54 protein-coding genes (1 of these 54 only partly in view) are annotated in these 56,193 nt (G+C 69.8%); 22 read left to right on the forward strand and 32 right to left on the reverse strand.

Going from position 1 to position 56,193, the window contains the following annotated elements; all coding sequences use genetic code 11:
• Positions 1-102 precede the first annotated feature (102 nt).
• Positions 103-474, reverse strand: coding sequence for a DUF3040 domain-containing protein (locus tag AC1DMN_RS10300; RefSeq protein WP_477229276.1), 372 nt, complete (start codon positions 472-474; stop codon positions 103-105).
• A 136-nt stretch (positions 475-610) separates the two neighbouring features.
• Here AC1DMN_RS10300 and AC1DMN_RS10305 point away from each other — a divergent pair, with 136 nt between their 5' ends.
• Positions 611-1,696 (forward strand): polyprenyl synthetase family protein, encoded by a 1,086-nt coding sequence (locus AC1DMN_RS10305; RefSeq protein ID WP_477229277.1) that lies wholly within the window; start codon positions 611-613, stop codon positions 1,694-1,696.
• 86 nt (positions 1,697-1,782) lie between these two features.
• Here the strand turns inward: AC1DMN_RS10305 and AC1DMN_RS10310 are convergent, their stop codons facing one another.
• Positions 1,783-2,133 (reverse strand): Rv2175c family DNA-binding protein, encoded by a 351-nt coding sequence (locus tag AC1DMN_RS10310; protein WP_441978093.1) that lies wholly within the window; start codon positions 2,131-2,133, stop codon positions 1,783-1,785.
• A gap of 173 nt (positions 2,134-2,306) precedes the next feature.
• On the opposite strand from AC1DMN_RS10310, the gene AC1DMN_RS10315 reads away from it, so the two are divergent.
• On the forward strand, positions 2,307-3,329 hold the full coding sequence (locus tag AC1DMN_RS10315; protein WP_477229278.1) for a LysM peptidoglycan-binding domain-containing protein: 1,023 nt from the start codon (positions 2,307-2,309) through the stop codon (positions 3,327-3,329).
• A 91-nt stretch (positions 3,330-3,420) separates the two neighbouring features.
• Positions 3,421-5,349 carry a Stk1 family PASTA domain-containing Ser/Thr kinase gene (pknB, locus tag AC1DMN_RS10320; protein WP_477229279.1) on the forward strand — a complete coding sequence of 643 codons (1,929 nt, stop codon included), beginning with the start codon at positions 3,421-3,423 and terminating at the stop codon, positions 5,347-5,349.
• Positions 5,350-5,447: 98 nt separating this feature from the next.
• Here pknB and AC1DMN_RS10325 read toward each other — a convergent pair whose 3' ends face one another.
• Positions 5,448-6,782: a class II 3-deoxy-7-phosphoheptulonate synthase gene (locus AC1DMN_RS10325; protein ID WP_440731425.1), complete on the reverse strand. Its 1,335-nt coding sequence runs from the start codon at positions 6,780-6,782 to the stop codon at positions 5,448-5,450.
• Positions 6,783-6,820: 38 nt separating this feature from the next.
• Positions 6,821-7,525 (reverse strand): lysophospholipid acyltransferase family protein, encoded by a 705-nt coding sequence (locus AC1DMN_RS10330; protein WP_440731424.1) that lies wholly within the window; start codon positions 7,523-7,525, stop codon positions 6,821-6,823.
• A 140-nt stretch (positions 7,526-7,665) separates the two neighbouring features.
• Between AC1DMN_RS10330 and AC1DMN_RS10335 the strand changes: the two genes are divergently transcribed.
• A complete protein-coding gene (locus tag AC1DMN_RS10335) occupies positions 7,666-9,522 on the forward strand; it encodes an AMP-dependent synthetase/ligase (protein ID WP_477229280.1) in 1,857 nt (618 codons plus the stop codon).
• A 70-nt stretch (positions 9,523-9,592) separates the two neighbouring features.
• Here AC1DMN_RS10335 and AC1DMN_RS10340 read toward each other — a convergent pair whose 3' ends face one another.
• From AC1DMN_RS10340 to AC1DMN_RS10350, 3 genes are all read right to left on the reverse strand, one after another.
• Positions 9,593-10,084, reverse strand: a complete 492-nt coding sequence (locus tag AC1DMN_RS10340) for a peptide deformylase (protein WP_440731422.1) — start codon at positions 10,082-10,084, stop codon at positions 9,593-9,595.
• The gene (locus AC1DMN_RS10345) at positions 10,084-12,036 is read right to left on the reverse strand and encodes a MinD/ParA family ATP-binding protein (protein WP_477229281.1); all 1,953 of its coding nucleotides are present in this window, start codon (positions 12,034-12,036) and stop codon (positions 10,084-10,086) included. Before AC1DMN_RS10345 ends, AC1DMN_RS10340 begins: the two co-directional genes overlap by 1 nt.
• 126 nt (positions 12,037-12,162) lie before the next feature.
• Positions 12,163-15,576 (reverse strand): pyruvate carboxylase, encoded by a 3,414-nt coding sequence (locus AC1DMN_RS10350; RefSeq protein WP_477229282.1) that lies wholly within the window; start codon positions 15,574-15,576, stop codon positions 12,163-12,165.
• Positions 15,577-15,658: 82 nt separating this feature from the next.
• Between AC1DMN_RS10350 and AC1DMN_RS10355 the strand changes: the two genes are divergently transcribed.
• Positions 15,659-16,468, forward strand: coding sequence for a ParA family protein (locus AC1DMN_RS10355; RefSeq protein ID WP_045252454.1), 810 nt, complete (start codon positions 15,659-15,661; stop codon positions 16,466-16,468).
• Between the two features lie 86 nt (positions 16,469-16,554).
• Here AC1DMN_RS10355 and AC1DMN_RS10360 read toward each other — a convergent pair whose 3' ends face one another.
• From AC1DMN_RS10360 to AC1DMN_RS10370, 3 genes are all read right to left on the reverse strand, one after another.
• A complete protein-coding gene (locus tag AC1DMN_RS10360) occupies positions 16,555-17,100 on the reverse strand; it encodes a MerR family transcriptional regulator (RefSeq protein WP_440731419.1) in 546 nt (181 codons plus the stop codon).
• A gap of 132 nt (positions 17,101-17,232) precedes the next feature.
• Positions 17,233-17,910: a transcriptional regulator FtsR gene (gene ftsR / locus AC1DMN_RS10365; RefSeq protein ID WP_440731418.1), complete on the reverse strand. Its 678-nt coding sequence runs from the start codon at positions 17,908-17,910 to the stop codon at positions 17,233-17,235.
• Positions 17,910-18,386, reverse strand: a complete 477-nt coding sequence (locus AC1DMN_RS10370; protein ID WP_440731417.1) for an FHA domain-containing protein — start codon at positions 18,384-18,386, stop codon at positions 17,910-17,912. Before AC1DMN_RS10370 ends, ftsR begins: the two co-directional genes overlap by 1 nt.
• Before the next feature lie 115 nt (positions 18,387-18,501).
• Between AC1DMN_RS10370 and lpdA the strand changes: the two genes are divergently transcribed.
• Positions 18,502-19,899: a dihydrolipoyl dehydrogenase gene (lpdA, locus tag AC1DMN_RS10375; RefSeq protein WP_441976948.1), complete on the forward strand. Its 1,398-nt coding sequence runs from the start codon at positions 18,502-18,504 to the stop codon at positions 19,897-19,899.
• Between the two features lie 64 nt (positions 19,900-19,963).
• Here the strand turns inward: lpdA and AC1DMN_RS10380 are convergent, their stop codons facing one another.
• The 7 genes from AC1DMN_RS10380 to AC1DMN_RS10410 form a co-directional block, all read right to left on the reverse strand.
• On the reverse strand, positions 19,964-21,112 hold the full coding sequence (locus AC1DMN_RS10380; protein WP_441976949.1) for an FAD-dependent oxidoreductase: 1,149 nt from the start codon (positions 21,110-21,112) through the stop codon (positions 19,964-19,966).
• Positions 21,099-21,809, reverse strand: coding sequence for a methyltransferase domain-containing protein (locus tag AC1DMN_RS10385; protein ID WP_477229283.1), 711 nt, complete (start codon positions 21,807-21,809; stop codon positions 21,099-21,101). Before AC1DMN_RS10385 ends, AC1DMN_RS10380 begins: the two co-directional genes overlap by 14 nt.
• Before the next feature lies 1 nt (position 21,810).
• Positions 21,811-22,965, reverse strand: coding sequence for a type III polyketide synthase (locus AC1DMN_RS10390; RefSeq protein ID WP_441976951.1), 1,155 nt, complete (start codon positions 22,963-22,965; stop codon positions 21,811-21,813).
• A 125-nt stretch (positions 22,966-23,090) separates the two neighbouring features.
• Positions 23,091-23,705 (reverse strand): CYTH domain-containing protein, encoded by a 615-nt coding sequence (locus AC1DMN_RS10395; protein ID WP_441976952.1) that lies wholly within the window; start codon positions 23,703-23,705, stop codon positions 23,091-23,093.
• Positions 23,698-23,910, reverse strand: coding sequence for a response regulator (locus AC1DMN_RS10400; protein ID WP_440731411.1), 213 nt, complete (start codon positions 23,908-23,910; stop codon positions 23,698-23,700). Before AC1DMN_RS10400 ends, AC1DMN_RS10395 begins: the two co-directional genes overlap by 8 nt.
• Before the next feature lie 78 nt (positions 23,911-23,988).
• The gene (locus AC1DMN_RS10405; protein ID WP_441976953.1) at positions 23,989-24,459 is read right to left on the reverse strand and encodes a prepilin peptidase; all 471 of its coding nucleotides are present in this window, start codon (positions 24,457-24,459) and stop codon (positions 23,989-23,991) included.
• Between the two features lie 79 nt (positions 24,460-24,538).
• The gene (locus tag AC1DMN_RS10410) at positions 24,539-25,393 is read right to left on the reverse strand and encodes a Rieske (2Fe-2S) protein (RefSeq protein ID WP_441976954.1); all 855 of its coding nucleotides are present in this window, start codon (positions 25,391-25,393) and stop codon (positions 24,539-24,541) included.
• A gap of 112 nt (positions 25,394-25,505) precedes the next feature.
• Here AC1DMN_RS10410 and AC1DMN_RS10415 point away from each other — a divergent pair, with 112 nt between their 5' ends.
• The 4 genes from AC1DMN_RS10415 to AC1DMN_RS10430 all read left to right on the forward strand — a co-directional run bounded on the left by AC1DMN_RS10415 (position 25,506) and on the right by AC1DMN_RS10430 (position 31,967).
• Positions 25,506-25,955: a YybH family protein gene (locus tag AC1DMN_RS10415; RefSeq protein ID WP_441976955.1), complete on the forward strand. Its 450-nt coding sequence runs from the start codon at positions 25,506-25,508 to the stop codon at positions 25,953-25,955.
• 143 nt (positions 25,956-26,098) lie between these two features.
• Entirely contained in the window at positions 26,099-26,875 is a 777-nt protein-coding gene (locus AC1DMN_RS10420; RefSeq protein ID WP_477229284.1) for a hypothetical protein, read from the forward strand.
• Positions 26,872-28,422 carry a DNA polymerase Y family protein gene (locus AC1DMN_RS10425; protein WP_441976957.1) on the forward strand — a complete coding sequence of 517 codons (1,551 nt, stop codon included), beginning with the start codon at positions 26,872-26,874 and terminating at the stop codon, positions 28,420-28,422. Before AC1DMN_RS10420 ends, AC1DMN_RS10425 begins: the two co-directional genes overlap by 4 nt.
• Positions 28,422-31,967, forward strand: coding sequence for an error-prone DNA polymerase (locus AC1DMN_RS10430; RefSeq protein ID WP_477229285.1), 3,546 nt, complete (start codon positions 28,422-28,424; stop codon positions 31,965-31,967). Before AC1DMN_RS10425 ends, AC1DMN_RS10430 begins: the two co-directional genes overlap by 1 nt.
• A 53-nt stretch (positions 31,968-32,020) precedes the next feature.
• Here the strand turns inward: AC1DMN_RS10430 and AC1DMN_RS10435 are convergent, their stop codons facing one another.
• Both AC1DMN_RS10435 and AC1DMN_RS10440 read right to left on the reverse strand, forming a co-directional pair.
• Positions 32,021-32,398 (reverse strand): hypothetical protein, encoded by a 378-nt coding sequence (locus tag AC1DMN_RS10435; protein WP_440731404.1) that lies wholly within the window; start codon positions 32,396-32,398, stop codon positions 32,021-32,023.
• Positions 32,399-32,458: 60 nt separating this feature from the next.
• A complete protein-coding gene (locus AC1DMN_RS10440) occupies positions 32,459-32,986 on the reverse strand; it encodes a flavin reductase family protein (RefSeq protein ID WP_440731403.1) in 528 nt (175 codons plus the stop codon).
• Between the two features lie 134 nt (positions 32,987-33,120).
• Between AC1DMN_RS10440 and AC1DMN_RS10445 the strand changes: the two genes are divergently transcribed.
• Complete coding sequence (locus AC1DMN_RS10445; protein WP_477229286.1) at positions 33,121-33,747, forward strand: GyrI-like domain-containing protein; 627 nt, start codon at positions 33,121-33,123, stop codon at positions 33,745-33,747.
• A gap of 22 nt (positions 33,748-33,769) precedes the next feature.
• Here the strand turns inward: AC1DMN_RS10445 and AC1DMN_RS10450 are convergent, their stop codons facing one another.
• The 8 genes from AC1DMN_RS10450 to AC1DMN_RS10485 all read right to left on the reverse strand — a co-directional run bounded on the left by AC1DMN_RS10450 (position 33,770) and on the right by AC1DMN_RS10485 (position 40,888).
• Positions 33,770-34,291, reverse strand: coding sequence for a thioesterase family protein (locus tag AC1DMN_RS10450; RefSeq protein WP_477229287.1), 522 nt, complete (start codon positions 34,289-34,291; stop codon positions 33,770-33,772).
• Positions 34,276-34,548: an acyl-CoA thioesterase domain-containing protein gene (locus tag AC1DMN_RS10455; RefSeq protein ID WP_477229288.1), complete on the reverse strand. Its 273-nt coding sequence runs from the start codon at positions 34,546-34,548 to the stop codon at positions 34,276-34,278. Before AC1DMN_RS10455 ends, AC1DMN_RS10450 begins: the two co-directional genes overlap by 16 nt.
• A gap of 69 nt (positions 34,549-34,617) precedes the next feature.
• Positions 34,618-35,448, reverse strand: coding sequence for an ATP-binding cassette domain-containing protein (locus tag AC1DMN_RS10460; protein WP_441976963.1), 831 nt, complete (start codon positions 35,446-35,448; stop codon positions 34,618-34,620).
• Positions 35,445-36,296 carry an ABC transporter ATP-binding protein gene (locus AC1DMN_RS10465; RefSeq protein ID WP_441976964.1) on the reverse strand — a complete coding sequence of 284 codons (852 nt, stop codon included), beginning with the start codon at positions 36,294-36,296 and terminating at the stop codon, positions 35,445-35,447. The genes AC1DMN_RS10460 and AC1DMN_RS10465 overlap by 4 nt, the downstream gene beginning before the upstream one ends.
• Positions 36,296-37,183 (reverse strand): ABC transporter permease, encoded by an 888-nt coding sequence (locus tag AC1DMN_RS10470; protein ID WP_441976965.1) that lies wholly within the window; start codon positions 37,181-37,183, stop codon positions 36,296-36,298. The genes AC1DMN_RS10465 and AC1DMN_RS10470 overlap by 1 nt, the downstream gene beginning before the upstream one ends.
• A complete protein-coding gene (locus AC1DMN_RS10475) occupies positions 37,180-38,130 on the reverse strand; it encodes an ABC transporter permease (RefSeq protein WP_441976966.1) in 951 nt (316 codons plus the stop codon). Before AC1DMN_RS10475 ends, AC1DMN_RS10470 begins: the two co-directional genes overlap by 4 nt.
• 4 nt (positions 38,131-38,134) lie before the next feature.
• Positions 38,135-39,778 (reverse strand): ABC transporter substrate-binding protein, encoded by a 1,644-nt coding sequence (locus AC1DMN_RS10480; RefSeq protein ID WP_477229289.1) that lies wholly within the window; start codon positions 39,776-39,778, stop codon positions 38,135-38,137.
• A 57-nt stretch (positions 39,779-39,835) separates the two neighbouring features.
• Positions 39,836-40,888, reverse strand: a complete 1,053-nt coding sequence (locus AC1DMN_RS10485) for an amidohydrolase family protein (protein ID WP_477229290.1) — start codon at positions 40,886-40,888, stop codon at positions 39,836-39,838.
• Positions 40,889-41,010: 122 nt separating this feature from the next.
• On the opposite strand from AC1DMN_RS10485, the gene AC1DMN_RS10490 reads away from it, so the two are divergent.
• From AC1DMN_RS10490 to AC1DMN_RS10510, 5 genes are all read left to right on the forward strand, one after another.
• Positions 41,011-41,688 (forward strand): FadR/GntR family transcriptional regulator, encoded by a 678-nt coding sequence (locus AC1DMN_RS10490; RefSeq protein ID WP_440731394.1) that lies wholly within the window; start codon positions 41,011-41,013, stop codon positions 41,686-41,688.
• A 127-nt stretch (positions 41,689-41,815) separates the two neighbouring features.
• Positions 41,816-42,532 carry an ABC transporter ATP-binding protein gene (locus tag AC1DMN_RS10495; RefSeq protein ID WP_477229291.1) on the forward strand — a complete coding sequence of 239 codons (717 nt, stop codon included), beginning with the start codon at positions 41,816-41,818 and terminating at the stop codon, positions 42,530-42,532.
• Positions 42,529-43,836: an ABC transporter permease gene (locus AC1DMN_RS10500; protein ID WP_477229292.1), complete on the forward strand. Its 1,308-nt coding sequence runs from the start codon at positions 42,529-42,531 to the stop codon at positions 43,834-43,836. The genes AC1DMN_RS10495 and AC1DMN_RS10500 overlap by 4 nt, the downstream gene beginning before the upstream one ends.
• Positions 43,837-43,929: 93 nt before the next feature.
• Entirely contained in the window at positions 43,930-44,403 is a 474-nt protein-coding gene (locus AC1DMN_RS10505) for a carboxymuconolactone decarboxylase family protein (RefSeq protein WP_440731391.1), read from the forward strand.
• Positions 44,404-44,423: 20 nt separating this feature from the next.
• The gene (locus AC1DMN_RS10510; RefSeq protein WP_477229293.1) at positions 44,424-44,798 is read left to right on the forward strand and encodes a UBP-type zinc finger domain-containing protein; all 375 of its coding nucleotides are present in this window, start codon (positions 44,424-44,426) and stop codon (positions 44,796-44,798) included.
• 108 nt (positions 44,799-44,906) lie between these two features.
• Here AC1DMN_RS10510 and msrA read toward each other — a convergent pair whose 3' ends face one another.
• The 5 genes from msrA to AC1DMN_RS10535 all read right to left on the reverse strand — a co-directional run bounded on the left by msrA (position 44,907) and on the right by AC1DMN_RS10535 (position 49,099).
• Complete coding sequence (gene msrA / locus AC1DMN_RS10515) at positions 44,907-45,464, reverse strand: peptide-methionine (S)-S-oxide reductase MsrA (protein ID WP_440731389.1); 558 nt, start codon at positions 45,462-45,464, stop codon at positions 44,907-44,909.
• Entirely contained in the window at positions 45,461-45,940 is a 480-nt protein-coding gene (gene msrB / locus AC1DMN_RS10520) for a peptide-methionine (R)-S-oxide reductase MsrB (RefSeq protein ID WP_477229294.1), read from the reverse strand. The genes msrA and msrB overlap by 4 nt, the downstream gene beginning before the upstream one ends.
• Positions 45,941-46,052: 112 nt before the next feature.
• Positions 46,053-47,327, reverse strand: coding sequence for an MFS transporter (locus AC1DMN_RS10525; RefSeq protein ID WP_477229295.1), 1,275 nt, complete (start codon positions 47,325-47,327; stop codon positions 46,053-46,055).
• Between the two features lie 120 nt (positions 47,328-47,447).
• Positions 47,448-48,275: an SDR family oxidoreductase gene (locus tag AC1DMN_RS10530; RefSeq protein WP_477229296.1), complete on the reverse strand. Its 828-nt coding sequence runs from the start codon at positions 48,273-48,275 to the stop codon at positions 47,448-47,450.
• Positions 48,276-48,346: 71 nt separating this feature from the next.
• The gene (locus tag AC1DMN_RS10535) at positions 48,347-49,099 is read right to left on the reverse strand and encodes a hypothetical protein (RefSeq protein ID WP_477229297.1); all 753 of its coding nucleotides are present in this window, start codon (positions 49,097-49,099) and stop codon (positions 48,347-48,349) included.
• Between the two features lie 93 nt (positions 49,100-49,192).
• On the opposite strand from AC1DMN_RS10535, the gene AC1DMN_RS10540 reads away from it, so the two are divergent.
• The 6 genes from AC1DMN_RS10540 to AC1DMN_RS10565 form a co-directional block, all read left to right on the forward strand.
• Positions 49,193-50,266, forward strand: a complete 1,074-nt coding sequence (locus AC1DMN_RS10540; RefSeq protein ID WP_477229298.1) for a LacI family DNA-binding transcriptional regulator — start codon at positions 49,193-49,195, stop codon at positions 50,264-50,266.
• A gap of 180 nt (positions 50,267-50,446) precedes the next feature.
• On the forward strand, positions 50,447-51,691 hold the full coding sequence (locus AC1DMN_RS10545) for an MFS transporter (RefSeq protein ID WP_440731383.1): 1,245 nt from the start codon (positions 50,447-50,449) through the stop codon (positions 51,689-51,691).
• Positions 51,692-51,728: 37 nt separating this feature from the next.
• On the forward strand, positions 51,729-52,517 hold the full coding sequence (locus AC1DMN_RS10550) for an alpha/beta hydrolase (RefSeq protein WP_441976979.1): 789 nt from the start codon (positions 51,729-51,731) through the stop codon (positions 52,515-52,517).
• Positions 52,514-53,716, forward strand: a complete 1,203-nt coding sequence (locus tag AC1DMN_RS10555) for an SGNH/GDSL hydrolase family protein (RefSeq protein WP_477229299.1) — start codon at positions 52,514-52,516, stop codon at positions 53,714-53,716. The genes AC1DMN_RS10550 and AC1DMN_RS10555 overlap by 4 nt, the downstream gene beginning before the upstream one ends.
• A 98-nt stretch (positions 53,717-53,814) precedes the next feature.
• On the forward strand, positions 53,815-54,279 hold the full coding sequence (locus tag AC1DMN_RS10560) for a VOC family protein (protein ID WP_477229300.1): 465 nt from the start codon (positions 53,815-53,817) through the stop codon (positions 54,277-54,279).
• 521 nt (positions 54,280-54,800) lie between these two features.
• A protein-coding gene (locus tag AC1DMN_RS10565) for an SIR2 family protein (protein ID WP_477229301.1) crosses the window boundary here: on the forward strand, positions 54,801-56,193 show its 5' end (the start). It continues 2,153 nt past the right edge of the window; 1,393 of the gene's 3,546 nt are visible here — the first part of the coding sequence; its start codon is at positions 54,801-54,803; the stop codon falls past the right edge of the window.

Raw genomic sequence — 56,193 nt, forward strand, 5'->3', positions numbered from 1 at the left:
GTGGAGGAAAGAGGAGGACTCCGGGCGAATGGACAGCCGGGGGGACGACAGAGGGTCCGGACGCCGAGGCGTCCCGACCCTCACAAGGTCATGGTGACGAGGTCAGCGCTCCTCGTGCCGACGGTCCCACCGATCGTTCATGCGATCCATGAACGACGGGGACGGTTCTTTGCTCTTGGTGCCGGGCGCCCCGTCGTCTCCGACGCTGTGGTGGACCGGCGTCAGGGCGAACATCAGTCCGCCGAGCATGGCGGCGAACGCCACCACGCCGATGATGATCCCGCCGATGTTGCCCACCACGACGCCCACGATCAGGCCGCCGACGCCGGCGAGCAGCAGCACGGCTCCGTAGATGAGATTGCGATAGCTGAGCGCGCGGTCTCCTGCATGCGCGGAAACGACGTCGGCGTCGTTCTGCATGAGATGGCGTTCCATCTCATCGAGCAGGCGCTGCTCCTGTTCGGAGAGTGGCATTTCATCCCCCTCGGGTGGTCTTCCACCCAGTCTACGCGTGCCGGGATGCCCCAGGGTAGGGATTCGCCTGGGAGTTGGGCATCACCCTGCAGAATGCGGTCCGGTTCCGTACGGTGGCGCTGAGTAGGCTGATCCAGTGGCATCCTCAACCGCTGTGATCGACCAGGTCTCCGCTCGTCTCGACGCCTTCGTCGCCCGGGTGCGCGAGGAGACCGCGACGTACGGCCCCGATGCCGCAGCCTTCGTCTCATCCGCCGAGGCGACGCTGCGCGGGGGCAAGCGCCTGCGTGCGCGATTCTGCCATGCCGGATGGGCCTCGGTCGCCGGCCTCAACGGGATCGACGCTGCGCCGACCGCGCTCTGGGACGCCTGCGCGGCACTCGAGGTGTTCCAGTCGGCCGCGCTCGTGCACGACGACCTGATCGACAACTCCGACACCCGCCGGGGCCGGCCGTCCGCACATCGAGCGCTGGAGGCCGCGCACGTCGGACAGGGGTGGAGCGGCAGCGCCGTGGAATTCGGCCGCGCCGCCGCCGTGCTGCTCGGCGATCTGCTCGTGGCGTGGAGCGACGACCTGCTGGAAGCGGGGATCTCGGCGAATCCGCACGCCGACGCCGTCCGCACGGAATACGCCCGGATGCGCCGCGACGTCACGATCGGGCAGTTCCTGGACATCGCCGAGGAGTCGGCATGGAGCGTGAACGCCGACGACGGCCATTCCGAACGCGCCCTGCGCGTCGTCTCGCTGAAGGCGGCGCGATACAGCGTGGAGCAGCCGCTGCTGATCGGGGCGGTGATCGCTGGTGCCGATCGGGCGCAGCAGGCCGCGCTGCGCGCGTTCGGGCATCCGCTCGGTATGGCGTTCCAGCTGCGCGACGACGTGCTCGGCGTCTTCGGCGACGAGCAGGTCACCGGCAAACCGGCCGGCGACGACCTGCGCGAGGGCAAGCGCACCCTGCTCATCGCATGGACCCGCCAGGCTCTGGCGCCGCAAGGGCGGCGTCTCGTCGACGAGCTGCTGGGAGACCCGCAGCTCACCGCGGATCAGATCGCGAGCCTGCAGGCCATCATCATGGAATCCGGAGCGCTCGCTCGCATGGAGCAGCTCATCGTGGAGTACGCCGAGGCGGGCGAAGCGGCGCTGCAGGAAGCGCCACTGGATGCCGGAGCGCTCGAGCTGCTGCGCGGACTCGCCCGCGACGCCACTCAGCGCACGGCCTGATTCCGGCGGGGTGCTGCCCGACGATCCCGCCGACCACCGCGTCGACCGAGATCAGTACGCGGGCGGCCGAACGCGAGCCCGTGGGATCAGGCCAGACCGCGTGCGACCCGGCGCACCTCGCTCTTGTGGCCGTCGCGCAGAGCGGCGATCGGGGCGCGACCGATCGACTCCTCCTCGGCGAGCAGCCAGTCGATCACCTCGTCGTCGCTGAACCCGGCGTCCCTGAGCACGATGATCGTGCCGCGCAGCGATCCGATCGGCTGGTCATCCTTCAGGAACACGGCCGGAACCGCGAGCGGTCCGTTGCGCCGCGATCCGACGAGATGCTGCTCGTCGAAGAGCCGGTGCACACGCCCGAGCGGCTCACCGAGGATCTCGACGAGTTCGGGGAGGGTCAGCCATTCGGCCGTGGAGGCCGCCGTTTCCGTTTCAGACACTCAGCAATGTTCTCATCCCCGCGGCCGGACGGAGGTCACGGGCTTCGATTCACCGTTTGATCTCACCTTTAACATTCATCACTTCAGTTGACTTGGATATGCATCCGTGACACCGTCGTAGGGCCGATGCGCGACGTGGCGCACCGGCACCAGACGTCAGAATCGGGGGATCCATGACGACCACATCCAGTCCGCGCCGCGCTCTCGGCCTCACTGTGCCGACGGTGCTGCTGACCACCGTGGCGACCGCACTCGTGGCGACGCCGGCCCAGGCTCACACACCCGCCCGCATCCCTCTGCCTCCCCTGACCGCGCTGCCGACCGGCGCGGTCGCGGCTGCCCTCGCCGCGAGGACTGCGCCGGCCGAACTCGTGCCTGTCACCTCCCACACCGTGCAGGACGGGGACACCCTGTGGGACATCGCTCAGGCCCACGGAACCACTGTCGCCGCCCTGTACGCGGCCAACGGGCTCGGATCCGATTCGATCATCTACCCCGGCCAAGTGCTCTCCCTCGGCGGAACGGCGCCGGCGCCTGCCCCTGCCGTGGCCGAGTCGGCGACGCCCGCTCCCGCGGCGGACACCACCGGCCCCGGTTACGACGTGGTCGCCGGCGACACGCTGTGGTCGATCGCGCACGAGCACGGGATCACGCTCGCCGAGCTCTACGCGGCGAACGGCCTCTCCCCCGACTCGATCATCTACCCGGGTCAGACGCTGCGCTTCTCCGCCCCCGCGCCGGCTCCCGCTGCGGTCGATCCCGCACCCCAGCCCGCAGCGGACACCTACACCGCCCCGCAGGTCGTGCTCGACGACGTGCAGACGGCCAACGCGCAGCACATCATCCGCGTCGGTCGTGAGCTGGGCGTGAGCGACCGCGGCATCGCCATCGCCCTGGCCACGGCGATGGTCGAGTCCGGCCTGGTGAACACGCCGTCCGGGGATCGCGACTCGATCGGCTTGTTCCAGCAGCGCCCGAGCACGGGCTGGGGCACGCCGGAGCAGATCGCCGATGCGGACTACGCGATCAGGGCCTTCTACCTGGGCACCCCGCACACGAACGGGCTGCTGGACATCCCGGGCTGGGAGGGCCTCGGCTTCAGCGAAGCCGCACAGGACGTGCAGATCTCCGCGTTCCCCGCCCGCTATGGGCTGTGGGAGCCCCAGGCGGACAGCTGGCTCGCCGCACTCGGCTGAGTCACCGCGGGATCCGCTCCCCACGAACGGAAAAGCACGCGCACGCGAGCCGTTCCCCGGGCTCTCAGCGAGTTCTCCATAGACTCTTGTCGTGACGACCAGCCAACAAGCCGACCCCCTCATCGGGCGGCTCGTCGACGGTCGCTACCGGGTCCGCGCACGGATCGCGCGTGGCGGCATGGCCACCGTGTACGTCGCCACCGACCTGCGGCTCGAACGGCGCATCGCGCTCAAGGTCATGCACGGTCACCTCAGCGACGACTCCGTGTTCCAGAGCCGCTTCATCCAGGAGGCGCGCGCGGCCGCGCGCCTCGCCGACCCGCACGTCGTCAACGTCTTCGACCAGGGCCAGGACGGCGAACTCGCCTACCTGGTGATGGAGTACCTGCCCGGGATCACGCTGCGCGAACTCATGCGGGAGCAGCGCCGGCTCACCGTCCCGCAGACCATCACGATCATGGACGCGGTGCTCTCGGGCCTCGCCGCCGCGCACCGCGCCGGCATCGTGCACCGCGACGTCAAGCCCGAGAACGTGCTGCTCGCAGAGGACGGCCGGATCAAGATCGGCGATTTCGGCCTGGCCCGTGCAACCACGGCGAACACCGCCTCGGGCGCGCAGCTGATGGGCACGATCGCCTACCTCGCACCCGAGCTCGTGACGCGCGGCACGGCGGACGCCCGCAGCGACATCTACGCGCTCGGCATCATGCTGTACGAGATGCTCGTCGGCGAGCAGCCCTACAAGGGCGAACAGCCCATGCAGATCGCATTCCAGCATGCGACCGACTCGGTACCGCGCCCCAGCGTGCGCAATCCCGGTGTGCCGGAGCAGCTCGACGAGCTCGTGCTGTGGGCGACCGAGAAGACGCCGGACGAGCGGCCGGACGACGCACAGGCGATGCTCGACCGGTTGCGCGTGATCGAGCGCGAACTGGGCGTCACCCCCGCCCCGACGACCGCGAAGACCACGGTCGTGCCGATGCGCGACACCGGGGATCAGACCCTGGTGCTGCCAGGCCTCCCCACCACGACCGCCCCGGCCCCGGCGGCGGAGGCGCCGCTGGACAATGCGACGCTGCTGCGTCGCCGTACGGCGCACCGGCGCTCGCGAGGTGCGCTGCTGCTGGTGCTCGTGCTGTTGCTGGCGGTCCTGGCCGGCGGCACCGGCTGGTGGTTCGGATCCGGTCCCGGCTCGAAGATCTCGGTGCCGGGGGTCGCAGGCAAGACCTGGGAGGTCGCCGCAGCGGCGATCACGAAGGAGGGGCTCACCCCCGTCCAGGGCAGTGAGAACTCTCTCGATGTGCCGCAGGGGCAGGCGATCCGCACGGATCCGGCGGCAGGCTCCCGCGTGGACAAGAAGGCCCACGTCAGCGTACTGATCTCCGCCGGGCCCGCCAAGCACGACCTCCCGAAGCTCGACGCGATGACCGAGGATCAGGCGAAGAAGGCGCTCGCGCCGTTCCACCTGAAGATGCAGGACTCCGTGGCGCTGTTCTCCGGCGCCGACAGCGGCCTGGTGATCAACGCCGAGGTCACGCCTCGTTCGGGCGCTGCAGGATACGAGTGCGGCGAGGGCTGCAGCATCTTCGAGGGCGATCAGATCCGCCTCCTGACGTCCCTGGGCCCGGTTCCGGACGTGTCGGGCCTGACGGTGGACGATGCCACCAGCAAGCTCAAGGCCGTAGGGCTCGGCGTCGACTCGGGCTCGGTCTCCTCGTACAGCGACAGCGTGCCGAAGGGCCGAGTGATCGGCATCGGCGACCGCGACGGCGGCGGCAACTGGCGGCCCGGAGACACGATCGTCCTGAACGTGTCGAAGGGACCGGAGCCCGTCACCGTGCCCGACGTGGTGGGGGCGAACCTCGCCGATGCCATGAAGACGCTCACCGATGCGGGACTGAACCCGCAGACGAGCGTGCCGGAGGTCGTGTGGAGCCTGTTCCAGGTGACCGGGACGGATCCGAAGGCCGGCGTCAGCGTCGATAAGAACTCGACGATCCGGGTGAAGGTCTCCGGCTGACCCGGACGACACCCGTGAGGCACGCGGTCCGCGGGACCGTCCGCCGGCACGGCGAAGGCCCGGCACCGCTGCGCGGTGGCCGGGCCTTCGAACGAGCGTCAGCGCTTCTCGAGCTCCTCCGCGACGAGGAAGGCCAGCTCGAGCGACTGCATGTGGTTCAGGCGCGGGTCGCAGAGCGACTCGTACCGGGTCGCGAGGGCGGCCTCGTCGATCTGCTCGGATCCGCCCAGGCACTCGGTGACATCATCGCCGGTGAGCTCCACGTGGATGCCGCCGGGGAAGGTGCCGACGGCGCGGTGCGCCTCGAAGAACCCGCGGACCTCGTCGACCACGTCGTCGAAGCGACGGGTCTTGTACCCGGTCGGCGTGGTGATGCCGTTGCCGTGCATCGGATCCGTGACCCACAGCGGCTGCGCACCGGAATCCTTCACGGCCTGCAGCAGCGGCGGCAGCGCCTCACGGATCTTGCCGGCGCCCATGCGGGTGATGAACGTGAGCCGGCCGGGCTCGCGGTTCGGGTCGAGCTTGTCGATGAGGGCCAGCGCCGTGTCGGTCGTCGTGGTGGGACCGAGCTTCACCCCGATGGGGTTGCGGACCTTGGAGAAGTAGTCGACGTGCGCGCCATCCAGCTCGCGGGTGCGCTCACCGATCCAGAGGAAGTGCGCGGAGGTATTGTACGGCGTCAGGGTCCGCGAGTCGATGCGCGTCATCGGCCGCTCGTAGTCCATCAGCAGGCCCTCGTGGCCGGTGAAGAACTCGACGCGCTTCAGCTCGTCGAAGTCGGCGCCCGCCGCCTCCATGAACTTGATCGCGCGGTCGATCTCGGCCGCCATGCGCTCGTAGCGCTGGTTGGCCGGGTTCTTCGCGAAACCCTGGTTCCAGGAGTGCACCTCGCGGAGATCCGCGAAGCCGCCCTGGGTGAACGCGCGGATCAGGTTCAGCGTCGACGCCGCGGTGTGGTACCCCTGCAGCAGTCGCGCCGGGTTCGCCTCGCGGGAGCCTTCGGTGAAGTCGTAGCCGTTGACGATGTCGCCGCGGTATGCGGGCAGCGTCACGTCGCCGCGGGTCTCCGTGTCGCTCGAGCGCGGCTTGGCGAACTGCCCGGCCATGCGCCCCATCTTCACCACGGGCATGGACGCACCGTACGTCAGCACGACCGCCATCTGCAGCACGGTCTTGATGCGGTTGCGGATCTGGTCGGCGGTGGCGCCGGCGAAGGTCTCGGCGCAGTCGCCGCCCTGCAGCAGGAACGCCTGCCCGGACGCCGCGCGGGCGAGGCGCTCGCGGAGGTTGTCCACCTCGCCGGCGAACACGAGCGGCGGGAGCGCCGCGATCTGCGAGGAGACCTCGGCGACGCGCTCGGCGTCAGGCCACTGCGGCTGCTGCTTGATCGGGAGGGCGCGCCACGAGTCGAGGTCGAGAGGCTGAGGCATCCCCCCATCCTAGGGTGCGGGGACGGGTGCGGATCGCTCTATGAAGCCCGCGCGGATGACGCCTGTGCGGCGAGGCGGTCCTTGACGGTCGAGGCGTAGACGTCCTCGTAGTGCTGTTCGCCGAGCCGCTGCAGGGCGATCATGATCTCGTCCGTCACCGAGCGCAGGATGTAGCGGTCGTTCTCCATGCCCGCATACCGGGAGAAGTCCAGCGGCTCCCCGATGACGATGCCCACGCGCATGATCTTTGGGATGCGCTGCCCGGTCGGCATCGCGATGTCGGTGTCGACCATCACCACGGGGATCACCGGGACCTTCGCCTCCAGCGCCATCCGCGCGATGCCGGTACGGCCTCGGTACAGCTTGCCGTCGGGGCTGCGGGTGCCCTCGGGATAGATCCCCAGCAGGTCGCCGCGCCCGAGCACCCCCAGCCCGGTGTTCAGTGAGGCCTCGGAGGCCTTGCCTCCCGAGCGGTCGATGGGCAGCTGCCCCGTGCCCTTCATGAACATCCGCGTCGCCCAGCCCTTGAGCCCGCGGCCTGTGAAGTAGTCGCTCTTGGCGAGGAAGGACATCTTCCGATCCAGCATCAGCGGCAGGAAGATCGAGTCGGAGAAGGACAGATGGTTGCTCGCCATGATCGCGGCACCCGTCACCGGCACATGCGCTCTGCCGACGATCCACGGACGGAAGATCGCCTTCACCAGGGGGCCGATGGCGATGTACTTCATGAACCAGTAGATCATCGCCCGCAGTCTATCCCGCTACCGGGATGAGGACGAGAGGCGGGTTCTTTGCTTGCGACGCAGTTTCACCGATCGTGCGACTGAATCTCACGCATGATGCCCAGACCCCAGGCGCCGCATGGCATAGACTCCTGGGAAGCATGTACGCGTCCGGCCCCGAAGGAGTTGCCGTGGTCCAGTTCGAAGTCCCCGCGATCGTGAAAGCCGCACCCGAGGACAACATCACCGACCTCCTCGAGCAGCGGGTGCAGAAGACCCCGAACCTCGCTCTGTTCTCGGTGCCGGACGGCGCCGGATGGCGCGACATCACCGCGGCCGAGTTCCGCACCGCCGTGATCGCCCTCGCGAAGGGATTCGTCGCCGCCGGAATCCAGCCCGGCGAGAAGGTGGGCTTCCTCGCCCGCACGACGTACGAGTGGACGCTGGTGGACTTCGCGCTGTTCTACGCCGGTGCCGTCATGGTTCCGATCTACGAGACCAGCTCCCCGTCGCAGATCCAGTGGATCATGGAGGACTCGGCAGCGATCTCGCTCATGGTCGAGTCGCCCGAGCACTTCACCCGCTTCGACGAGGTGCGCGGCGACCTGCCGCTGGTCCGCGAGGTGTGGCAGATGCACCTCGGCGCGATCGCCCAGCTCACCGCCAAGGGGACCGAGGTGCCCGACGAGGAGATCGAACGCCGCCGCGTCATCGCGAACGGCGCGGACATCGCCACCCTCATCTACACCTCGGGTTCGACCGGGCGGCCCAAGGGCTGCGTGCTCACGCACAGCAACTTCGTGGAGCTGTCCCGCAACGCCGCGAAGTCGCTCGATGACGTCGTCTCGATCCAGGGCGCATCGACCGTGCTGTTCATCACCACGGCGCACGTGTTCGCCCGGTTCATCTCGATCCTCGACATCCACGCCGGCGTGCGCACGGGGCATCAGCCCGACACCAAGCAGCTGCTCCCGGCGCTCGGGTCCTTCAAGCCCACCTTCCTGCTCGCCGTGCCGCGCGTGTTCGAGAAGGTGTACAACTCCGCCGAGCAGAAGGCAGAGGCCGGCGGCAAGGGCAAGATCTTCCGCGCCGCTGCGGCGACCGCGATCGAGCACTCCCGCCTCGTCGAGGAAGGGGCGAAGATCCCGCTCGGCATGAAGATCAAGTTCGCGCTGTTCGACAAGCTCGTCTACGCGAAGCTGCGCGAGGCGATGGGCGGCAACATCCAGTATGCGATCTCCGGATCCGCGCCGCTCGGCGCACGCCTGGGCCACTTCTTCCACAGCCTCGGCGTGGTGATCCTGGAAGGTTACGGGCTCACCGAGACCACCGCCCCCGCCACGGTCAACCTGGCGGACAAGTCGAAGATCGGCACTGTCGGTCCCGCGCTGCCCGGAGTCGGCATCCGCCTCGCTGACGACGGCGAGATCGAGGTGCGCGGCGTCAACGTCTTCAAGGAGTACTGGAACAACCCTGAGGCCACCGAGGCCGCGTTCCACGACGGCTGGTTCCGCACCGGCGACCTCGGTTCCTTCGACGACGAGGGGTTCCTGACGATCACCGGCCGCAAGAAGGAGATCATCGTCACCGCGGGCGGCAAGAACGTCTCCCCCGCCGCGCTCGAGGATCCGATCCGCGCCAACCCGATCGTCGGCCAGGTGGTCGTCGTCGGCGACCAGAAGCCGTTCATCGCGGCACTGGTCACGCTCGATCCCGAGATGCTGCCGACCTGGCTGGCGAACAACGGGCTCCCCGCGGACATGTCGCTCGCCGACGCGGCCGCGAACGACGCGGTCCGCGCCGAGGTGCAGCGCGCGATCGACGTCGCCAACACCCGCGTGTCCCGTGCCGAGTCGATCCGCAAGTTCACGATCCTGCCCTCGGAGTGGACCGAGGCGAGCGGGCACCTCACGCCCAAGCTCTCGATCAAGCGCAACGTCATCATGAAGGACTTCGCCCCGCAGGTCGCCGCGATCTACAACGAGACCACCGCGACCACGACGGTGCCGCTGGGCTGACGGCAGGCGCATGAGGAAGGGCCCCGGGGCTTCCCGGGGCCCTTCCTCATGCGTTCAGAACCAGGTGCTCTCAGAACCAGGAGCTCTCGCGCACCTCGCGCATGGCGATCTTGCGGGTCTCCGGATCCAGCCGGGAGAGGTACACCTTGCCGTCCAGGTGGTCGGTCTCGTGCTGCAGAGCCTGGGCGAGGAGCCCCTCCCCCTCCAGCACCACGGGCTCGCCGTCGAGGTCGATCCCCTCGACGCGCGCCCACGGATGGCGCAGCGCGTCGTGCCAGAGGCCGGGCACGGACAGGCAGCCCTCGCCGGTGGGCACCGGGTCGCCGCGCACCTCGACCAGCACGGGATTCAGCACGTAGCCGATGTCGCCGTCGATGTTGTAGCTGAACGCACGCAGCGCCACGCCGATCTGAGGGGCGGCGACCCCGGCGCGCCCGGGGAGCTCGACGCTGTCGACCAGGTCGGCGACGAGAGCGCGCACGCCGTCGTCGATGGTGCCGATCTCGGCGCACACCGTGCGCAGCACGGGGTCTCCGAACAGCCGGATCTCACGGACCGCCATCAGGCCGCCTGCGCCCTCAGGCCCTCGACCACGATCGCGGCCAGCTCCCGCGCCGCCTGGCGCGTCTCCGGCTGCAGCGCTGCGAAGGTGATCGCGCTTCCCGCCGCGATGCGGGCGTCGTACGGGAGGCGCAGCACGTGCGCGACTCGAGTGCGGAAATGCGCCTCCAGCTCGCCCAGACGCACCATAGGGGTCCCCGGAGTGGACTGGTTGAGCACCACGACAGCCTCGCGGACCTTGGCGGCATAGCCGTTCGCCTCGAGCCAGGTGAGCGTCTCGGATGCGAGCCGCGCCTCGTCGACGCTGAGTCCGGCGACGATCACGAGCGTGTCCGCGCGATCCAGGATCGCGCCCATCACCGAATGGACGATGCCGGTGCCGGTGTCGGTGAGCACGAGCGAGTAGTAGTGCGCCGCGACCGAGGCGACCTGGTCGTAGTCCTCGTCATTGAACGCCTCGGAGACCCGGGGATCGGCGTCCGATGCCAGCACATCGAGGCGGGTGGCGTCTCGCGATACCACGGCGGAGATGTCGTGATAGCCGGTGACCTGATCGTGGATGCGCACCAGGTCACGCACGGTCTTGCTGTTGGTGCGCGCGATGCGATCGGCGAGGGTGCCGCGGTCGGGGTTCGCGTCGACGGCGATGACCCTGTCCTCCCGCGCATCGGCGAGTGCCATTCCGAGCAGCGCCGTCACCGTGGTCTTGCCGACGCCGCCCTTTCGGCTCAGCACCGGGACGAACCGGGCCGTCCCGGACAGCGGCGAGGCGATGCGCGCGCTCAGCGCCTTGCGCTGCTGGGCGCGCTTGCCGTCGCCGAGGTTGATACGGCGGCCGGACACCGTGTAGAGCAGGTGGCTCCACAGCCCTTCCGGCTCCGGGCCCGCGAGCCTGCTCGCATCCAGCAACCGGTCGGCAGTGAGCAGGTCCGCGCTCTCCCGCTCCCGGTCGCCGAGCTGATCCAGCCGACGCGAGGTGAGGTCGGGCTCGGACGCGCGAGCGTGGTCGTCGGTCATGATCTCCTCCTCCTCCTCCGTCGCCGCCGCAGCGACGGTCGGCGTGGTGTTCACATCGAGCGCCCGGACCGGCGCGGGGCTCGTCCCGTCCACGGCGTGGAGCACCAGCTCCGCCGGCACGACCGACGCGACAACGGGCTCGACGGGGCTGTCGTGGTCAGCGACGGCGTCGGCATCGTCCTCTGCGACGTCGTCGATGTCGTCTTCGGCGACGGCGCCGGCGTCCTCCTCGGCGTCGGCTTCGACGTCGGCGACAGGCTCGGCATGCTCGCCCACCTCGACCGCCTCCGCATCATCGTCGACCGGAAACTCGACCTCGCCGGCGTTCACGTCCTCGGCGATCCCGTCGAAGGCGGTGCCGTCGAAGGCGGTGCCGTCGAAGGCGGTGTCGAAGTCCGGGGCATCGACCTGGTCGTCGATCGGATCCACGACCGTTTCCTCGGCAGCCACATCCTCGACAGCTGCTTCCTCGGCAGGCGCGTCCTCCTGCACCGCGGGCTCGTCGGAGGCCGCCGCCTGCGGCGACGGATCCGCGGACCCGGAGGCATCGCCCTCGACCCCGCCGGCGACGTCATGGTCCCGCGCCGTTGCATCTTCGACGAGCTCAGCGACCACGACCTCCTCGGCCGCGACCGCCGGGATCTCGATCACGATGTCCGAGATGCCTGCGCCCTGATGGATCCTCCCGATGCCGTCGTCCCCTCGGACGAGGTCGGCGGGATCGGCGTCGAGCACGAGGTCGGCGAACGCCTCCCCATCGGTGACGTCGTCGTCGACGAGATCATCGTCGTCCGGGACCGGCAGCGCGACGGGGACCTGTGCGGTCGACTCGCCGAGCAGCCCGATGTCCGCCGTGCCGATGGCGCCGGTGCTGTCGAGGACGCCGAGAGCGTCCTCGGCCTCTTCGTTCTGTGTATTCCTGCGTTCTGTGCTCATGATGCTTCTCCCCCGTGATACGCCCTGTCGGCGCGCATCACAACGCCCAAGGTTAGTGCACATCGCCGCGCCCCCACGCGGCGGACCGGGCCGGAGGGCGTCCATCGCGGACGCCCTCCGCGGCTCTCAGTCGGTGTGCGACGGGCGGATCACGACCAGGAGATCGCCGGCGTCGACCTGCTGGGTGGCGCCGATCGCAAGGCGCTCCACGACGCCGTCCACGGGTGCCGTGATCGCCGCCTCCATCTTCATCGCCTCGATGGAGGCGATCGCCTCGCCGGCGCTCACCGCCTGTCCTGCCTCGGCCTTCAGCGTCACCACGCCCGAGAACGGGGCAGCCACCTGACCAGGCTTGGAGGTGTCCGCCTTCTCGACCTCACGCACATCGACCTTGAGGGAGCGATCCCGCACGAACACCGGCCGGAGCTGGCCGTTCAGCGTGGTCATGACCGTGCGGAAGCCCTTCTCGTCCGCTTCGCCGATCGCCTCGAGCCCCACATAGAGCTGCACCCCGGGGTCGATCTCCGCGACGTGCTCCTCACCAGGCACGAGGCCGTAGAGGTAATCGGGCGTGCCCAGCGCGGACAGGTCTCCGAATGCCGCGCGATTGCGCTCGAACTCCGCGGCCGGCCCGGGGAAGAGCACACGGTTCAGCGTCTGCCGCCGTTCCAGGCTCTCTCCGTCGAGTGCGCGCTGCTCGTCTTCGGAGATCGGGACCACGTCGATCGAGACCTTCCGCCCCGCCAGCACCTTCGTGCGGAACGGCTCCGGCCATCCGCCGGGCAGATCGCCCAGCTCGCCGGCCATGAAGCCGATCACGGAGTCGGGGATGTCGTAGTTCTGCGGATTCTGCTCGAAGTCCGCGGGGTCCGCTCCTGCCGCGACGAGAGCCAGGGCGAGATCACCGACGACCTTCGACGAGGGGGTCACCTTGGGGATCCGGCCGAGGATCCGGTCCGCCGCCGCGTACATGTCCTCGATGCGCTCGAAGTCGTCCGCGAGGCCCAGGGCGATGGCCTGCTGGCGCAGGTTGGACAGCTGCCCTCCGGGGATCTCGTGGTGGTACACGCGGCCCGTGGGTGCGGCCAGTCCTGACTCGAAGGGGCGGTAGAGCTGGCGCACGCCCTCCCAGTACGGCTCCAGGTCGCCGATCGCCTGCAGATCCAGCCCGGTGTCGCGCTCGGTGTGCGCGAGAGCCGCCACGAGGGCCGACAGCGACGGCTGGCTCGTCGTGCCGGACATCGGCGCCGCCGCGGCGTCCACGGCGTCCGCTCCCGCCGCACTGGCGGCCAGCAGCGTCGCGAGCTGCCCGCCGGCGGTGTCGTGCGTGTGCACCTGGACGGGCAGGTCGAACCGCTCGCGCAGCGCGGACACGAGGCGCGCCGCCGCCGCGGGGCGGAGGAGGCCCGCCATGTCCTTGATCGCGAGGATGTGCGCGCCGGAGTCCACGATCTGCTCCGCGAGGCGCAGGTAGTAGTCCAGGGTGTAGAGCTGCTCCGCGGGGTCCAGCAGATCGCCGGTGTAGCAGAGCGCCACCTCGGCGACCGCGGTGCCGGTCTCCAGCACCGCGTCGATCGCGGGCCGCATCTGCGACACGTCGTTGAGCGCGTCGAAGATGCGGAAGACGTCGATCCCGGTCGTCGCGGCCTCACGCACGAACGCGTTCGTCACCTCGACCGGCCGCGGCGTGTACCCGACCGTGTTGCGCCCGCGCAGCAGCATTTGCAGCGGGATGTTGGGGATCGCCTTCCGCAGCGCCTCCAGGCGCTCCCACGGGTCCTCCGCGAGGAAGCGCAGCGCGACGTCGTAGGTCGCGCCGCCCCATGCCTCGATCGAGAGCAACTGCGGCGTCATGCGCGCCGCGTGCGGGCCGACTCGCACCAGATCCCGGGTGCGCACCCGCGTCGCGAGCAGCGACTGGTGCGCGTCGCGGTAGGTCGTCTCCGTCACGGCGAGCGCGGTCTGCTCGCGCAGCGCGCGGGCGAACCCGGCCGGTCCCAGCCGGAGCAGACGCTCACGGGCTCCTGCGGGCGGCTCGACGCTCAGATCGATCTTCGGGAGCTTGCTCCCGGGCGAGGGCGACAACGGCTTCTGGCCGTACGGCCTGTTCACCGTGACGTCGCCGAGCCAGTTCAGCAGACGCGTGGCCCGGTCCCTCGAGGGGTTGGTCGTGAGCAGCTCAGGCCGCTCTTCGATGAAGAGCGTCGACACGTCTCCGGCGACGAACGCCGGGTCGTTGAGCACGGCGCGCAGGAACGGGATGTTCGTCGCGACGCCACGGATCCGGAACTCGGCAAGAGCGCGCTTCGCCCGGGCCACCGCCGCAGGGAAGTCCCTGCCACGGCAGGTCAGCTTCGCGAGCATCGAGTCGAAGTGCGGGCTGATCTGCGAGCCGGCGGCCGTGGTGCCGCCGTCGAGGCGGATGCCGGCGCCGCCGGGCGAGCGGTAGGTCGTGATCCGGCCGGTGTCGGGACGGAATCCCTGCGCCGGGTCCTCCGTGGTGATCCGGCACTGCAGCGCGGCGCCGCGCAGCTGGATGCTGTCCTGGTCCAGGCCCAGATCCGCCAGCGTCTCCCCGGCGGCGATCCGGATCTGCGACTGCACGAGGTCGACGTCCGTGACTTCTTCGGTCACGGTGTGCTCGACCTGGATCCGCGGGTTCATCTCGATGAACACGACTTCACCCGCGCGCTCCCCTGCCGTCTCCAGCAGGAACTCGACCGTGCCCGCGTTCTCGTAGCCGATGGACTTCGCGAAGGCGACGGCGTAGCCGTGCAGAGCCGTGCGGATTCCGTCATCGAGGTTCGGAGCCGGAGCGATCTCGATCACCTTCTGGTGACGACGCTGCACCGAGCAGTCGCGCTCGAACAGATGCACCGTGTGCCCCGTGCCGTCCGCGAGCACCTGCACCTCGATGTGCCGGGGCCGTTGCACCGCCTGCTCGAGGAACACTCGCGCGTCACCGAAGGCGCTCCCGGCCTCGCGCATGGCCTCGGCCAGCGCCGGCGCCAGCTCCCCGATCGACTCGACCCGGCGCATGCCGCGTCCGCCGCCGCCGGCCACGGCCTTGACGAAGATCGGGAAGCCGATGTCGGCAGCCTGTCCGACGAGCTCGTCGACGTCGTCGGACGCGTCGGTCGAACGCAGCACCGGCACGCCGGCTGCGACCGCATGCTGCTTCGCGGTCACCTTGTTGCCGGCCATCTCCAGCACGTGCGCCGGCGGGCCGATGAAGGCGATCCCGTTCTCGGCGGCGCGTGCCGCGAGCTCCGGGTTCTCCGAGAGGAAGCCGTAGCCGGGGTAGATCGCGTCGGCGCCGCACTCCCGCGCGACGCGGATGATCTCCTCGACGTCGAGGTAGGCCCGCACCGGGTGCCCGACCTCCCCGATCTGATACGACTCATCCGCCTTCTGGCGGTGGATGGATCCGCGATCCTCCCAGGGGAAGACGGCGACCGTCTTCGCCCCCACCTCGAACGCGGCTCTGAAGGCCCGGATCGCGATCTCTCCACGATTGGCCACAAGGATCTTCTGGAACATGGCACCTCGAACACTGGGGGCGCAGCGACGCGCATCGGGGGCTGAGTGTGTCCTCAGCCTAGAGGAAGGTAACGTGGTGTCCGTGCACGTACTCAGCGTCAGTTCCCTCAAGGGCGGTGTCGGAAAGACGACCGTGACCCTCGGCCTCGCTTCGGCGGCGTTCGCCCGCGGCGTCCGGACCCTCGTGGTCGATCTCGACCCGCAGTCCGACGTCTCCACCGGCATGGACATCCAGGTCGCCGGCCGGCTCAACATCGCCGACGTCCTGGCCAACCCCAAGGAGAAGGTGGTCCGCCAGGCCATCACATCCTCCGGCTGGGCGAAGGTGCACCCCGGGACGATCGACGTGCTCATCGGCAGCCCGTCGGCGATCAACTTCGACGGCCCGCACCCGAGCGTGCGCGACGTGTGGAAGCTCGAGGAGGCGCTGGCCGCCGTCGAGGCCGACTACGACCTCGTGCTGATCGACTGCGCCCCGTCGCTGAACGCGCTCACCCGCACCGCGTGGGCCGCGAGCGATCGCGTCATGGTGGTCACCGAGCCGGGTCTGTTCTCGGTCGCCGCCGCGGACCGCGCCCTGCGCGCGATCGAGGAGATCCGCCGCGGCCTCTCCCCCCGGCTGCAGCCGCTCGGCATCGTGGTCAACCGCGTGCGCCCGCAGTCCATCGAGCACCAGTTCCGCATCAAGGAGCTGCGCGACATGTTCGGCCCGCTCGTGCTCTCGCCGCAGCTGCCGGAGCGCACATCGCTGCAGCAGGCGCAGGGCGCCGCGAAGCCGCTGCACATCTGGCCCGGCGACTCCGCGCAGGAACTCGCCGCCGACTTCGACACGCTGCTGGACAGGGTGATCCGCACCGGGCGCATCGCCCTGCCCGACGACACCCGCGTCTGAGCGGACTCGGCGGTTCGCAAGAGCCCCGATACGACGAGAGCCGGTCCCCGAGGGGGCCGGCTCTTTCCGTTGCTGTTCCCGTCCGGTCAGGCGGTGCGACGGGCGCGGCGCGCGGCCAGGTCGTCGGCCGGCTCGGCGACGAGCGCATCGAACTCGACCAGCGTCGCCTCGACCTCGTGGAAGACCTTGCCCACGGCGATGCCGAAGACGCCCTGGCCTCGGCTCAGGAGGTCGATGACCTCATCGTTCGAGGTGCACAGGTAGACGGAGGCGCCATCGCTCATGAGGGTGGTGCCAGCCAGATCGCGGATGCCGGCGGCCCGGAGCTGATCGACGGCGGTGCGGATCTGCTGCAGCGAGATGCCGGTGTTGAGCAGCTCCTTGACGAGTTTGAGCACGAGGATGTCGCGGAAGCCGTAGAGGCGCTGGGATCCGGACCCGCTCGCGCCGCGGACGGTCGGGACCACCAGCTCGGTGCGCGCCCAGTAGTCCAGCTGTCGGTACGTGATACCGGCCGCACGGGCGGCCACGGCGCCGCGGTAGCCGACCTCGTCGTCCATCGCGGGAAGTCCGTCGGTGAAGAGGAGATCGTCTCCGAACGACGGTGCATCGCCCCGTTCCTCGGCGCTCATGGCATCCTCCTCATCCTGAAGGCACAGCATCCTTCAACCACAACCTGAAAGTCGATGACTCCACGCTAGAACAGCGCGGACCCCCCGACAACGACATCCGTCCCGACGAGGGGGTGTGTCGCAATCAGTTCGTTACGACAGCAGCCGGCCGATGCCGTCTTTGACCAGGAGCGAACGCACCTCGTCGAGGCGGGATGCCAGTTCGGGGGCCATCTCGCTGGCCCGCGCTCGCGAGGGGGTGTCGGTGCGGCGCAGGAGCGCGGACAGCGCCGACTGGACCAGGGCGATGTCGCGCTCGGCGCTCTGCCGCAGCGGCCTCAGGTGGCGCGGCCCGATGCCGTGGCCGTCCAGTGCCGCCAGCGCGCGCAGCAGCGAGACCGCGGACTCGGGGTAGGTCTCGGCCGCCGGAAGCATGCCGCTCGACACCGCGTCGCCGAGGAGGGCGTGCGACGCACCCGCCGCGTGCACCAGCTCGTCGCGGCGGTACCGGCGCGGACCCTGCACGATCGACGCGGGCAGCTCCGGCGAGCCGCCGGACTCATCGAGCGCGTCGAGGTGCTCGCGGATGACCTTGAGCGGCAGGTACTGGTCGCGCTGGAGCGTGAGCGCGATGCGGATCCGCTCCAGGTCGGCGGCGGAGAACTTGCGGTACCCGGACGCGGTGCGCACGGGGTTGACGATCCCCTTCTCCTCCAGGAACCGGAGCTTGGAGGCGCGCACGTCGGGGAACTCCGGCGTGAGACGTGCGAGCACCTGGCCGATGCTCAGCAACCCGGTGGGGGCAGAACGCTCGGCGGCCGACGCCGCCATCAGTCGTTCGCCTGCGCGAGATCCACGGGTGAGGCGAAGAAGTTCAGCCGGAACTTGCCGACGCGCACCTCGTAGCCGTTTCGCAGTTCGCTGCGATCGACCCGCTCGCCGTTCACGTACGTGCCGTTCAGCGAACGCTGATCGACGATCTCGAACGCGGTGCCGGTGCGGATGACCTCCGCATGCCGCCGGGAGACCGTGACGTCATCGAAGAAGATGTCCGCCTCAGGATGACGTCCGACCGTCGCCACCGCCGTGTCGAGCAGATAGCGGGCACCGGCGAGCGCGCCGGAACGGACCAGCAGCAGCGCGGAACCCGAGGGGAGCGCGGCGATCGCCGCCTGCTCGACCTCGGTCAGCTCGGCGCCGAACGGGACGAACGACAGGTCGGAGTCGTGCCCGAACGTCTGCGTGGTGTCGTGCAGGGGCTCACCGCCGCGGCGGACGGCGCCTTCGGGAACGTCGTTCTCAGTCACTGTTTCTCCCCCTCCTCTGGCGTTCCAGCCTATCGGAAGCGCGCGGCCCCCGGGAGCCGGATCCGGGGCTGTCTCACCTGCCCGAGCCCGCTCGCGCTGGCGATAGGCTGGGAGCATGCCACACTACGACGTCGTCATCCTCGGCGCTGGCCCCGGCGGCTACGTCGCCGCCGTCCGCAGCGCCCAGCTCGGCCTTTCCACCGCCATCATCGAGGAGAAGTACTGGGGCGGCATCTGCCTCAACGTGGGGTGCATCCCCTCGAAGTCACTCCTGAAGAACGCGGAGATCGCGCACACGTTCAACCACAAGGCCGAGTTCTTCGGCATCTCGGGTGACGTGCACTTCGACTTCGGCGCCGCATTCGACCGTAGCCGCAAGGTCGCGGACACCCATGTCAAGGGCATCCACTTCCTGATGAAGAAGAACAAGGTCGTCGAGTACGACGGCCGCGGCACCTTCACGGGCCCGAAGGCGATCTCCGTGGCCAAGTCCGACGGCACGACCGAAGAGGTCACGTTCGACAACGCCATCATCGCGACCGGATCCACCGTCCGCCTACTGCCGGGCGTGCAGCTGAGCGACAACGTCGTCACCTTCGAGGAACAGATCCTCACCCGCGACCTGCCCGAGTCGATCGTCATCGTCGGCGCCGGCGCGATCGGCATGGAGTTCGGCTACGTGCTGACCAACTACGGCGTGAAGGTCACCATCATCGAGTTCCTCGACAGGGCGCTGCCCAACGAGGACGTCGAGGTCTCCAAGGAGATCCAGAAGCAGTACAAGAAGCTCGGCGTCGACATCCTCACCTCGACCGCGGTGAAGACCGTCACCGACAACGGCTCGTCCGTGCACGTCACCTACGAGACCCGCGACGGCCAGCCCGGCGAGATCACCGCCGGCAAGGTCCTCATGTCGGTCGGTTTCGCTCCGAACGTCGACGGCTACGGCCTGGAGAACACCGGCGTCAAGCTCACCGAGCGCGGCGCGATCGACATCGACGACCACATGCGCACCAACGTCGAGGGCATCTACGCGATCGGCGACGTCACCGCCAAGCTGCAGCTCGCGCACGTCGCCGAGGCGCAGGCCGTCGTCGCCGCCGAGACCATCGGCAAGGCCGAGACGATGACCCTGGGCGACTACCGCATGATGCCGCGCGCCACGTTCTGCCAGCCGCAGGTGGCCAGCTTCGGCCTCACCGAGGAGCAGGCCAGGGCCGAGGGTCGCGAGATCAAGGTCGCGAAGTTCCCGTTCAGCGCGAACGGCAAGGCGAACGGCCTGGGCGAGCCGGTCGGTTTCGTCAAGCTGATCGCGGACGCGGAGCACCTCGAGCTCATCGGCGGCCACCTGATCGGCCCCGACGTGTCCGAGCTCCTGCCCGAGCTGACCCTCGCGCAGAAGTGGGACCTCACGGCGCTCGAGGCCGCTCGCAACGTGCACACGCACCCGACGCTGTCGGAGGCGCTGCAGGAGGCGTTCCACGGCCTCGCGGGCCACATGATCAACCTCTGATCGGATCCGATCGGACAGAGGGCCGGTCACGTGACCGGCCCTCTGTCGTCTCCGCTCGGTGTGGTCAGAGGCCGCGCATCGTCACCAGGCCGGCCGCCCACGGGCGCAGCGGCGCGGAGCCCAGGGTCCGGATGAGCGTCTCCCTCGCCCCGAGCGGAACGCCCTGCGCGGGGGCGCCCATCGACATGTAGAACGCGCTGCGCCGCTGGGCCGTGCGGGCGGATCGGGCCGCGCGACGTGCGTAGTCGCCGAGGTCAGCCCCGCCCTCGGTCAGCGCCGCGCGCAGCGCCGCGGCCAGCCGACCGGCGTTCACCCAGCCGAGGTTCATCCCCTGGCCGCCGATCGGGCTGATCTCGTGCGCGGCGTCGCCCAGCAGCGCAACGCGACCGCGGACGAACGTGCGCGCCAGGTGCTGGGTCGCGACAAAACGGGTCGGCGGGGTGTCGTCGCTGATCTCCGGATCCTGCCCGATCCGCGTTGCGATCGCCGCACGCAACTCCGCCGCCGTGTGCACGCTGTCGGATCGCAGCACCCACCGCCGCATCCCGCCCGGCAGCGGGAACGACTCCACGAGCCCGCCGGGCTCGCAGTGCAGCCGCGCGCGGGCGTCTCCCGCGAGATCGGGCACGTCCGCCATCGCGTACGCGGCGCGCCCCGGGCGGCGCCGCCAGCCCAGGCCGAGCTCTCGGCGCAGGGCGCTGTGCACGCCGTCCGCGAGCACCACGAACGCTGCGGTGATCTCCAGGCGGCCGGCCGGCCGGTCGACCGCCAGCCGCACGAAGTCGCCCTCGTCCCGGACGGCACCGGCGGTGCAGCCGAAGCGCAGAGTCCCGGCGGACAGCGTTTCCAGCCGATCCCGCAGCAGGGCGTGGGTGCGCTGCTGCGGGAGCACGCGCACGCGGCGCGACTCGGGGAAGGTCAGGGCCGCCAGGATCCGACCGCGGCTGAGCACGTCGCCGCCTTCGAGCGTCAGGGCCTCGGCTCGGACCGCCTCGCCCACGCCTGCGCGGTCGAGCAGCTCCAGGCCGGGCGGATGGATCCCGATCGCCCGGCTGCGCAGGTCGTCGCCGCGGCGGCGTTCGCAGACCAACACGTCGGCGCCGTCCTGGGCGAGCAGGCAGGCCAGCAGCAGCCCGACAGGACCGGCGCCGACGATCACGACCTCATGATCGTGCAGCGTGGTCCTGACCAGCGGCCCGTCAGGATCGGACATCGCCCGGCTCACGCCGCAGTTCCAGCCGCGCGGGCAGCCCGCGCCGCACGATCCAGCCCGCCGGGGCGACGGCCGCGAGTTCGGCGGGCGTGTAGGACCGGCGGATGCTGGTCAGCCCATCGGCGCGGATGAAGGATCCCGCGAGCAGATTCCCGGCGAAGGGCCATGTCCCCGCCGCGAACAGGATGTACGCGGCACGACTGCGCGCGATGTCTCGATGCACCACGAGCCCTGCCCCACCGGCGAGGTACGCGGTGTCGGCGAGCATCTGCTGCAGCTCCGCCGGGTCCAGGTGGTGCAGCATGTGGTTGGACACCACGATGTCGTAGGACTCTCCGGCCCTGACCAGGTCGGCGACGAACGCGCACCGGTAGACCACCCCGGCATCATCGTCCTGCGCGGCCGACCAGGCCGTGGCCCGCTCGTCGGCATCCAACGCGATGATCTCGGCGGCGAGCCGGTCTCGGGCGAGCCGCGCCGCGAGCGCGCGGCAGAGGTCCCCGCCTCCCGCGCCGACGTCCAGGATCCGCACCCGCCCTGCCCTGGCCCGCGGCCGGATGTCGCGCCGATACAGCGCACCGACGCGGGACACCACGGCGTTCACCGCGCCGAAGCGTCGGTAGGTGCGTTCCAGTGTCTGCGGATCCGCCCGCGGGTCGTCCATCAGCTCGCGCAGGCCGACGGCGCGTGCGGACAAGTCAGCGCCCATCGCCCTCGGCGCCGACGACCGTCATCAGCGCGCTCTCCGCGGTCAGGCCGGGCCCGAAAGCCATCGCCGAGACGCGTTCGCCGTGGTGCGCACCCTCCTCCTCCAGGATCCGCCGCAGCACGAACAGGATCGTCGCACTGGACATGTTCCCGTGCGTCCGCAGCGTCTCCCTGGCGGGGTGCAGCTGCACGTCGCTGAGAGCGAGGCGGTCCTGGACACGGTCGAGGATGCTGCGTCCGCCCGGATGGATGGCCCAGTGCCGCACCTCCTCGCCGATCCTGCCGTCCTGGAACGACGCTTCCAGCTCCCCCGCGTACAGCGGACGCAGCGCATCGATGATCGTCTCTCCGATGATCTGCGGCACCGCGGTGGAGAGGATCATCTCGAAGCCGTGGTCCCCGATGGTCCACGCCATGTCCTTCTCCCCCTGCGGGGCGATCGCGGTGTGGAACCGGTCCAGGCGCAGCCCGGCGGCGGCGGACGGACGTGCCGTGACGATGCCGGCCGCCGCCCCGTCGGCGAACAGGGAGGAGGCGACGATCAGGTCTGGGTTCTCCGAGGAACGCAGGTGCAGGGTGCACAGCTCGACGCTGACCACCAGCACCACGGCGTCCGGATCCGCGGCGCAGAACTGGCTCGCCACCCGCAGCGCCGGCATCGAGGCGTAGCAGCCCATGAAGCCGAGGTGGTAGCGCTGCACCGATTCCGGAAGACCCAGCGCTCGCACGATCTCGTACTCCGGGCCCGGGGCATGGAAGCCCGTGCAGGAGACCGTGACCACGTGCGTGATGTCGGCGGCGGCGATCTCGGGGTCGGCGTCGAGGGCGGCGCGGGCGGCAGCGACGAACAACCGCGTCGCTTCGCGGACGTAGACGTCGTTGCGGGTTCCGGTGCCCGGGGAGAGCAGGTCGCCGGTGGTGCGGTCGAAGAAGACCGGATCCGCGTCCGTCTCGGCCAGCGTGAGCTCGCTGAGCACGGTGCGGCGGGTGTCGATGCCTGATCCGTCGAACGAGGCTGTGACGATGCGGCGGGCCAGCCGACTCAGGCCCGGTTGCGCGGCGAAGACGTCGCGCACCTCGCTCTGATGAAGGACCGTGTCCGGGACGACCGTCTGCAGGGACCTCAGCACCGCGGGGCTGCTCATGGTGCCACTCAAGCATGCTGTCCGCGTCGCGGGAAGGGTCTTGCGGATCCCGCTCGGACTCTGCGACACCGCCCGGATCGGGCGACGAAGGTCTCAGCGGATCCGGAGAACTGCCACGCTTCCGCTCAGAACCCGAGGGCGCGACCGAGCTTGGATCCGGAGGGCGACTTCCGGCCGCCAGCGGCGATGACCGCCTGCTCCACGGCCCGGAAGAAAGCCAGCCGGCCTTCTTCGTCTGCCGGAGCCGCGGGGCCCAGCTCCATCTCCCACTCGCGCCATTCCCGCTGACCGCCCCGACGCAGGTCGGTGCCGCGGACGCGATCGTCCACGAACTCGGCCACCACGCCGCCGCGACCGATGAGCAGGTAGGCGGTGCGGGCGTTCTCGATACGTGCGAGCGGGAGGACGGGATGCGTCGTCCACTGGGCGATGATCTCCGCGACCGCGGACGGCATCTCGTCCCCCTCGCCGAGCGGCCAGCCGAGCTCGACGCGGCCGTCGCCGCTGCGGGGACCCTTCACATGCCATCCCTCGTCCGGCCCTCCGGTGCGCCGCCGCAGGGCGACGCCGGCGCGGGCGAGGTCGCCCGCGGCCGTGTCGAAGTAGCGGGCGTCCAGAGCGCGGGCCTCGCCCTCGGTCACGAGGTCCACACCGGGGACCGCATCCCACGACGGCAGCGGAGTGCTGTCGTCGACGTCGTACTTGCGCTCGACCTCGACGGTGCGGGACGGCTCAGACATCCGAGGGATTGAGGTCGTCCTGGGATCCCTGGTACCAGTACTGGTACTCGGTCGGGCCGTCGTGCTCGCCGGTGTGCGTCGGCTCGCCACGCCGGTTGTAGACGAGCAGCGTCTCGCTGTAGGGGACGGCGATCTCGTCGTCCGCCGATCCGAGAGGGATGATCTGCCCGTCCAGCGGGCCGCCGTGAAGCCGTGCGAGTGCCATGTGCTCACCCTAATCCCCGGCCACCCGTCGGATGCGATCCTCGTGCGGCGTTGTTCACGCGGGGGTCGCGAGAGGTTCTCATGCCACGGCCACACCGAGTGCTCCGCCCACGATCATCCACGGCCCGAACGCGATGTGCGTCGAGCCGGTCGCCCGGCGGAGCACGATGAGCCCGAGCGCGTGCACGGCGCCCAGCACGAAGGCCGCCGTCGCGCCGATGAGGAGCGCCTGCCACCCGTGCCAGCCCAGGACCACCCCGATGAGTGCGGCGAGTTTCACGTCTCCGCCGCCCATGCCCTCACGGCTCAGCATCCGCAGCAGCGCATAGAAGCCGCCGAGGATCAGCATCCCCCACAGCGCGCCGAGCAGTCGCGCGCCCGCGTCCGCGAACACCGCTCCGGCGAGCGCGAGCAGGAGGGCGCCCGCGAGCGTCGGCAGCACGATCCGGTCGGGGAGCCGGTGCGTCGCGATGTCGATGGCGATCAGCCAGACCCCGATCCCGAGCAGCACGAGATGCGCCAGCACGACGACGACAGCGGTGAGATCCACACCCCGACGGTAGAAGATCGGCGCGATGCCCGTGAGCGGGCTGTGGACAACTCCGCCCAGAACGTCGGCGCGACTCCGGTCAGGCAGAGCGGAGCAGGATCCGCCCGTCCTCGACCTTCGCCTCCCAGCGCGGCTGCGGCACGCTCGCGGGGCCTCGCTGCACCGAGCCGTCTTCGATGCGGAACCTGCTGCCGTGCCACGGGCAGGTGATGCAGCCGTCCGCCCCGAGCTTGCCCTCGTCGAGTGGGCCGCCCTCGTGACTGCAGACGGCGGAGATCGCGTGCAGATCGCTGTTCACACGGATGAGCAGCACCGGAACGCCGCCCACCAGCACCCGTGACCGGGCGCCCTCGGCGAGATCGGCGTCGGCGCCCACGTCGGTCCAGCGCCGCACCGAGCCTTGGAACGCCGTATGGTTCACACCGGCGCCGCGGACGAAGGAGAGATGCCCGCCCAGGTACGACGATCCCAGGGTGAGGCCGAGCCCGAGCAGGCTGAGCGCCGCACCCGCGCCGTGGTGGCCGCGCCGGCGCACGAGCCAGGACGTGATCTGCAGCACGGAGGCCGTCGCGTTCGCGGCGGCATGGATCAGCCCGACCCGTTTCGCGGGGCCGTGCAGGGCCGACCAGTCGGAGGCGCCCGCCGCCGCCGTCGGCGCGGAGGCGAGGATGCCGAGGCCGACGAGGCGGCGGGACGCCGCCGGGTCCGCCCCGGTGAGATCGAGCACCGTGGCCGCACCCCATGCTCCGATCGGCAGATCCGTGAGCATCGGATGGACCTGATGGCCCAGCCAGGATCCGGAGAGCGCGTTCTTCACAGGCGTGGAGCGGGTGGCGGCGTCGACCCAGCCGCTCAGTTTCTCCGCCGCGGGATCGAGTCCCTTGGTCTTCCCGATCGTCCGGATCAGGGACTGCATCGCCGCTGTCACTCGCATGGGATCTCTCCTCCGCACCGTGTGGTCGAAGCCTCCTGTCTACCTTCGCGCTGAGCGAGGGTCAACGGCTTGACAGGCGGGCTGTGCTGCGCAAGCTGATAGCCTCGCCGCGATGAATGAGAGCGCCCATCCCCTGCCGCATGACGATGTGCATCGCCTGCTGACGGGGATGTACGACGACTATCTGCGCGGCGACTCCGCGGCGATCGACGCTCTGCTGGCGGAGGACGTGACGATCTTCGACTCCGCCTCCGAACCCCTGGTGACAGGACTCGAGGAACTCGCGACCCTCCGCGGCCGACGCAGAGGCGCCGCGGAGGATCAGAGCGCACCGGCCTGGACGGAGACCTCTCTGACCATCGAGGATCTCCGCGTGCGCGCGGTCGGTGGCGTCCTCGTCGCGACCTGGTGGCTGCGGGTGGACGGGATCGACGAGCACGGCGCCGCTATCTCCCCCGAGCTGTCGCGCAACACCGCCGTGCTGCTGCGCCAGGCGGACGACTCGCTGCGCATCGCGCACCTGCACGAGGACGTGCGCCAGGAGGCTCACCCCGTCGTGTGACGATGCGGATCGCTGTCTGCCTGACGGCGGACGGATCCGTCCCGCCCCTTCTCCCGCTCTCGGCATCCATGTCGGATGTACGAGTTATCGTCGTCTCTGCTGTTGCAGTATTAGAAGAGATCTTCGAGAATGGAGTCATGGGGATGACGCTCGCTTCCATGATCGCCCCCGACGCCGACACCCGCGCCGAGGATGTGCTGAGACTGCGCCGCGAGATCACCCGCATGCAGCGCCGCCGGAGCGACCTGCCGCTGATCCCGGTGCCCCCTCCCCTCGAGCCGATCCTCCCCGAAGGGGGCCTGCAGGTCGGCACGACGTATGCGCTCTCCCCCTCCCCCGGGCTCATCGGGGCGCTGCTCGCCGGCGCCTCGCGCACCGGTGCATGGTGCGCGGCCGTCGGCATGCCCACCCTGGGCGTGGAGGCGCTGGCCGGGCATGGCGTGGATCTGGACCGCCTCCTCCTCGTCCCCGCCCCTGGGCCGCGCTGGCTCTCCGTGGTCTCGGCGCTGAGCGAGGTGATCCCGCTCATCGCGATCCGCCCCTCCTCCGCGGTGCGGGATGCGGAGCTGAGCCGGCTGAGCGCCAGGCTCCGCGATCGCGGCTGCACGCTGCTGGTCGTCTCCGGGGCCGCCGGCGCCCCTCTCGTCTGGCCGCAGAGCGAAGGCTCCCTCCAGGTGCATGACCCGCACTGGCGTGGGCTCGGATCCGGTTGGGGCGCATTGGAGGAGTGCGAGGTGACGGTCACCGCGCGCACCCGGCGCTCCCCTGCGCCGCAGAGCGTGCGGGTGCGCCTGCCGGGGATGCACGGCATGGTCGAGGCCGTCGCGCCCACGGCACCCCGCCTCATCCCGCTCCCGTCCATGCACGTCGCCCCGCGTCCGCTCGCCGACGCACCCGCGCTCCTGGCGGTGGCGGGATGAGCGGCGCGACACGGGAGCCGGTCCGGGTGATCGTGCTGTGGTTCCCGGACTGGCCGCTGCGCGCAGCCCTGGGCGCCGAAGCCAGCGAGCCCGCGGCGATCCTGCATGCGAACAGGGTCATCGCCTGCAGCGCGGCGGCACGCGCCCACGGCGTGCGGATCGGACAGCGCCGCAGAGAGGCCCAGGGACTGCTGCCGAACCTGCGCATCCTGCCCGCGGATCCGGCCAGGGACGAACGGGCGTTCCTGCCCGTCCTGCGTCTGATCGAGGAGCAGGCCCCGGGGGCGCAGCTGCTCCGGCCGGGGCTCGCGCTGCTCCGGGCCCGCGGTGTCGCGCGCTTCCACGGCGGAGAGGTCGAGGCGGCGCGCGCTCTGCACGCCCGCCTCGAGGAAGAGGGGCACCCCGAGGTGCGGATCGGGATCGCGGACGGGCCGTTCACCGCCGAGCTCGCGGCGCGCGGCGCGGATCCGGTGCTCGTCGTCGGTGCAGGCGCCTCCGCTGCTTTCCTCGCCCCGCTGCCCGTGCAGGCCCTGCAGGATCCGGAGGTGACCGCGCTGCTGCTCCGCCTCGGCGTACGCACCCTCGGCGAGCTCACCGCCCTCGGTGCGGAACGGCTGCGCGCACGTTTCGGCGAACATGGAGCGCGTCTGCACGCCCTGGCGGCGGGCGCGGACTCCCGCCCCGTCGTGCCGCGCCCACCGGATCCGGAGCTCGTGTCGGAGGTCGAGTTCGAGTCCCCCCTGGGGCAGTCCGACCAGATCGCGTTCGCCGTCCGGCAGAGCGCCGACGCCGTGATCCTCGCCCTCGCGAAGGCCTCGCTGGTGTGCACCGAGGTGCGCATCGACCTCACCGACGACGACGAGCAGGTGACCTCGCGCACCTGGCTGCATCCCACCTGCTTCGAGGCCCCAGACCTGGTCGACCGGGTGCGCTGGCAGCTGGAGTCGCTGGCCGCCGAGACCGCCGCCACCGGCGACGACGATGAGGCGCATCGGTTCCGGGGCATCGTGCGGGTGCGGATCGCCCCCGTCGCCGTCGACGACGCCGCGCACCATCAGCCGGGTCTGTTCGGATCCGGCACCGACGAGCGTCTGCACCACGCGGTCTCCCGCGTGCAGACCCTGCTCGGCCACGAGGGCGTGGTCACCGCCGTCGTAGCCGGCGGACGCCTCGTCTCCGACCGGCAGCAGCTCACGCCCTGGGGCGAGCGAGTGGTGCCGTCCCGGCCCGCGGATCAGCCCTGGCCCGGGCAGCTGCCGGATCCGCTGCCGGCCGAGGTGTTCGTCCCACCGCGGCCGATCGCGGTGACCGCCGCTGACGGCAGCGCGGTCGACATCGACGGGCGCGGTCTGCTCACCGCCGAGCCGGCGGCCGTCGACGCGTGTGCGGTGCTGTCCTGGGCTGGCCCCTGGCCGGTGCGGGATCGGCGCGGGGATCCCGCGGGCTCGTTCCGCGGCGAGCGCCTGCAGCTCGTCGACGAGCAGGAGCGTGCCTGGCTGGTGCTTCATCAGGGCGATCAGTGGTGGGCCGAGGGGAGGTATCACTGATGGGCTTCCACAACCCCGACATGTCGTGGGCCGCGCTGGAGCGCACCCTCAGCGGCAAGGCTCCCCATGATGCCGCCCCTCTGCATCAGCAGATCGCGATCGACGCGCCCTCCCGCATGCACAAGCGCCCGCCCATCCGGCTGGACGGGATCGAGCGTCCGAAGAACGCAATCCCGTACGCCGAGCTGCACGCGCACTCCTCGTACTCCTTCCTCGATGGAGCTTCCTCCCCCGAAGACCTCATCGCCGAGGCGCAGCGGCTCGGCCTCACGGCTCTCGCGATCACCGACCACGATGGTTTCTACGGCGCCGCGAGCTTCGCCGAGGCCGCTGCGTCCCTGGCGGACCCGGAGAAGAAGACGACGGGCGGTCCAGAGGGCGCCGAGCCCTCCGGACCGCCGTTGCAGACCGTGTTCGGGGCGGAGCTGTCGCTCCCCTCCTCCGACCCACGCGGCCCCGACGCGCACGGACCGCGCGGGAGCGCGGGGCTGCGGCCGCCGCCGGAGCGCCGCGGCCTGGAGGATCCGCTCGGCGAGCACCTGCTCGTGCTGGCCCGTGGCGCAGAGGGCTACCACCGCCTCTCCGCCGCGATCACCGAGGCGCAGCTGCGCGGGGGCGAGAAGGGGCGGCCGTTCTATGAGATCGAGTCGCTGGCGAACCGCGCCGAGGGGCACTGGACGATCCTCACCGGCTGCCGCAAGGGCAGCGTCCGCAGCGCCCTGGAGCGGGAGGGACCGGAGGGCGCGGAGCGAGCCCTGCTCACCCTCGTCGATCTGTTCGGCACCGACAGGGTCGCCGTCGAGCTCATCGATCATGGCGATCCGCTCGACAGCCGGCGCAACGACGCCCTCGCCGCCCTCGCGCTCCGGCACGGCCTGCCCATGGTCGCGACGAACAACGTGCACTACGCCGCGCCGGAACGTGCCCAGCTCGCCGAGGCGATCGCGGCCGTGCGCGCCACCCGCAGCATGCGGGAGCTCGAGGGCTGGCTGCCCGCGCACGGTACGGCGCATCTGCGCTCGGGGGCGGAGATGACGGCGCGCTTCGCCCGCTACCCGGGGGCGATCGCGGCGGGCCTCGAGATCGCCGAGGCCTGTGCCTTCCCGCTGCGCCGCGCCAAGCCTGCGCTGCCCACGATGAGCGTCCCCCCGGGTGAGACCCCGATGAGTCACCTGCGGGCGCTGGTCTGGGCGGCCGTGCCCTCGGCCTATCCCGACGGCACCCCGAAAGAGCTCACCGACGAGGGGAAGAGCCGCATCGAGCGGGAGTTGAACGTGATCGAGGAGAAGGACTTCCCGGGCTACTTCCTGATCGTGCACGGGATCGTGAAGGAGGCGAAGGATCGCGGGATCCTCTGCCAGGGCCGCGGGTCGGCCGCGGCGAGCGTGGTCTGCTATCTGCTCGGCATCACCGCGGTGGATCCGATCCTGTACGGCCTGCCCTTCGAGCGCTTCCTCGCCACGACCCGCACCGAGGAGCCCGACATCGACGTCGACTTCGACTCCGGGCGGCGCGAGGAGATCATCCAGTGGGTGTACGAGGAGTACGGCCGGGAGAACGCGGCGCAGGTCGCGAACGTGATCCAGTACCGGCCGAAGAACGCAGTGCGCGACATGGCCCGTGCGCTCGGGCACTCCCCGGGGCAGCAGGACGCCTGGTCGCGCCAGGTGGAGCGCTGGGGACTGGATCTGAGCCCCGCCCCCGACCACGACATCCCCGAGCAGGTGGTCGCCTATGCCGATGAGCTGCTGCGCGCGCCCCGGCACCTGGGGATCCACTCCGGCGGCATGGTGCTCACCCGGCGCCCGGTCGGCGAGGTCGTTCCTGTCGAGCATGCGCGGATGGAGAAGCGCACCGTCATCCAATGGGACAAGGACGCGGCGGCCTGGATGGGGCTGGTGAAGTTCGATCTGCTCGGGCTCGGGATGCTCTCCGCGCTGCGGCACTGCTTCGACCTGGTCCGCGACGCCACCGGCGAGGAGTGGACGCTGGACACCCTGCCGAAGGAGGAGCCCGCGGTCTACGACATGCTCTGCCGCGCCGACACGATCGGGGTGTTCCAGGTCGAGTCCCGGGCGCAGATGGGACTGCTTCCCCGCCTGCAACCGCGGGAGTTCTACGAGCTCGCGATCCAGATCGCGCTCATCCGCCCCGGCCCCATCCAGGGCGGCGCGGTGCACCCCTTCGTTCGTCGCAAGCTCGGCCAGGAAGATGTGACGTACGCGCACCCGAAGCTGGAACCGATCCTGAAACGGACCCTGGGGATCCCGGTGTTCCAGGAGCAGCTCATCCAGATGGCCACCGCGCTCGGCGACTGCAGCGCGGACGAGGCCGACACGCTGCGCCGCGCGATGGGATCCAAGCGGGGACTGGAGAAGATCGACCGGATCCGGGAGAGCCTGTACGCCGGCATGCGCCGGCACGGGCTGGACGAGGAGACCTCGGACCGCATCTACGCGCAGATCCAGGCGTTCTCCGACTTCGGCTTCGCGGAGTCGCACTCGCTCTCGTTCGCGCTGCTCGTGTACGCGAGCTCCTGGCTCAAGCTGCACTACCCCGCCGCGTTCCTCGCGGGCCTGCTGCGCTCTCAGCCCATGGGGTTCTACTCGGCAGCGACCCTCACCGGCGACGCCCGCCGGCACGAGGTCGAAGTGCGCCGGCCCGACATCCGGCGCTCCGGGGCGACGGAGACCCTGGAGCCTGTGGATCCGGCGGCGACCGGGCGCACCGGCCTGGATGCCTGCGCGCATCAGCTCCCCGCGCGGCCTCCCGGTGTGAAGGCTGCGCCGTTCGACCCGAAAGCCCCCGACGAGACCCTCGCGCACCGCAGGGACGGCCGCTTCGCCGTGCGGCTGGGGCTTGCCGGCGTCACCGGGATCGGCGAGAAGACGGCAGAGCGGATCGTTGCCGCTCGCGTGTCCCACGGTCCGTACCGGGACCTGAACGATCTCGTGCGCCGCACCAACCTCACCGCCTCCCAGGTGGAGGCCCTCGCCACCGCCGGGGCCTTCGACTCCCTCGGGCTGCAGCGCAGGGAGGCGATCTGGCTGGCCGGCTCCGCGGCGGAGGATCGCGCCCGCTATCTGCCCGACACGGTGGTCGCCGTGCAGCCGCCGCTGTTCGGCGACCAGACCAGCTACGAGATCCTCACCGCCGACCTCTGGGCGACCGGGGTGTCCACCGATGACCACCCGCTCGCGCACTTCCGCGCGGAGCTCGACGCGCGCGGCGTGCTGACCTCCTCCGCGCTGCGCACCCACGAGAACGGCCGGCGGGTCGAGACGGCGGGCCTCGTGACCCACCGGCAGCGCCCGTCCACGGCGGGCGGCGTGACCTTCCTCAACCTCGAGGACGAGCACGGTCTGGTGAACGTCATCTGCACCCAGGGCGTGTGGCTGCGCTACCGCCGGATCGCCCGGGAGTCACCCGCGCTGATCGTGCGCGGCGTCCTGGAGCGCTCTCCCGAGGGCGTCACCAATCTGCTGGCCGACGCGTTCGAACAGCTCGCGGTGGGTGTGACGCACCACTCCCGGGACTTCCAATGAGCGAGTATCCAGCCCCGGAGCTCCCGAACGGGACGGCGGCGGAGTGCCCGCACTCACCAGAAGCGGGGCGTCTCCTCCTGCGGCGGGCGGTCGGTGCCGCCCCAGACGGCCGCCTGGGCCTTCGCGGCCGCGGCCGCTTGCGAGGCGCCTTCGAGCGCGATCGCGGATCCGCGGAGATCGACCGCACCGCCGGGGACCGCATCGAGCACGAGCTCCGTGACCACGCCCTCCTCCGTCGCCAGCACCGTGCACGCCTCCACCCGGCCGCGCCAGGGCAGCGCCCCGAGCTCGGGCAGGACGGATCCGGGCACGCGGTAGGCGACACCGCTGGTCAGGTCGCGGATCCGCACAGCACGGGACTCCTCATCCACGGCCACGATGCGCCCGACGGCGAGCGGCGCGGACAGCGGGAGGATCAGGGTCACGGCCATGGCTCCACCTTCGTTCAGAACGGCCGCAGGGGCAAGCGTCTCCGCGCCGACCGGACGCCCTCAGCCTTGCGGTGCCGGCGCCTGCGCGCTCGCCGAGACGAGACTGTCGTAGTGCCGGTCGACATAGAGCAGCGGTGCACCGAAGGTGCCCTCGACGACGTCGAGCACGTCGAGCAGCACCAGCGCCGAGGGCCCGACCGGGTGCGTCTCACGAATCGTGCCGCGCACCGCGACCCTGGCCGATGGCAGGAACGGCTCGCCCGTGGGCAGCGTCCTGAATCCCTGCTCCGGAGTGAAGCGCGGCTGGCCCGAGCGGGCGAACGCGTCGGCGATGGGCTCCTGCCCGGCGACGAGGAAGTGCACGAGCACGCTGGGCGCGGAGAGGATCCCGCCCGCGCTTCCGGTCGCACGCGTGACGGAGAAGACGAGAACGGCGGGGTCGGCGCTCACCGAGGCGACGCTCGACAGCGTGAGGCCCACGGGACCGTCCGGGGCGATTCCCGTCACCAGCGCGACCCCGGCGGGGTGATGCCGGAACGCTCCCTTGAACTTCTCGGTGACGTCCTCTTCCAGACCGGGGGTGCTCATCGTGCTTCTCTCTGTCGTTGCCGTGGGCACAGCGTTCGCGCCCACCCTCAACGGTATGCCTGTTCTCGGGCGCCGGATGCGATCCCGTCTCACTCCGTCATCGCGATGTCCGCGCTTCATGCTGAAATCACCCCATGGCAACCGGGACCAAGGTCGATCTCACCAAGCGCCTGGACGGCTATCGCGCGCGCGTCGGCGAGTTCCGCCTCATCGATCTGCCGCCGAGCCGCTATCTCGCGATCGACGGCCATGGGGATCCGAACACGGCTCCCGCCTATGCCGAGGCGCTCGAGGCGCTGTATCCGGTCGCGTACGCGCTCAAGTTCGCCAGCAAGCGCGAGCTCGACCAGGATTACGTCGTCCCGCCGCTGGAGGGGCTGTGGTGGGCGGACGAGATGGACGCATTCACGACGGCGCGGGACAAGTCGCGCTGGGACTGGACGATGCTGATCCTCATCCCCGAATGGATCGAGGACGCTCTCGTGGAGGCTGTGATCGCTGACGTCCGCACGAAGAAGGCACCGGTGCGGCTCGACGACCTGCGAATACTCCCGTTGTCGGAAGGGCTCTGCCTGCAGACTCTGCACATCGGATCCTTCGATGACGAGGCGCCGCTCCTCGCACGGATGCATGACGAGGTGATCCCGGAGCAGGGCCTGCGCTTGGCGGGCCTGCATCACGAGGTCTACCTGAGCGACGCCCGCCGGGTGGCTCCCGAGAAGCGCCGCACGATCCTTCGCCAGCCCGTGACGCCCGCCTGATCACGCGCAGCCCCGTGGCTGGTCAGCCGCGCAGCAAGCGCACGGTCAGGATCTGCTGCACCGTCCCGACCGGGCCTCGCTCATCGTGCAGCACGGTATCGGTCAGACCCAGCCCGGTCGGACCGATCGAGACCGTCGTGTCGAAGCCGATCCAGTCGCCCTCGGGCGCAGCGAAGAGATGGCAGGTGAGATCGACGTTCGGGAACGCGACCTGCGTCGGCGCCAGGCGCAGCGTGAGTCCGTTGGCGAAATCGACCATGCCCAGCAGCCGCGAGATCGGCCCGACCGGCTCGCCCTGCAGCAACGGCATCTGCGGCCTCAGCCAGGCCCACGCGTGCCCCGGCTGCCGCTGTCCACGATGGAAGTCCACGCTGCGGACAGCCCCTCCCCGCCAGTGATCGCCCATCTCCCACGGGTCGAGCTCGTTGCGGTCCGGCATCGCGGGCAGCGTACTGCCGGCGAACGCGCGGGTGTCTGCCGCCTGCATGAACCAGGCTCGCGCGATGACTGCGGCGCGCCCGTCGTGGCTCAGTACCGCTTCCACGACTCGATCGTACGGCCGGGACGCAGGATCCGGACGTCGAGGTCGACGCGCTCGATCGGGATCGTGCCGAGGATGTCGTACGAGATCCGTCCGAGCTGCAGATCGCCGCCCCGACGCTCAGCGTGTTCCCGTTCGATCGCATGCGCGATGAGGCCCAGCGACGGCGCGATGTGCTGCTCCTCGGTGCTCCACGCGCCTTCGACGGCAGCGGTCGGGAGAAAGGCGGACGCATCGACGCGCTCGAAGTAGGCGGGCATGTTCGGATCCTACGTCGACCGCGATCGTCCCCGAACCGGCGGCTCACGGCCGCCGGTTCGGGATGGCGCTCACGACGCGAGCCGCTCCCGGCGCACAGGCTTCCAGCCCGGGCGGGGCACCGCGGCGCGCAGGGCCCGGGTGTACGGCTGCACCGGATCGGCGAGGATCTCGGCGGTGACGCCCTGGTCGACCACGACGCCCTGCTCCATCACGATCATGCGGTCCGAGATCTGGTTGACCACGGCGAGGTCGTGCGAGATGAACAGGTAGCTGATCCTGCGCTCGGCCTTGATGTCGGCGAGCAGGTTCAGGATCTGCGCCTGGATCGACACGTCCAGGGCTGCCACCGCCTCGTCGAGCACGATCACACCGGGATCCGCGGCGAGCGCCCGCGCGATCGCGACGCGCTGCCGCTGCCCGCCGGAGAGCTGGTGCGGGAACTTCGCCCAGAACCCCCCGCCGAGCCCGACACTCTCCAGGATCGCCTGCGCGGCGCTGCGCGGCGTCGCGGTCTTCGCTGTCCCGTGCAGAGCCACCGAAGAGGAGATGATGTCGACGATCCGCTGCCGGCCGTTGAGCGACGAGTACGGATCCTGGAACACGTACTGCACCTCGCGCGCCCAGCGTCGCCGGTCGGCGAGGCGTCGCACGCCCCTGGTCCGGGACTCGCCGCGCACCGTGAGCTCACCGGCGGTGACCGACTCCAGGCCCACGAGCATGCGGGCCACGGTGGTCTTGCCCGAACCGGACTCGCCCACGATCGCCAGGCACTCGTCCGGCCGCAGCTCGAACGAGACGTCGTCGACCGCGACGATCGGCCCGCCCCTCGCACCGCGCGGGGCCGGGAAGACCTTGCGGAGGTTCTTCGCGACGATGATCGGTTCTGCGCCGGCACTCATGCGAAGGCCTTCCGCTGCTCGTGGATCTCTCGGTTGTAGGTGAGGACGGGAAGTCGCGCCACCCGCTCCTCGATGCTCGGGCGCGCGCCCAGCAGCTCGACCGTGTACGGATGCTGCGGATCCTCGTACACGTGCGGCCCCTGCTCGACGATCTCGCCGGCATACATCACGGCGAGCCGATCGCAGCAGGCCGCCGCGAGCTCCAGATCGTGCGTGATGAACAGCAGAGCGAGCCCGCGCGCCTTGCGCTGCTCGTCCAGGATGGCCATCACATCCGACTGGGCTGTGACGTCCAGCGCCGTCGTCGGCTCGTCCGCCAGGATCATCCGCGGCTCGGCCAGCAGCACGCTCGCGATCATCACGCGCTGCAGCAGGCCCCCGGACAGCTCGTGCGGATACTGCCGCAGGCGTGCTTCGGCGTTTCGCACGCCGACCTCATCGAGGAGCGCCACCGCTCGACGTTCGGCATCTCTCCGGTCCATGCCCCTGTCACGCACGAGCACCTCGGTGAGGAAGTCCCCCACCGTGTGCACGGGGTTCACGTGCGCACGCGGATCCTGAAAGATCATCCCGACGTCGGTCTGCCGATAGCGGCGGAGAGCGGCGGCGGACATGCCCAGCACGGAGGCGCCCGCGAACTCGATCGTCCCGGACACCCGGAACGCCGGATCCAGCATGCGCGTGATCGCCCGCGTGGTGAGTGATTTGCCGGATCCGGACTCCCCGACCAGCCCCAGGGCCTCGCCCTCGCCGATCTCGAACGAGACCCCGTTGAGCAGCGTCTGCTGGCTGCGACGCAGGCGCAGGGTGGCCTTGACGTCCTCGAGCCGGAGAAGCGGTTGCGCCATCACATGCTCCTTGCGTTGGTGACGAGGCGGTCGCCGATGACGGTGACGCACCAGACGATGAGGACGATGAGAGTGCCCGCTGCGATCGCTTCGCCCGGGTACCCGCGCAGTGTCGAATCGAACCCGCTCTTGACCATCAGGCCGAGGTCCGCGGTGGGAGGCTGCACACCGAGTCCGAGGAAGGACACGGCGGCGAGGTCGATCACCGCGAAGCCGAGCGACGAGACCGCCTGGGCGATCACGATCGGCTGCACGTTGCGCAGGATCTGGGTCGTGGTGATCCCGAACCCCGAGTGGCCCTGCAGCCAGGCGGCAGACACGTAGGGCAGGTTGCGCTCGCGCAGCGCGGCGCCGCGCACCACGCGGGCCGCGTAGGGCACGTAGGCGATGGCGAGGCCGCACACGACCGTGAACAGGCTCGGCCCCCAGATCGCGACGGCGATGAGACCGAACACGATCCCCGGCACCGCGAACAGGATGTCCAGCACCCACACGATCACCGCATCGACACGACCGCCGCACCACGCTGCCACGAGCGCCAGCACCGTGCCGACGATCGTGGAGAGCAGGATCACGAGTCCGGGGCCAGCGAGGGTCACCTGCGCGCCGAACATCAGCCGGGACAGGATGTCGCGGCCGAGGGCGTCGGCGCCGAGCAGATGACCGGCGCTCGGGCCCGCGAGCGCGGCGAGCAGGTCGGGCGCGTTCGGATCCGCCGGCGCCACCCAGGGGGCGAACACGGCGGCGAGCACGATGACCGTGAGCAGCACCACCGCGATCGAGCCGATGACGCCGAGACGATCCCACACGCGACGCAGCAGGCTGTCCCCCCGACGCACCGAGGCATCCTTCGCCACCGCGATGGCGGTCGTCGTTCCGGCGCTCATCGCTTGCTCCCCAGGGTGATGCGCGGATCGATGAACGTGTACAGCACGTCCACGATCGCGTTGACGACGACGAAGGCCACGACCAGCACCAGCACGACCGCCTGCACCACGGCGAAGTCGCGCTGCAGGATCGCCTTGACCAGCAGCGATCCCAGGCCGTCCAGGGCGAACACGTTCTCCACCACCACGGCGCCCGCGATGAGCGTCGCGATCGTGAGGCCGAGCACGGTCGTGATCGGGATCAGCGCGTTGCGCAGCACGTGGCGGCGCACGATCAGTCCCTGCGAGAGCCCCCGGACGGTCGCGGTCTGCACGTGCTCACGTCCGCGCTCCTCGTTGACCGCGGCCCGCGTGATGCGGGCCAGGTAGGCGGCGCTGGCCACGCTCAGTGCGATGGCAGGCAGGAACAGGTGCCAGAGCGTGTCGAACCCGCCGGATCCCACACCGAAGGTGGGGAACCAGCCGAGGCCGACCGCGAACAGGCTGATCAGCGCAACGCCGACCACGAACACGGGCGTGGACAGGCCGACGGCGGACAGGGTCGAGACGACCTGGTCCACCCACCCGCCGCGCAGGGCGGCGACGGTGCCGGCCAGGATGCCCACGACCGCGATGATGACCGCGGCGAGGGCGACGAGCGCCGTCGTCGTCCCCGCACGCGAGGCCAGCAGATCCGACACGGGCTGGCGGTACACGATCGAGCGGCCCAGATCGCCGTGCAGCACATCGCCCAGCCAGGCGATGTAGCGCACGACGAAGGGGTCGTTCAGGTGGTACTGCGCCGTGACGGCGGCGATCTGTGCGGCGCTGCCGCCGCGCGGACCGAGGATGAAGGCGAGGGGGCTGCCCGGGGCCAGGTACAGCAACCCGAACACGAGGAACGAGGTCACCAGGAGTACCAGGAGCAGCCCCCCGATGCGCCTCAGCAGGAAGGACGCGAAGGACATGGGACTACTTCGTCCCGCCGATCGCGACCGCCCACGGTGAGTACAGGTAGGCGAAAGACGGCACGGCGCCGGAGATCCGCTTGTTCTGGATCATCGTGGTCGGCTCGTACGCGAGCGGGATCCAGGGCAGACCCTGGGTGACCTTCTCCTGGATGTCGACGACGAGCTTGGCCCGCTCGGCGTCGTCCGTGGTCTGCAGAGCCTTGGCGATCTGGCCGTCGGCGCCGTTCCACTGGATGTAGTCGTGGGAGTTGGTCGACTCGAAGAAGCTGTACACCCCGAGCGGATCCGCGAAGTCGCCGTAGTTGGTCGTGAAGAAGCCGTCCAGGCCCTTGCGTGCGGTGGGGTCGAAGTAGAGGTTGCCGAACTGCTCGACCGGGATCACCTTCGTCTGCACGTTCAGACCGATCGCCTGTCCCGCGGCCTGGATGACACTGGCGGTCTGCTCGTGCACGGCCGAGCTGCCCTGCACCGCGAGGACGATCGGCGTCTTCGGCGAGCCGGCCTCCTCGACCAGCTTCTTCGCCTTCTCCAGATCAGGCTTCACGTCGAACTTCTTGTACGCGGCGGAGAACTCGTCCTTGCCGTAGCCCCACATGTCGGGGCCGGCGATCGTCGGCGCCGGGATGCCCGCGCCCTGGAAGACGACCTTCGTGAGTGCGCTGCGATCGATCGCGAGCGACAGCGCCTGACGGATCTTCTCGTCACCCATCGCGCCGTCCTTGTTGATCGCCGCGAGCGTCCAGAACACGAAGGACTTGCCGAACGTGGTGGTCACCTTGTCGCTCTTCTGCAGCTGAGACAGACCGGCCGGCGGCAGGTAGAAGAACTGGCCGTCCACGTCGCCGGTGCGCAGGGCGTTGATGGCGGTGGACTCGTCGGCGATGAAGCTGAACGAGATCTCCTTCACCTTCGGCTTCACCGACGTATCCCAGTAGGCGTCGTTGCGCTCGAGCATGAGGCTCTTGCCGGAGTTCCAAGCGCCGACCTTGAACGGGCCGGTGCACTGCAGGTTGCCCTTCGGCGTGCCGAACGCCTGTCCGTCGGCTTCGACAACGGCCTTCTCCACGATGGCGCCGGCGGCGGAGCTCATCGCCTGGGCGAAGAGCACGTCGGGCTTGGAGAGCTTGACGGTGACCTGGAGCGGACCGGTGACGGTCGCCGATGCGACGTTGTGGAAGTAGTCGGACCAGTAGCTCTTGGTGTCGGGGCCGATCTGGCGCTGCAGCGAGTAGGCCACGTCCTCCGCCGTCAGCGGGTTGCCATCCCAGAACGTCACGCCATCGCGGATCGTGTACACCAGCGTGGTGTCGTCAGGAGTCTCGACCTTGCTGGCCAGGCCCGGCTCGATGGACAGGTCCGGCTTGATCCGCATCAGGCTCTCGCAGAGGTTCGCGGTGACGGTGTTCTCCGCATAGTTCCAGGTGAAGATCGGATCGATCGACGAGGGTTCGTACGGGAGATTCCACTTCAGCTGGTCCACCGGTTCGGTGCCGGCGGGCGTGGTTGTGGCGAGCTTGGTGAGATCGAGCGAGAGCTCGGACGGGCCGGACGCCTGCCCCTTGGGGGTGCCGGTGCAGCCGGCCAGAGCCAGAGCGGCGACCGCCACGACGGCGGCGGCGCCGAGTGCTGTCTTGCGAAGGACCACGAGAAACTCCTGTGTTTTCGGGTTGCGGGTGAGGTGTTGCGGATGGAGGGGGATGCGTCAGAGCACCCGGCCGTGCCGGATGACACGGAGAGGTGCAGGTCGGTCGACCACGAGCTGGGCGATGGTCGGGGCGTCGAACTCGAGACGGGTGGCGCTCGTGGCGTCCGTGTCGAGGGCCAGGTCCGGGATGCCGAGCATCCGACCGCCCTCTGTCGAGGCGATCCGGTAGCACCGCTCGAGATCGGCGTCGGTGATGGCTCCGGTCCGGTAGCCGAGCAGATGAACGCGGTCCACCATGCTCCCGGTGCCGTACGGGCTCCAGCTGTCTCGCACACCGTCCGACCCCGCGGCGAGCTGCACGCCATGGGATTCGAACAGGTCGAGGTCGGGCACGGGATCCGGTCCCAGCGCGCAGGTGGTGATCCAGAGGCGGGCATCGGCGACATCGTCCAGCGTGGCGCGTAGCGAGGGGAGCGTGTCGTCGCACAGCGCGAAGGCATGGCTGACCGTGACGCGGCCCTGCATGCTCGTGGCGCGGGTGCGGGCGGCGATCTCGCGGATCTGCGCCAGACCCTCCTCTCCCCCGTCGTGCAGGTGGATGTCGAGGTCGCGCCCGGACCGGGCGGAGAGTCCGAACACGGCGTCGAGGTGGCCGGCGACATCGCCGTCGCGGCCGAGCGGATCGATGCCGCCGACGATGTCCGCCCCCGCATCCAGCGACGCCGCCATGAGGTCGAGCGCGCCCGGATCGGTGAGCAGGCCGAACTGCGGGAAGCAGACGATCTGCACGGTGAGATCCGGACCGATCCGCTCGGCCGCCGCTCGTACCCCCTCGACGTGGGCGAGGCCTACGGCGGTGCCCACATCGACGTGGGCGCGCATCGCCAGGGTGCCGTTGCGCAGCGCGTGGGACATCAGCGCGTGGGCGCGGTCCTCGACGCTCTTGCCATACTCCGAGAGGGCGAGGATGTTGTTGCGGATCAGCTCGTCGAGCGTCGCGGCCGGCCGTCGTGTCATCCACCGGTCGCCCCAGGATGTCTTGTCCGGATGGATGTGCGCGTCGACCAGACCCGCCGCGACGAGCGGACTGCGCTCGGGACCAGCTGCCATCGTGCTCCTGCTCCTCGTCCGGCGTCTTCGCCGGCTCGGATGATCGGGGGTCATCGTGTGGATATTCATCAGGTTATCTGACGTCTGACAACCATACGGCCAACATGGCCCACAATGGAACCGTGGAACCGATCCAACGCCGCTCACTGGTCGACACCGTCGTCGAGCGCCTCCAGACCGAGATCGCTGCCGGCACCTGGGGAATCGGCCAGCGCATCCCCAGCGAGGCCGAGCTCGTCGCCCAGTTCGGCGTCAGTCGCCCCTCCGTCCGCGAGGGCGTGCGCGCTCTTGCGCAGCTCGGCCTCCTCGAGAGCCGACAGGGCGACGGCACCTATGTGATCGCACGCGATCCCACGGAGGTGGCGCTGCGTCGCACCCTCCGCGACGCCGACGCCCTGGAGGTCATGCGCGTGCGCCGTGCCCTCGACGTGCTCGCGGCCCGGGAGGCGGCGCAGAACCGGACCGCCGCCGATCTGACGGTCATCGAGACCGAACTCATCGCCAGGAATGCGGCTGCCCGCCGAGACGACCAGGACGTGTTCATCCAGCACGATGTCGCGTTCCATCTCGCCATCGCCATGGCCGCGCACAACGAGCTGCTCGCCGGGATATATGTCAGCTTCGACTCCTCGTTGCTCAACGCGGTCACCGCGAACGCGCCAGGGTCCATGGCGATCGTGGCGACGAGCGCCGACCGACACGAGGCGCTGTTCCACGCGATCCGCAACCAGGATCCGGATGCCGCCCAGGCGGCGGCGCTGGGCGTCGTGGACCAGTCGGAGAAGCTCCTAGACGCCTGACCCCGCCTCAGCAGCATCGGCATACCGCGTGCGGAGTACGCGCACTTCATCCCGTGAGACGATGCGAGGTCCCCGGCGATCAGCGAGGCTGAACGCGGCGGATCCGCCACCGAGTCCTGGAGCGCGAATGACGAGTCCTGCCCCCACGATCCCCGCACCACCGGCGCCGGTGCTCTCCGTGCGCGACGTGCACAAGTCCTACGGCCGAGGAAGCGGTCGTTTCGACGCGCTGAAGGGGGTGAGCCTGGACATCGCGGCCGGCGAGAGCATCGCGATCATCGGCAAGAGCGGATCCGGCAAGTCGACGCTCATGCACCTGATGGCGCTGATGGATGAACCGAGTTCGGGGGCCATAGCGCTGAGCGGCCAGGACACGGCGATGTTGAAGGGGGCGGCGCTGAACCGGATCCGCAACAAGACCTTCGGGTTCGTCTTCCAGCAGTTCTTCCTGACCCCGAATCAGAGCGTTCTCGAGAACGTCGTGCTGCCGCTCAAGATCGCCGGCATCGGTGCGGGCGAGCGGAAGCGCCGCGGCATGGCCGCGCTGGCGCAGCTCGATCTCGCCGACAAGGCCAGGAACAAGGCGGTGAACCTCTCCGGCGGTCAGAAGCAGCGCACCGTCATCGCCCGTGCGCTGGTCAACGACCCGCGCATCATCTTCGCCGACGAGCCCACGGGCAACCTCGACTCGGTGACCGGAGGGGTCGTCGAGGACATCCTGTTCGCCCTGAACCGAGACCACGGGATCACGCTTGTGATCGTCACCCACGACGAGGACCTCGCCGCGAGGTGCGACCGGCGCGTGCACATCAAGGACGGGCTGATCGAGGAGACGGCGGCATGAAGACGCTCGACCTCATCGGCACCGCGATCTCGAGCACCTTCCGCTCGAAGACGCGCACCACGCTCACGATCCTCGCGATCTTCGTGGGCGCGTTCACTCTGACCATCACCAACGGCCTCGGCACCGGCATCAACAAGTACATCGACGACACCGTCTCCGGCTTCGGTGCGAGCGATGTGCTGACGGTCACCAAGAAGGTCGACGCCGGCACCGCACCCGGCAGCACGGCCCCGAGGGAGTACGACCCGAACACGGCGACGACGGGTGGCGGGAGGGGTGGCGTCAGCACCGTCGCCGTGCTGACGCAGAGTGACCTGGACGCACTCGCGAGCGTGAAGGGCGTGACCGCGGTGAAGCCGGTCCGCGCGGTCTCGGTCGACTACGTGCAGTTCGGTGACGGCAAGAAGTACGTGATCAGCGCCGGCGGTCTCGTCGCCGGGCAGACCGTGAAGCTCGCCGCGGGCTCCGCGCCGAGCGATTCGACCGGTGATCTGCAGCTCGCGCTGCCCACCGATTTCGTCACTCCGCTCGGCTTCTCGAGCGCCGCAGATGCGGTCGGCAAGACCGTGACGCTCGCGGTGACGGATGCGACCCGCACGCAGCACACGATCGAGGCGACGGTCTCCGGCGTCTCCGAATCGACGTTCAGCCTGACCGGGGGCGCCGCGAGCATGCTGCCGAATGATGCGCTGACCGGCGCGCTCTACGACGCCCAGCAGACGGGCGTGCACGCGGATCAGCAGAACCGTTACACACAGGCCAGGGCCTGGTTCGCACCCTCGTCCTCCCCCGCGCAGGTGACTGCACTGCAGCAGCGTCTCACAACAGCCGGCTTCAGTTCGACGACGGTCGCGCAACAGCTCGGCACCTTCAAGGCGGTGATCGACGGGATCGTGCTGGTCCTGAACGCCTTCGCGATCATCGCGCTGCTCGCCGCGAGCTTCGGCATCATCAACACCCTGTACATGTCGGTGCAGGAACGGACCCGCGAGATCGGCCTGATGAAGGCGATGGGCATGGGTTCGGGTCGCGTGTTCGGGCTCTTCAGCCTGGAGGCGACGTTCATCGGCTTCCTCGGCAGCGCGCTGGGCGTCCTCGGCGGGATGCTGGTCGGCAGCGTTGTGAGCCGGATCCTGGGGCGCACGCTCCTGTCGGATCTGTCCGGACTGCAGCTCGTGGCGTTCGACGCGAGATCCATCGTGTCGGTGATCCTGCTGGTGATGGTGATCGCTTTCCTCGCCGGCACGCTCCCCGCGGCACGGGCTGCGCGCCAGGATCCCGTCGAGTCGCTCCGCTACGAGTAGCCGGGGCACCGGCGGCGTCGCCGGCGGCGTGGGGCAGAGGTCGCGCTGCACGATACGGTGAACTCGTCGAACAGAACGCCCGAGAGGAACAGCATGCGCCCCTACCTGGACAAGGCGATCCCCGATGCGTGGAAGGCCGCGTCCGAGTACTCGGACGCCGTCGCGAGAGCGACGGCAGCGCACGGGCTCAGCACCGCCGAGGCCGAGTTCATCAAGGTGCGCGCGTCGCAGATCAACGCGTGCGCGTTCTGCCTCGACCTGCACGCACGAGAGGCGCGCGGCGCCGGCATCACCCAGCAGAAGCTCGATGTGCTGCCCGCCTGGCGCGAATCCGACCTCTTCACCGAGCGGGAGAAGGCCATGCTGGCGATCGCCGAGGCTGCGACCCGGATGCCGCTCGGCGAGGAGGCGGAGGCCGATCTCGCCGCCGCCCGCGGGCTGCTGGGCGATGACGTCTTCGCGGCCGCGGAATGGGTCGCGCTGACCATCAACATGTTCAATCGGCTCTCCATCCTCAGCGAGCACCCGGTGCGCCCGCGCGACGCCGAAGGCAACCTCATCCGCTGATCCGCACCCGGAGGTGGGACATGATCCAGGGAATCGACACACGGCGGCCGCCATCAGGCCCAGGCTGCGTGGAATGCGAGCGGGACGGAGGGTGGTGGTTCCACCTGCGTCGTTGCGTGCAGTGCGGGCACGTGGGCTGCTGCGATGACTCCCTCGGCCAGCACGCCACCGCGCATGCGACCGGGACCGGCCACCGCTTCATCCAGAGCTACGAGCCCGGCGAGGACTGGTTCTGGGACTATCGCACGTCGCAGATGGTCGACGGTCCGGAACTCGCCCCGCCGCGGAGCCACCCCGAGGACCAATCCGCACCGGGCCCGGCCGAGCGCGTCCCCGCGGACTGGCAGGATCGGCTCCTTCGCGCCCGGGCCGAACGCGACGGTCGTTCCGGCTGAACCGGACCGGATCCTTCGGACAGACCGGATCCTCGCCACGGCCGCAGTCGCTCAGACGACTTCGGGCCCGCCGGAGCGATCCGACGGGCCCGAAGAGTGGGGTGGCGCTTACTGCGCGACGGCCTCGTCCCGACGCGGCAGCACCCAGCCGGCGCGCGGGAAGTGGCACGTGTAGCCGTCGGGGTACCGCACCAGGTAGTCCTGGTGCTCGGGCTCGGCCTCCCAGAACGGGCCCTCGGGCTCGATCGTCGTCACGGCCTTGGCCGGCCACAGGCCGGAGGCGTCGACGTCGGCGATCGTGTCACGGGCGACCCGCTCCTGCTCAGGGCTGAGCGGGAAGATCGCCGATCGGTAGCTCGTGCCGATGTCGTTGCCCTGGCGGTTCAGGGTCGACGGATCGTGGATCTGGAAGAAGAACGCGAGGATGTCGCGGTACGTGGTCTTCGACGGGTCGAAGACGATCTCCACCGCCTCGGCATGCCCCGGGTGGTTGCGGTAGGTGGCGTGCTCGTTGCTGCCGCCGGTGTAGCCGACGCGCGTGCTGAGCACTCCGGGCTGGCGGCGGATGAGATCCTCCATGCCCCAGAAGCAGCCGCCGGCGAGCACGGCGGTCTCGGCGCCCGGGACGCGGGCGATGGATCCGGTATCGGCGGGTCCGCTGGTCATGATGCGTTCTCCTCTGGGGTCTGCGGGGTGGTCTCGAACAGTCCACGGTACGCGCCGTAGCCCTGCTCCTCGAGCTCGGCGGCCGGGATGAACCGGAGAGATGCCGAGTTCATGCAGTATCTCAGCCCGCCCGCATCGCGCGGGCCGTCATCGAACACGTGGCCGAGGTGGCTGCCGGCTCCGGCCGAGATCGCCTCGGTGCGCACCATGCCGAAGGTGCGGTCGGTCTTGGTGGTGACGGCGTCCGCATCGATCGGCCGAGTGAAGCTCGGCCAGCCCGTCCCACTGTCGAACTTGTCCGTCGACGAGAACAGCGGCTGTCCCGAGACGACGTCGACGTAGACGCCCGGATCATGGTTGTTCCAGTAGGCGTTGCGGAACGGCGGCTCGGTGCCGCCCTCCTGCGTCACCGCGTACTGGTGCGCGGTGAGCGCGTTCAGCGCCTCATCGGTCCTGCGGTAGTCGGTGGGATTCATCGTGATGCTCCTCCTCTGGCGCCGCTGGCTGCGGCGTCATAAGGAAGAACCACGATCGCGGCGGTTTTGGTCCCGCGAAGCTATGCAGCTGCTGTGAGTTCGCGTCCGCGGTTCAGTCGCTCGCGCCGACCGCGTCCCTCGCCGGGCGCCGGCCTGCGAGCAGCACAGCGAATCCGGCCACCACGCACACGGCGGTCAACGCGACGAAGGAGAGCGTGAACGAGGCTCCAGCGGCCAGAGCGCCGATCGCGAGTGCGCCGACGCCGGTGCCGGCGTCGAACGCGACGTTCCACGCGGTGCTGGCGACCCCTCTCGCATGCTCTCCGGCGAGCTCGAACGCCCGAACCAGGGTCACGTTCTGCATGATGCCGAACGACGTGCCCACGAGGACCGCGCCGACGATGAGCAGGATCGGGCCGGCGAGCCCGACGATGCCGGAGATCGCAGCCGCGATGGCGGCGAGCCCCAGCGCCGCGATCGCGAGTCCCGGAAGGATGAAGCGATCTGCGCCGTACCGGTCGGCGAGACCCCCGACGAACCAGCGCGCGAACGTCGCGGCCGCGGTGTAGAGGAACAGGGAAACGACGGTGAGCACCGCATCGGGCACGAACTGCGGCGTGAACGTGGTGATCGCCCCGCCCGCACAGGTGACGGCGGTCAACGCGAGGATGGGCGGTACGAGCCGCACCAGTGCCCTACGGTCCTCGCTCCGGCTCTCGTGCGGCGCCGGGCTCGGTCGTTCTGCGTCCTGGATGTCGGCCGTTGCCACAGCCCGTGCATGCTTCGCGATCGCGGCGCCGGCGGCGATAGCGAACGGGATCCCGACGAGCGGCAGCGCCGCGACGGCCAAGGCGACCGGCAGGCCCGCCTCGTCCGCGATCCACGGTGCGACCGGGGTGAGCACGAGCTGGGCGCCGGCGACCGCGAGCCCGTAGGCGCCGATCGCGCGTCCGCGTCGCTCGGGCGGGAACAGTGTGCCGACCGCGGAGGATCCGCTCACCGTGACGATGCCGAACCCGATCCCGCGCACGGCGGCGAGGGCCAGGACCTGCCCCGGCGTCGTCGCGACGATCTCGCCGAGCGCCGGCAGTCCGAGCAGCAGACACGCGAGCGCGAGACTGATCCGCCACCCGATCCACGACCGCATCCGCTCCACAACGAGCTGGGTGAGGATCGTGGCCGCCATGAGCACTGCGTTGACGAGTCCTGCGAGGAACTCGTCACCTCCGAGCGCGACCATGTGCAGGGGCGCGACCGGCAGCATCACCGCGAATCCCGCGAAGGCGAACGTCGTCATCGCCAGAAGTGCGGGCATGCCGGGCTCGCGCCACGGCGGGCCCGCGGGATTCGCGATCCGCACCGCGTCACCCTGATCCTGAGCGCTCATCACCGCGCCACCCTATCGAGTCCTGCGCCAGTGAGGCTCGCCCGCACCGCCGCGCGACCAATAAAGCCGCGGCAGGCCGAACCGTCCCAGCGGGTCAGCCCGGCGGGTCAGCCCAGCGGGTCAGCCGGCCGCGATCCAGGGGCGGGTGAAGCCCAGCACACGTTCGCCGTCGAGGTCGGCGAGCGAGACGCCGACGAACGCGGTCGCCCCCTCCGAGCTCTGCCAGCGGAAGCGATACTCGTCCGACATCACGGCCGCGGCGATCACGGCACCGGCCGATTCTGCGGTCTGCGCATTCGCGAACGCGCCCGAAGAGCGCGCGATGTAGGCCGCGAGAAGAGATGCGTAGGGTCCGCCTTCGTCGGGCCGGACGACGTTCGCGACAAAAGAGCTGGCGACGGCCGCGGGCTCGATGACACTGACGCGGACTCCGAAGCGCTCGGCGACCACGGCGAGGGACTGCATGAACCCCTCGACCGCGAACTTCGCGCCGCAGTACGCGTCGGCGAACGGCTGCCCGACGGTGCCGCCCACGCTCGTGACGGTGAGGATGCGCCCGCTGCCGCGCTCGCGCATGCCCGGCAGCACCAACTTGGTGAGGTTCACCGGGGCCAGGTAGTTGACGTCGAGCTGGTCCTGCACCTGCTGCATGCTCAGCTGCTCGGCCGTGCCGACGCTGCCCCGGCCCGCGTTGTTCACCAGCACGTGGATCCCGCCGTGTTCGGCCTCGACCTCGGCGACGAGCCTCGCAGCAGCAGCGTGATCCACGACGTCGAGCGCGCGCACCTCGACGTCGACGCCGGCGGCCGCCGCCGCATCCTGCAGCTCCCCGGCGCGGCCCACATCGCGCATCGTCGCCACCACATGCAACCCCCTGCGGGCGAGTTCGATCGCGGCATGCAGCCCCATGCCGGAAGAGGTTCCCGTGATCAGTGCGACGTCGGTCATGCGAGAACACTATGCCCGTCGCGCCCACGCGGAACACCGGATTGACGCCGTCCGTCCGTGGCCGGCGAGGCTCATTCCCGCGGTGGGGACGCCGCACCTCGCGGGTACCCGCCGGGCAGGCGGTCCGGGATCCCTGGACCCCAGTGCGGAGGCGGCGCCTCGCTCGGGCTGAGCGGGGCGTACTGGCGCCAGGCCGAGACGTAGCGGAAGCCGGCGTACCAGACGGCCAGCGCCACCACGCAGAGCCCGATCAGCACGCCGGCCACGACCGCGACAGCCGTGGGTGCGCCGAGCGTCGTGCACACGCCCCCGACGAACATCCCGGTCACGGTCGCGTTCACGAGCACGCTCAGCATCAACGATGAGCCCAGGATCTGCTCGATTCCGCTGCGATGCCGGAAGAACGAGTAGGTCACCCGCATGCCGAGTTCGTCGTCGTGCGTCGATGCGAGGAAGTAGGCGGCGGCGGCCGGATCCACGTCCGCGTAGCCGGCACGGATCCGGTTCATCGCTGTGACGTACATGAAGTCCTCCTCCGAGACCACGAGCACCCGCATCAGCGTCAGCAGCCCGACGGCGGCGAGGAAGCCGAGGATCACGAGAGCGGCCGCAGGGAACCAGTCCGCGAAGTGCGACGCCTGGCCGAGGAGTCCGATCGTGACCAGCCCCGCGGAGACGAGCGTCAGGTAGATCGTGATCCGGGTGAGCACTTCGCTCTGCGCCGTGCTGCGCGCGGCGAGAAGCCCCCAGTGCTCGGTCGCGAGGATCTGCAGCCGGCGCGCCAGTGCCGCGTCGGCGGCGCCATCGCCGGCATCCGTCGCCATGATCCATGGTCCCACCGCGGCGGGGACGGCGGAAGGGGCGACGACCGCTCCTCACTCGGCTCAGCCCTATCCTGAAGAGACGAGGAGGGGCACATGGTCTCAAGCGGTCACGGCCAGGGCGGTACGCGGCGCGTCACGCTGACCGAGGTGGCCCGCCGCGCCGGCGTGTCGAGATCGGCGGCCTCCTTCGCCCTCAACGGCCGGACGGATCTGCGCATCTCCGAGGAGACGTCGGCGCGCGTCAGGCTCGCGGCCGAAGAGCTCGGCTACAGCCCCAACACCACGGCGAAGACACTCCGCACCGGGAAGTCCGGCACGGTCGCTCTCATCTCAGATTTCATCGGCACGACATCGTTCGCGAATGCGATGGTGCGCGGGGCGCTGCAGACTCTGCGCGCCGCGAACACCCTGCTCTACACCGTCGACACGCAGGGCGACCCGGAGGTCGAGGCCAAACTCCTGCAGAACCTCCTGGACCGGGACGTCGACGGGTTCCTGTACGCATCGATGTTCACCCGGCACGTCGACCTCCCCCCACTCACCCGGAACGCGCCGCTCGTGTTGCTGAACTGCGTATCCTCCGACGTCGCCGCGGTGATCCCGGACGAGCGCGCTGCGGGTGAGACGGCGGCATCCGTACTTCTCGACGCCGGACATCGCGACGCGATCTGGTTCGTCGGATCCTTCCCCCCGGGATTCACCGGAGCCGCGGTGTGGAACGGCTGGAGCCCGCTCGCGCTCACCGAGCGGCTGGACGGAATAGAGACGAGGCTGCGCAAGGCCGGGACCGCCCTCGCCGGCACGATGCCGATCGAGACCGATTGGGACGTCGAGAACGGACGTGCGGCCGTGGCGCGCGGCCTCGGCGCCGGCAGAGTCCCGACCGCGCTGATCTGCGCCAATGACGCCCTCGCCGTCGGCGCCTATCATGCGCTCTCGGATGCAGGGCTGCGGGTTCCGCACGACGTCTCGGTCATCGGCTTCGATGGCAGCCCATTGACCCAGGCAGTGCTCCCCCGGTTGACATCTGTGGCGCTGCCGTATGAGGAGCTCGGCAGGATCGCGGCTGAGATGCTGCTGCAGGACGCCCGGCTCGCTCTTCCTGTCCGCGTGCCGATGCCCCTTGTCCGGGGGGCATCCATCTCGGCTCCTGCTCCGCTCGGCTGACCTCCTCACGCCCCGCGCTTGATCAAGAATTGACAGGTGCTATACCCGTATAGCACTATGACGTGACGCGGATCTGCGAGGAGCGAGACCGCCGCCCGGCTACGAAGGAGTAATCGCATGTTCACATCAAGATCCGACAGAGGCTCCCTGAGCGCATGGTGGGTCGGATTCGTCTGCGGCATGGCCACATTCGTCGACACCGGCGTGACGACGGGGATCCCGATCGCTCTGGTCCTCTTCCAGGCGCCCGCTGCCGGACAGCCGGGACTCACGCCGAACGACGTGGGCCTGCTCACCGGCATCCTGACGGCAGGCGTCGCGATCGGCTCCCTCCTCGGCGGCCGGCTCGGCGACCGCTGGGGGCGGCGCACGGTCTTCCTGCTGACGATGGCCGTCATCGTGCTCGGCGCCGCCGCACCGTTGCTCGGCCTCGGTCTGCCGATGCTCGTGATCGGCATCGCCCTGATCGGGATCGGCGTGGGCGCCGACCTGCCCGTCGCCCTCGCGACGATCGCGGAAGCGGCTCAGGATCGCAATCGCGGCAAGATCCTGGTCTTCTCCAACCTGCTCGGCGGATTCGGGATCCTTCTGGCGGTGCTCCTCGCGATCAATTTCGGCGCAGCCGGGCCTCGCGGCGGACTGATCGTCTTCGGCGTCTTCGCGGCGATCGCTCTCGTCGTGCTGGGGCTGCGGCTCACCATCCCCGAGTCGACGGCATGGCTCGTCGCACGGGACGAGCGCCGCGCGGGCATCCACACGGTGCGCGCCGAGCGCGGACGTCTCCGTGACTTCGGGCGCGCCGCCTACCGCCGCCCGTTCCTGACGCTGGTCGGCTACTACACGCTCGCCGCGATGGCGACGAGCGTGGCCGGCAGCTTCGGCACCTTCGTCGCCGTCAACGTCTCCCACTCCTCGATCGCCGAGTACAACTCCTGGACGATCCTCGCCATGCCCGCCGCCGTCGTCGGCGCGCTGTGGTTCATGGCCGTGGTGGACACCAGGCTGCGGATGTCGTACTACGTGATCGGGGCGATCGGCGTGGTCGCCGCGAACCTGCTTCCGGTCATCCTGAACTTCACCCTCCCGTCGATCATCATCGCCACCGTCGCGACCGTGTTCTTCGGAGCGTTCTGCTTCGAGACGATCATGAAGGTCTGGACGCAGGAGTCGTTCCCGACGATGCTCCGCGCCACCGCGCAGGGCACGATCTACGCGGTCTCCCGGTTCGCCACCGCCGCACTCAATGTCGTGACGCCGACGCTCGTCCTGCTCAACCCGAGCATGCTGTACATCGGGGTGTCGGTGCTCGCAGGAGCCGGGTTCCTCATCGGGTGGCTCGGATTCCGAAGGAACACGCGCAACGAGTTCGACCTCGAGTCCGAGCTCGTCACGTCGGCGGTCAGGACAGAGGCGACGACAGCATGACCCGCCGGCACCAGCAGCCCGTCCAGAAGGAGTCCGCATGACGACGATCGCCCCGTTCCAGACCCAGGTCGACGGAATCACCCTCCGCGGAGCGCAGTATCTGCCGGCGGGTCCTGGCCCGTTCCCCACCGCGATCCTCTTTCACGGCTTCGGGGCATCGCACATGGAGTTCTCGTCGGCGTTCGTCGCGCTCGCGAGGCGCCTCGCAGCCGTCGGAGTCGCTTCCATCGCCTATGACCGCGCAGGCCACGGCGAGAGCGACGGCGAGTTCTACGACACCTCCGTGTCGCTGGACGTCCGCCACGCGCACCAGGCCCTGGCAACGATCGCCGGCCTCGACACGGTCGATTCCGACAACCTCCATCTCGTCGGAATGAGCCTCGGCGCGGTGATCGCCTCGGTCCTGGCCGCAGAGACCGAACTGCCGTTGCGTTCCCTGACGATGTGGTCCACGGCGGCAGTGTTCGCGGACGAGATCCGCGGCGGCACACTGCAGGGCCGGTCGCTCGACGCGCTCGACACCGACGGGTACTTCGACTTCCTCGGCATGCGACTGGGCCCGGCGATGCGCGACGATGCGGTGTCCTTCGATGTCTACGGTCGCGCCTCCGGTTACACCGGGCCCGTGCGCCTGCTCCACGGCGCGGAGGACTTCGTCCCCGTCGCCTACGCCGAGCGCTACCTCGAGATCTACGGCGACCAGGCAGACCTCATCGTCGTGGACGGAGCGGACCACGGCTGGGCACAGGTGCCCCAGCGGGAGATCGTGCTCTCGCGGACGACCGAGTTCATCGAGGCGAACACCCACCGGACGGAGACGAGATGACCAGCTCAGGCCATGGAACGACCGTCTCGCTTCCGAGCGGGACCGTGCGCGTGGAGGGCCACCTCGATCTCATCGAAACCGCGGACGGCGTCCGCCCGGTGCGGATACCTGTGAGCCAGTGGAGCCATTTCCCTCCGGCCGGAGAGATCCTGCGCGCCATGGCGTCGAACGCGAGCGGAGTGCGGCTGCGGGTCCATACGGAAGCCACACGGTTGACGCTCCGCGTCCGCTGCACGCGGATCCGGATCGGCGAGGCCGAACGTCCGGGCGACGTCTTCGTCGCACAGGTCGAGGGGACGACGGTGGCGGTCGCTCAGGCGCCCGATACGCAGACGATGCACATCTCGCCTGCTGCCGACGAAGCCACCGTGATCGCACACAGCGAGACCTCGACCGTCGAGCTCGCGCCCCTTCCCGCCGGGCCGAAGGTCGTGACGGTGTTCCTCCCCCAAGGCATGACCGTCGACCTCGTCGACATCGTCGGGGATTCCCCCGTGCTGCCCGCTCCCCCGAGTGATCGCCCGGTCTGGCTGCATCACGGAAGCTCGATCAGTCATTGCGCGGAGGCCGATCTGCCCACAAGCGTCTGGCCGGTCTTCGCTGCGGAGCTCACCGACCTCGACGTCATCAACCTCGGCTTCGGCGGCCAGTGCATGCTCGACCCGTTCGTCGCGGACGCGATCGCCGCCGCGCCCGCAGACGTCATCTCGCTGAAGGTGGGCGTCAATATCGTGGGCGCACGATCGATGGATCAGCGCACCTTCGCCCCTGCGCTGCACGGCTTCATCGATCGGATCCGGGCCGGTCATCCGAACACCCCGATCGTGCTGTGCTCATCGACCCTGTGGCCTGGCAGCGACGAGATCCCGGGACCCAGCGACGTGGAGTTCTTCGATGACGGAGGCATCCGCTGCTTCACCGCGGGCGACCCCGCCGACATCGGCAGGGGCGCGCTGACTCTTGCGGAGTCCCGCCGGCACATCGAGCATGTCGTCGAGGTCCGTCGCCAAGCGGGTGAGAACATCTCCTACCTGGACGGGCTCACCCTCTACGGCCCCGCAGATGCAGACCGTCACCCTCTTCCCGACTCCCTGCATCCCGACACCGCCCTCTATGAGGAGATCGCCCGACGCTTCGCCCACCGCGTGTTCGGCCAGGAAGGCCTCCACCCGAGAGCGACGCTCGACCGGAAGGCGTGACGACGACGGACTAGGCGGGGAGGAACGGCTTGTGGCCGTGCCTCCCCTGCGGTGCTTCCCCGGCGACGTCAGGGCATGCAGGTGTGCAGGATGAATGCATGACATCGCGCGCCTTCTCACCCAAGCAGCTCCGCCTGATCATCGAGACCGACGACTTCGACAGCGCCCTCCGGTTCTATCGCGACGTGCTCGGCATGCCCGAACAGCTCGCCTTCGCCACCGAGGGCGATGACCGTGTGGCGATCCTGCATGCCGGCATCGCCACGATCGAGCTCGCCACACCGACGCACGCCGCCAACATCGACGGCGTCGAGGGCGCGCCGCACACTCCGGGAGCGCTGCGGCTCGCCCTTGAGGTGGACGACACCGAGCAGGCCGTCGCCGCGGCACGCGACGGTGGAGCCGAGCTGATTGCCCCGCCGATCGAGACGCCCTTCCGGAGCCTCAATGCTCGCGTCCAGGGCCCCACAGGCTGGCAGCTGACGTTCTTCCAGGAGCTGGAGACTCTCGAGGAACGGGCGGCACGCGACGGCTTCACAATCGACGACTCCCGCGCGCGCTGAGCCCGCGCTCATACCCGGACAACGCAAGAGGCTCGATCCGTTCGGATCGAGCCTCTTGCGTTCGGTCGGGCTGACAGGATTTGAACCTGCGACCCCTTGGAGGATCCGGTCGATTTCCGGTCTCCGCCGATCGTCTCGGGAACTCGCGGATTCCCTTTTGTTTACAGGGAACCGGGCGGTTCGCTTAGTACGAGTGTAGCCGGTCGGTTGCGAACCTCGGCGGGTGATTTCGGTGGGTTCTTGATGAGCCCGGCCCCGGGCTCGCACCAAGAACAACTGACGGGCTCTAGGCGAATCTTGGCACGGCAATGCTCATCGCCTCGCGCTCCTCACCGGCTCAACCTATCTCGCCGACATCACGTGGGGTCTCAAGGACCGACGCATGCGCCCAGATGGGGCCGGTCCGATCGTTTACATCGGAAGCCTGCTTTCCCATCCACTGCCTCGCCGGGACGGACGGTTGCGCCAACGGCCGGAGCGTCAAGGAGGACTGAGCGGGCAAGCCGTGAGAGATTCTACGGGTGAGGCTTACCAACGATGTCGACATCCCAAACGACCTGTTGGCAGCTGCACGTGACGCCCGACTGGTCTTGTTCGTCGGTGCGGGCGTATCCATCAACGCACCGTCTAGCCTCCCGCTCTACGACGGCCTGGCTCGCACAATCGCTCAAACTCTCGGCGAAGAGTACGACGCTACTCTCACCCCGGACCGGTTCCTGGGCCAGCTGATGCAGGCGCATCCGCTCGTCAAGGATCAGGTGCGCGCGATCACCGGGAGTGCGCAGTCGCTTCCCAACGCCAATCACCGAGCACTCGCTCGCCTCGCGAGCGCAGTCGGTGCGCCGATCGTTACGACCAACTACGACCTACACATTGAAGCCGCAGCCTCCGAGACGGCCCTGAGTCTCGGCGAAGCGTACTCCGGGCCTGCTCTGCCGCTGGGGAGAGAAGTTCAGGGGCTGGTCCACCTACACGGCTCCGTGTCTCGTCCAGCGTCGGAGCTTGTAGTCACGGACGACGACTTCGGGCGGGCCTATCTCACCGACGGGTGGGCTCGACGATTCGTGCAGGATCTCTTCGAGCATTGGACAGTGCTCTTCGTCGGCTACAGCCACAGCGATGTCGTCATGACGTACTTGGCTCGCGGGCTTCCGCCGAGTGCGCAGCGGCGGTTCGTGCTTACCGACGAGCCGAACAGCCCCCGGTGGGAGAACCTCCGGATCACTCCGGTGGCGTATCCAAGCGACGACGGGCACGCGGCACTTCCCTTGGCCTTGGACGCCTGGGCGTCCTTGATGAACATGGGCGTGTTGGATCACTACGCACGCGCGAAGGAACTCGCAGCCGGGGGTCCTCCGGCGGTGCCGGAGGAAGCGGACTACCTCGCCGATGTGTTGAACACACCGTTGGGCGCACGTGGCTTCGTAGCCGCGGCGACGGGCTACGAGTGGCTCCGATGGGCTGAGGAGCAACCGGCATTCACGACGCTCTTCAGTACGGGACGAGTCGAGAACGAGGCGTCTCGGGTGCTGGCAGGGTGGTTCGTCGACGAGTACGTTGCGGTTCCCGAGCGTTCGGCGCTCGCGCTTGGCACCGTCGCCCGACTCGGACCGGTCGTATCGACGGAGCTCCAGTGGGGGATCTCCCGCGCTGCGCGCGCGTTGCGAGCGACGGCGCCCGAAGATGCGCGTCGCTGGATGACTATTCTGATCGCCGCGTTGCGAACAGACCCCACAGAGTCAGGCCTGACCTGGTTTCTGGGCTACGGCAACCCGCTATCGGGCGTCGATGCGCTCCCGTTGCTTCGCCGTGCGCTTGTACCCCGCCTCGTGCTGAAGGAAGACCGCCCGTGGTTCCCAACCGACGAGGACGAGACGCAGCCGCGTCGCGTATCAGCAGAGATCGAGTGGTCGA

The organism is Microbacterium sp. 01T413_2 (assembly GCF_056398985.1).

Bases quoted from the DNA above. Each gene is read 5' to 3' on its own strand.
- AC1DMN_RS10300 (WP_477229276.1), bottom strand. From the start codon at position 474: ATGCCACTCTCCGAACAGGAGCAGCGCCTGCTCGATGAGATGGAACGC.
- AC1DMN_RS10315 (WP_477229278.1), top strand. From the start codon at position 2,307: ATGACGACCACATCCAGTCCGCGCCGCGCTCTCGGCCTCACTGTGCCG.
- AC1DMN_RS10325 (WP_440731425.1), bottom strand. From the start codon at position 6,782: ATGCCTCAGCCTCTCGACCTCGACTCGTGGCGCGCCCTCCCGATCAAG.
- AC1DMN_RS10330 (WP_440731424.1), bottom strand. From the start codon at position 7,525: ATGATCTACTGGTTCATGAAGTACATCGCCATCGGCCCCCTGGTGAAG.
- AC1DMN_RS10335 (WP_477229280.1), top strand. From the start codon at position 7,666: ATGTACGCGTCCGGCCCCGAAGGAGTTGCCGTGGTCCAGTTCGAAGTC.
- AC1DMN_RS10340 (WP_440731422.1), bottom strand. From the start codon at position 10,084: ATGGCGGTCCGTGAGATCCGGCTGTTCGGAGACCCCGTGCTGCGCACG.
- AC1DMN_RS10345 (WP_477229281.1), bottom strand. From the start codon at position 12,036: ATGAGCACAGAACGCAGGAATACACAGAACGAAGAGGCCGAGGACGCT.
- AC1DMN_RS10350 (WP_477229282.1), bottom strand. From the start codon at position 15,576: ATGTTCCAGAAGATCCTTGTGGCCAATCGTGGAGAGATCGCGATCCGG.
- AC1DMN_RS10360 (WP_440731419.1), bottom strand. From the start codon at position 17,100: ATGAGCGCCGAGGAACGGGGCGATGCACCGTCGTTCGGAGACGATCTC.
- ftsR (WP_440731418.1), bottom strand. From the start codon at position 17,910: ATGGCGGCGTCGGCCGCCGAGCGTTCTGCCCCCACCGGGTTGCTGAGC.
- lpdA (WP_441976948.1), top strand. From the start codon at position 18,502: ATGCCACACTACGACGTCGTCATCCTCGGCGCTGGCCCCGGCGGCTAC.
- AC1DMN_RS10380 (WP_441976949.1), bottom strand. From the start codon at position 21,112: ATGTCCGATCCTGACGGGCCGCTGGTCAGGACCACGCTGCACGATCAT.
- AC1DMN_RS10390 (WP_441976951.1), bottom strand. From the start codon at position 22,965: ATGAGCAGCCCCGCGGTGCTGAGGTCCCTGCAGACGGTCGTCCCGGAC.
- AC1DMN_RS10395 (WP_441976952.1), bottom strand. From the start codon at position 23,705: ATGTCTGAGCCGTCCCGCACCGTCGAGGTCGAGCGCAAGTACGACGTC.
- AC1DMN_RS10400 (WP_440731411.1), bottom strand. From the start codon at position 23,910: ATGGCACTCGCACGGCTTCACGGCGGCCCGCTGGACGGGCAGATCATC.
- AC1DMN_RS10410 (WP_441976954.1), bottom strand. From the start codon at position 25,393: ATGCGAGTGACAGCGGCGATGCAGTCCCTGATCCGGACGATCGGGAAG.
- AC1DMN_RS10415 (WP_441976955.1), top strand. From the start codon at position 25,506: ATGAATGAGAGCGCCCATCCCCTGCCGCATGACGATGTGCATCGCCTG.
- AC1DMN_RS10420 (WP_477229284.1), top strand. From the start codon at position 26,099: ATGACGCTCGCTTCCATGATCGCCCCCGACGCCGACACCCGCGCCGAG.
- AC1DMN_RS10425 (WP_441976957.1), top strand. From the start codon at position 26,872: ATGAGCGGCGCGACACGGGAGCCGGTCCGGGTGATCGTGCTGTGGTTC.
- AC1DMN_RS10430 (WP_477229285.1), top strand. From the start codon at position 28,422: ATGGGCTTCCACAACCCCGACATGTCGTGGGCCGCGCTGGAGCGCACC.
- AC1DMN_RS10435 (WP_440731404.1), bottom strand. From the start codon at position 32,398: ATGGCCGTGACCCTGATCCTCCCGCTGTCCGCGCCGCTCGCCGTCGGG.
- AC1DMN_RS10440 (WP_440731403.1), bottom strand. From the start codon at position 32,986: ATGAGCACCCCCGGTCTGGAAGAGGACGTCACCGAGAAGTTCAAGGGA.
- AC1DMN_RS10445 (WP_477229286.1), top strand. From the start codon at position 33,121: ATGGCAACCGGGACCAAGGTCGATCTCACCAAGCGCCTGGACGGCTAT.
- AC1DMN_RS10455 (WP_477229288.1), bottom strand. From the start codon at position 34,548: ATGCCCGCCTACTTCGAGCGCGTCGATGCGTCCGCCTTTCTCCCGACC.
- AC1DMN_RS10460 (WP_441976963.1), bottom strand. From the start codon at position 35,448: ATGAGTGCCGGCGCAGAACCGATCATCGTCGCGAAGAACCTCCGCAAG.
- AC1DMN_RS10465 (WP_441976964.1), bottom strand. From the start codon at position 36,296: ATGGCGCAACCGCTTCTCCGGCTCGAGGACGTCAAGGCCACCCTGCGC.
- AC1DMN_RS10470 (WP_441976965.1), bottom strand. From the start codon at position 37,183: ATGAGCGCCGGAACGACGACCGCCATCGCGGTGGCGAAGGATGCCTCG.
- AC1DMN_RS10475 (WP_441976966.1), bottom strand. From the start codon at position 38,130: ATGTCCTTCGCGTCCTTCCTGCTGAGGCGCATCGGGGGGCTGCTCCTG.
- AC1DMN_RS10485 (WP_477229290.1), bottom strand. From the start codon at position 40,888: ATGGCAGCTGGTCCCGAGCGCAGTCCGCTCGTCGCGGCGGGTCTGGTC.
- AC1DMN_RS10495 (WP_477229291.1), top strand. From the start codon at position 41,816: ATGACGAGTCCTGCCCCCACGATCCCCGCACCACCGGCGCCGGTGCTC.
- AC1DMN_RS10500 (WP_477229292.1), top strand. From the start codon at position 42,529: ATGAAGACGCTCGACCTCATCGGCACCGCGATCTCGAGCACCTTCCGC.
- AC1DMN_RS10505 (WP_440731391.1), top strand. From the start codon at position 43,930: ATGCGCCCCTACCTGGACAAGGCGATCCCCGATGCGTGGAAGGCCGCG.
- AC1DMN_RS10510 (WP_477229293.1), top strand. From the start codon at position 44,424: ATGATCCAGGGAATCGACACACGGCGGCCGCCATCAGGCCCAGGCTGC.
- msrA (WP_440731389.1), bottom strand. From the start codon at position 45,464: ATGACCAGCGGACCCGCCGATACCGGATCCATCGCCCGCGTCCCGGGC.
- msrB (WP_477229294.1), bottom strand. From the start codon at position 45,940: ATGAATCCCACCGACTACCGCAGGACCGATGAGGCGCTGAACGCGCTC.
- AC1DMN_RS10525 (WP_477229295.1), bottom strand. From the start codon at position 47,327: ATGAGCGCTCAGGATCAGGGTGACGCGGTGCGGATCGCGAATCCCGCG.
- AC1DMN_RS10530 (WP_477229296.1), bottom strand. From the start codon at position 48,275: ATGACCGACGTCGCACTGATCACGGGAACCTCTTCCGGCATGGGGCTG.
- AC1DMN_RS10535 (WP_477229297.1), bottom strand. From the start codon at position 49,099: ATGGCGACGGATGCCGGCGATGGCGCCGCCGACGCGGCACTGGCGCGC.
- AC1DMN_RS10540 (WP_477229298.1), top strand. From the start codon at position 49,193: ATGGTCTCAAGCGGTCACGGCCAGGGCGGTACGCGGCGCGTCACGCTG.
- AC1DMN_RS10545 (WP_440731383.1), top strand. From the start codon at position 50,447: ATGGCCACATTCGTCGACACCGGCGTGACGACGGGGATCCCGATCGCT.
- AC1DMN_RS10550 (WP_441976979.1), top strand. From the start codon at position 51,729: ATGACGACGATCGCCCCGTTCCAGACCCAGGTCGACGGAATCACCCTC.
- AC1DMN_RS10555 (WP_477229299.1), top strand. From the start codon at position 52,514: ATGACCAGCTCAGGCCATGGAACGACCGTCTCGCTTCCGAGCGGGACC.
- AC1DMN_RS10560 (WP_477229300.1), top strand. From the start codon at position 53,815: ATGACATCGCGCGCCTTCTCACCCAAGCAGCTCCGCCTGATCATCGAG.